53 protein-coding genes, 1 tRNA gene and 2 pseudogenes (2 of these 56 cut by a window edge) are annotated in these 57671 nt (G+C 43.5%); 30 read left to right on the top strand and 26 right to left on the bottom strand.

Going from position 1 to position 57671, the window contains the following annotated elements; translation table 11 throughout:
• From flgE to ACGF63_RS00520, 16 genes are all read left to right on the top strand, one after another.
• Positions 1-499 carry the 3' portion of a flagellar hook protein FlgE gene (gene flgE / locus ACGF63_RS00595; protein ID WP_152962988.1) on the top strand. It extends 716 nt beyond the left edge of the window, so only the last 499 of its 1215 coding nucleotides appear in the window; the start codon falls outside the window, past its left edge; the stop codon is at positions 497-499.
• An 18-nt stretch (positions 500-517) separates the two neighbouring features.
• The gene (locus ACGF63_RS00590) at positions 518-1273 is read left to right on the top strand and encodes a flagellar basal body rod protein FlgF (RefSeq protein ID WP_152962989.1); all 756 of its coding nucleotides are present in this window, start codon (positions 518-520) and stop codon (positions 1271-1273) included.
• 23 nt (positions 1274-1296) lie between these two features.
• Positions 1297-2079, top strand: a complete 783-nt coding sequence (gene flgG, locus ACGF63_RS00585) for a flagellar basal-body rod protein FlgG (protein ID WP_132355954.1) — start codon at positions 1297-1299, stop codon at positions 2077-2079.
• Positions 2080-2151: 72 nt separating this feature from the next.
• Positions 2152-2904, top strand: coding sequence for a flagellar basal body L-ring protein FlgH (locus ACGF63_RS00580; RefSeq protein WP_036849019.1), 753 nt, complete (start codon positions 2152-2154; stop codon positions 2902-2904).
• 12 nt (positions 2905-2916) lie between these two features.
• Positions 2917-4026, top strand: a complete 1110-nt coding sequence (locus tag ACGF63_RS00575) for a flagellar basal body P-ring protein FlgI (protein ID WP_387628150.1) — start codon at positions 2917-2919, stop codon at positions 4024-4026.
• Positions 4026-4967, top strand: a complete 942-nt coding sequence (gene flgJ / locus ACGF63_RS00570; RefSeq protein ID WP_152962991.1) for a flagellar assembly peptidoglycan hydrolase FlgJ — start codon at positions 4026-4028, stop codon at positions 4965-4967. The genes ACGF63_RS00575 and flgJ overlap by 1 nt, the downstream gene beginning before the upstream one ends.
• Positions 4968-5097: 130 nt before the next feature.
• Positions 5098-6741, top strand: coding sequence for a flagellar hook-associated protein FlgK (gene flgK / locus ACGF63_RS00565; protein WP_036849026.1), 1644 nt, complete (start codon positions 5098-5100; stop codon positions 6739-6741).
• Positions 6742-6823: 82 nt separating this feature from the next.
• A complete protein-coding gene (gene flgL, locus ACGF63_RS00560; RefSeq protein ID WP_036849028.1) occupies positions 6824-7789 on the top strand; it encodes a flagellar hook-associated protein FlgL in 966 nt (321 codons plus the stop codon).
• A 508-nt stretch (positions 7790-8297) separates the two neighbouring features.
• Complete coding sequence (locus tag ACGF63_RS00555; protein WP_387628146.1) at positions 8298-9908, top strand: hypothetical protein; 1611 nt, start codon at positions 8298-8300, stop codon at positions 9906-9908.
• Between the two features lie 21 nt (positions 9909-9929).
• On the top strand, positions 9930-10949 hold the full coding sequence (locus ACGF63_RS00550; protein WP_387628144.1) for a hypothetical protein: 1020 nt from the start codon (positions 9930-9932) through the stop codon (positions 10947-10949).
• A 205-nt stretch (positions 10950-11154) separates the two neighbouring features.
• A complete protein-coding gene (locus ACGF63_RS00545; RefSeq protein WP_387628141.1) occupies positions 11155-11424 on the top strand; it encodes a type VI secretion system PAAR protein in 270 nt (89 codons plus the stop codon).
• Between the two features lie 9 nt (positions 11425-11433).
• On the top strand, positions 11434-13029 hold the full coding sequence (locus ACGF63_RS00540) for a hypothetical protein (RefSeq protein WP_387628138.1): 1596 nt from the start codon (positions 11434-11436) through the stop codon (positions 13027-13029).
• The gene (locus ACGF63_RS00535; RefSeq protein WP_387628135.1) at positions 13026-13949 is read left to right on the top strand and encodes a hypothetical protein; all 924 of its coding nucleotides are present in this window, start codon (positions 13026-13028) and stop codon (positions 13947-13949) included. The genes ACGF63_RS00540 and ACGF63_RS00535 overlap by 4 nt, the downstream gene beginning before the upstream one ends.
• A gap of 70 nt (positions 13950-14019) precedes the next feature.
• Positions 14020-15615 (top strand): hypothetical protein, encoded by a 1596-nt coding sequence (locus ACGF63_RS00530; protein WP_387628133.1) that lies wholly within the window; start codon positions 14020-14022, stop codon positions 15613-15615.
• Complete coding sequence (locus ACGF63_RS00525) at positions 15552-16532, top strand: hypothetical protein (protein ID WP_239002596.1); 981 nt, start codon at positions 15552-15554, stop codon at positions 16530-16532. The genes ACGF63_RS00530 and ACGF63_RS00525 overlap by 64 nt, the downstream gene beginning before the upstream one ends.
• 173 nt (positions 16533-16705) lie before the next feature.
• Complete coding sequence (locus tag ACGF63_RS00520; RefSeq protein WP_387628131.1) at positions 16706-17146, top strand: hypothetical protein; 441 nt, start codon at positions 16706-16708, stop codon at positions 17144-17146.
• Positions 17147-17997: 851 nt separating this feature from the next.
• Here the strand turns inward: ACGF63_RS00520 and ACGF63_RS00515 are convergent.
• The 15 genes and pseudogenes from ACGF63_RS00515 to fliF all read right to left on the bottom strand — a co-directional run.
• A pseudogene (locus tag ACGF63_RS00515) lies at positions 17998-18202 on the bottom strand (IS30 family transposase); the annotation flags it as partial.
• Between the two features lie 145 nt (positions 18203-18347).
• Complete coding sequence (locus ACGF63_RS00510) at positions 18348-18755, bottom strand: cytidine deaminase (protein WP_152964186.1); 408 nt, start codon at positions 18753-18755, stop codon at positions 18348-18350.
• A gap of 217 nt (positions 18756-18972) precedes the next feature.
• Complete coding sequence (fliR, locus tag ACGF63_RS00505) at positions 18973-19755, bottom strand: flagellar biosynthetic protein FliR (protein WP_387628128.1); 783 nt, start codon at positions 19753-19755, stop codon at positions 18973-18975.
• A gap of 2 nt (positions 19756-19757) precedes the next feature.
• Positions 19758-20027: a flagellar biosynthesis protein FliQ gene (gene fliQ / locus ACGF63_RS00500; protein WP_132356211.1), complete on the bottom strand. Its 270-nt coding sequence runs from the start codon at positions 20025-20027 to the stop codon at positions 19758-19760.
• Between the two features lie 21 nt (positions 20028-20048).
• Positions 20049-20765, bottom strand: coding sequence for a flagellar type III secretion system pore protein FliP (gene fliP, locus ACGF63_RS00495; protein ID WP_158020045.1), 717 nt, complete (start codon positions 20763-20765; stop codon positions 20049-20051).
• Positions 20766-20814: 49 nt separating this feature from the next.
• Positions 20815-21267 (bottom strand): flagellar biosynthetic protein FliO, encoded by a 453-nt coding sequence (gene fliO, locus ACGF63_RS00490; protein WP_152964190.1) that lies wholly within the window; start codon positions 21265-21267, stop codon positions 20815-20817.
• A 1-nt stretch (position 21268) separates the two neighbouring features.
• Entirely contained in the window at positions 21269-21688 is a 420-nt protein-coding gene (gene fliN, locus ACGF63_RS00485; RefSeq protein ID WP_046976466.1) for a flagellar motor switch protein FliN, read from the bottom strand.
• Complete coding sequence (gene fliM / locus ACGF63_RS00480) at positions 21681-22685, bottom strand: flagellar motor switch protein FliM (RefSeq protein WP_021324074.1); 1005 nt, start codon at positions 22683-22685, stop codon at positions 21681-21683. The genes fliN and fliM overlap by 8 nt, the downstream gene beginning before the upstream one ends.
• 5 nt (positions 22686-22690) lie before the next feature.
• Positions 22691-23167 (bottom strand): flagellar basal body-associated protein FliL, encoded by a 477-nt coding sequence (gene fliL, locus ACGF63_RS00475; RefSeq protein WP_152964196.1) that lies wholly within the window; start codon positions 23165-23167, stop codon positions 22691-22693.
• Positions 23168-23358: 191 nt separating this feature from the next.
• Entirely contained in the window at positions 23359-24663 is a 1305-nt protein-coding gene (locus tag ACGF63_RS00470; RefSeq protein WP_387628122.1) for a flagellar hook-length control protein FliK, read from the bottom strand.
• Complete coding sequence (fliJ, locus tag ACGF63_RS00465; protein WP_036849058.1) at positions 24663-25106, bottom strand: flagellar export protein FliJ; 444 nt, start codon at positions 25104-25106, stop codon at positions 24663-24665. The genes ACGF63_RS00470 and fliJ overlap by 1 nt, the downstream gene beginning before the upstream one ends.
• 44 nt (positions 25107-25150) lie before the next feature.
• Positions 25151-26515, bottom strand: coding sequence for a flagellar protein export ATPase FliI (gene fliI / locus ACGF63_RS00460; protein ID WP_036849063.1), 1365 nt, complete (start codon positions 26513-26515; stop codon positions 25151-25153).
• Positions 26515-27219, bottom strand: coding sequence for a flagellar assembly protein FliH (gene fliH / locus ACGF63_RS00455; protein WP_036849065.1), 705 nt, complete (start codon positions 27217-27219; stop codon positions 26515-26517). Before fliH ends, fliI begins: the two co-directional genes overlap by 1 nt.
• On the bottom strand, positions 27212-28204 hold the full coding sequence (gene fliG, locus ACGF63_RS00450) for a flagellar motor switch protein FliG (protein ID WP_036849067.1): 993 nt from the start codon (positions 28202-28204) through the stop codon (positions 27212-27214). The genes fliH and fliG overlap by 8 nt, the downstream gene beginning before the upstream one ends.
• Entirely contained in the window at positions 28201-29904 is a 1704-nt protein-coding gene (fliF, locus tag ACGF63_RS00445) for a flagellar basal-body MS-ring/collar protein FliF (RefSeq protein ID WP_036849069.1), read from the bottom strand. The genes fliG and fliF overlap by 4 nt, the downstream gene beginning before the upstream one ends.
• A gap of 284 nt (positions 29905-30188) precedes the next feature.
• Here fliF and fliE point away from each other — a divergent pair, with 284 nt between their 5' ends.
• Positions 30189-30500, top strand: coding sequence for a flagellar hook-basal body complex protein FliE (gene fliE / locus ACGF63_RS00440; protein ID WP_036849071.1), 312 nt, complete (start codon positions 30189-30191; stop codon positions 30498-30500).
• 95 nt (positions 30501-30595) lie between these two features.
• On the opposite strand, the gene ACGF63_RS00435 is transcribed toward fliE, so the two are convergent.
• From ACGF63_RS00435 to fliD, 4 genes are all read right to left on the bottom strand, one after another.
• The gene (locus ACGF63_RS00435) at positions 30596-30871 is read right to left on the bottom strand and encodes a HigA family addiction module antitoxin (protein WP_387628115.1); all 276 of its coding nucleotides are present in this window, start codon (positions 30869-30871) and stop codon (positions 30596-30598) included.
• A gap of 702 nt (positions 30872-31573) precedes the next feature.
• A complete protein-coding gene (gene fliT / locus ACGF63_RS00430; RefSeq protein WP_132355550.1) occupies positions 31574-31948 on the bottom strand; it encodes a flagella biosynthesis regulatory protein FliT in 375 nt (124 codons plus the stop codon).
• Positions 31948-32358, bottom strand: coding sequence for a flagellar export chaperone FliS (gene fliS / locus ACGF63_RS00425; protein WP_021324066.1), 411 nt, complete (start codon positions 32356-32358; stop codon positions 31948-31950). Before fliS ends, fliT begins: the two co-directional genes overlap by 1 nt.
• 12 nt (positions 32359-32370) lie before the next feature.
• The gene (gene fliD / locus ACGF63_RS00420) at positions 32371-33804 is read right to left on the bottom strand and encodes a flagellar filament capping protein FliD (protein ID WP_387628111.1); all 1434 of its coding nucleotides are present in this window, start codon (positions 33802-33804) and stop codon (positions 32371-32373) included.
• A gap of 272 nt (positions 33805-34076) precedes the next feature.
• Here fliD and ACGF63_RS00415 point away from each other — a divergent pair, with 272 nt between their 5' ends.
• The 3 genes from ACGF63_RS00415 to fliZ all read left to right on the top strand — a co-directional run bounded on the left by ACGF63_RS00415 (position 34077) and on the right by fliZ (position 36681).
• A complete protein-coding gene (locus ACGF63_RS00415; protein ID WP_387628109.1) occupies positions 34077-35147 on the top strand; it encodes a FliC/FljB family flagellin in 1071 nt (356 codons plus the stop codon).
• A 246-nt stretch (positions 35148-35393) separates the two neighbouring features.
• Entirely contained in the window at positions 35394-36116 is a 723-nt protein-coding gene (locus ACGF63_RS00410; RefSeq protein ID WP_036849082.1) for an RNA polymerase sigma factor FliA, read from the top strand.
• A gap of 52 nt (positions 36117-36168) precedes the next feature.
• A complete protein-coding gene (fliZ, locus tag ACGF63_RS00405; protein WP_036849087.1) occupies positions 36169-36681 on the top strand; it encodes a flagella biosynthesis regulatory protein FliZ in 513 nt (170 codons plus the stop codon).
• A 79-nt stretch (positions 36682-36760) separates the two neighbouring features.
• Here fliZ and putA read toward each other — a convergent pair whose 3' ends face one another.
• Positions 36761-40741: a trifunctional transcriptional regulator/proline dehydrogenase/L-glutamate gamma-semialdehyde dehydrogenase gene (gene putA / locus ACGF63_RS00400; RefSeq protein WP_387628105.1), complete on the bottom strand. Its 3981-nt coding sequence runs from the start codon at positions 40739-40741 to the stop codon at positions 36761-36763.
• 486 nt (positions 40742-41227) lie between these two features.
• Between putA and putP the strand changes: the two genes are divergently transcribed.
• Complete coding sequence (gene putP, locus ACGF63_RS00395; RefSeq protein WP_036849089.1) at positions 41228-42712, top strand: sodium/proline symporter PutP; 1485 nt, start codon at positions 41228-41230, stop codon at positions 42710-42712.
• Positions 42713-42801: 89 nt separating this feature from the next.
• On the opposite strand, the gene cycA is transcribed toward putP, so the two are convergent.
• Positions 42802-44208, bottom strand: coding sequence for a D-serine/D-alanine/glycine transporter (gene cycA, locus ACGF63_RS00390; protein WP_036849096.1), 1407 nt, complete (start codon positions 44206-44208; stop codon positions 42802-42804).
• A 249-nt stretch (positions 44209-44457) separates the two neighbouring features.
• On the opposite strand from cycA, the gene ACGF63_RS00385 reads away from it, so the two are divergent.
• Positions 44458-44533: transfer RNA gene (locus ACGF63_RS00385), tRNA-Lys, on the top strand.
• 158 nt (positions 44534-44691) lie between these two features.
• Here ACGF63_RS00385 and ACGF63_RS00380 read toward each other — a convergent pair.
• The 3 genes and pseudogenes from ACGF63_RS00380 to dsdC all read right to left on the bottom strand — a co-directional run.
• Positions 44692-44766: pseudogene (locus ACGF63_RS00380) on the bottom strand (tail fiber assembly protein); the annotation flags it as partial.
• Positions 44767-44972: 206 nt separating this feature from the next.
• Complete coding sequence (locus tag ACGF63_RS00375) at positions 44973-45512, bottom strand: Ail/Lom family outer membrane beta-barrel protein (protein WP_152962228.1); 540 nt, start codon at positions 45510-45512, stop codon at positions 44973-44975.
• Positions 45513-46322: 810 nt separating this feature from the next.
• Positions 46323-47261, bottom strand: a complete 939-nt coding sequence (dsdC, locus tag ACGF63_RS00370; RefSeq protein WP_036849099.1) for a DNA-binding transcriptional regulator DsdC — start codon at positions 47259-47261, stop codon at positions 46323-46325.
• Between the two features lie 242 nt (positions 47262-47503).
• Between dsdC and dsdX the strand changes: the two genes are divergently transcribed.
• Positions 47504-48841, top strand: coding sequence for a D-serine transporter DsdX (gene dsdX / locus ACGF63_RS00365; protein WP_036839698.1), 1338 nt, complete (start codon positions 47504-47506; stop codon positions 48839-48841).
• Between the two features lie 292 nt (positions 48842-49133).
• A complete protein-coding gene (locus ACGF63_RS00360) occupies positions 49134-50465 on the top strand; it encodes a D-serine ammonia-lyase (RefSeq protein ID WP_152962227.1) in 1332 nt (443 codons plus the stop codon).
• 336 nt (positions 50466-50801) lie between these two features.
• On the opposite strand, the gene ACGF63_RS00355 is transcribed toward ACGF63_RS00360, so the two are convergent.
• Complete coding sequence (locus ACGF63_RS00355; RefSeq protein ID WP_152962226.1) at positions 50802-52523, bottom strand: phospholipase; 1722 nt, start codon at positions 52521-52523, stop codon at positions 50802-50804.
• Positions 52524-52940: 417 nt separating this feature from the next.
• Between ACGF63_RS00355 and ACGF63_RS00350 the strand changes: the two genes are divergently transcribed.
• The 3 genes from ACGF63_RS00350 to ACGF63_RS00340 all read left to right on the top strand — a co-directional run bounded on the left by ACGF63_RS00350 (position 52941) and on the right by ACGF63_RS00340 (position 55243).
• Complete coding sequence (locus ACGF63_RS00350) at positions 52941-53996, top strand: alkene reductase (RefSeq protein ID WP_387628097.1); 1056 nt, start codon at positions 52941-52943, stop codon at positions 53994-53996.
• 180 nt (positions 53997-54176) lie between these two features.
• Complete coding sequence (locus ACGF63_RS00345; protein WP_023046522.1) at positions 54177-54572, top strand: nuclear transport factor 2 family protein; 396 nt, start codon at positions 54177-54179, stop codon at positions 54570-54572.
• A gap of 203 nt (positions 54573-54775) precedes the next feature.
• A complete protein-coding gene (locus ACGF63_RS00340; RefSeq protein ID WP_162524093.1) occupies positions 54776-55243 on the top strand; it encodes an Rrf2 family transcriptional regulator in 468 nt (155 codons plus the stop codon).
• 60 nt (positions 55244-55303) lie between these two features.
• Here ACGF63_RS00340 and ACGF63_RS00335 read toward each other — a convergent pair whose 3' ends face one another.
• Complete coding sequence (locus tag ACGF63_RS00335) at positions 55304-56344, bottom strand: LacI family DNA-binding transcriptional regulator (protein WP_152962224.1); 1041 nt, start codon at positions 56342-56344, stop codon at positions 55304-55306.
• 249 nt (positions 56345-56593) lie between these two features.
• On the opposite strand from ACGF63_RS00335, the gene ACGF63_RS00330 reads away from it, so the two are divergent.
• The 3 genes in view from ACGF63_RS00330 to ACGF63_RS00320 are tightly spaced (at most 30 nt apart) and all read left to right on the top strand, a layout consistent with a single transcriptional unit that may run on beyond the window.
• Positions 56594-57037, top strand: coding sequence for a PTS sugar transporter subunit IIA (locus ACGF63_RS00330; protein WP_036849113.1), 444 nt, complete (start codon positions 56594-56596; stop codon positions 57035-57037).
• A 30-nt stretch (positions 57038-57067) separates the two neighbouring features.
• Complete coding sequence (locus tag ACGF63_RS00325) at positions 57068-57355, top strand: PTS sugar transporter subunit IIB (RefSeq protein WP_036849115.1); 288 nt, start codon at positions 57068-57070, stop codon at positions 57353-57355.
• Positions 57356-57367: 12 nt separating this feature from the next.
• A protein-coding gene (locus ACGF63_RS00320; protein ID WP_152962223.1) for a PTS ascorbate transporter subunit IIC crosses the window boundary here: on the top strand, positions 57368-57671 show its start. Its footprint extends 953 nt past the window's final position; 304 of the gene's 1257 nt are visible here — the first part of the coding sequence; it begins with the start codon at positions 57368-57370; its stop codon lies off the right edge, out of view.

The raw sequence follows: 57671 nt of genomic DNA, 5'->3' as shown, positions 1-57671 counted from the left end.
TGGTAATGATAACCAGTTCACGTTTAACGTTCCTTCACTGAATGGTTCTTTGGCTTCGGATATTACGATTAATTTTAATAACAGCCGGCAACAAAAAATTGATGCTGACAGCGTAACCAAACCTACCCAGAACGGTTATGCTGCTGGTCAGTTTAGTGGCTACCGTATTGAGAACGATGGTAGCGTCGTCGGTACCTATTCCAATCAGCAATCCCAATTGCTTGGGCAGATTGTAATGACTAACTTTGCTAACCCGGAAGGACTGGCAGCACAGGGTGACAACGTGTGGTCAGAAACCGGCGCTTCTGGCAGCCCGGTGGTGGGTACTGCGGGTTCAGGCAATTTTGGTAAATTGCTCAGTAATACATTGGAATCATCCAACGTTGATATGAGTCAGGAACTGGTCAATATGATCGTGACACAGCGCAACTATCAATCCAATGCCCAGACCATTAAAACTCAGGATCAGATCCTGCAAACTCTGGTCAGTTTGCGCTGATAGTTTCAGGATAGCATTATGGATCATGTCATCTATACCGCAATGGGCGGTGCTCGTCAGACACTGGAACATCAGGCGGTGACGGCAAATAACCTGGCAAATGCATCAACGCCGGGTTTTAAGGCACAACTGGCTGCATTGCGGGCGGTTCCTGTTGAAGGGGCTGCTTATAACACCCGTACTTTGGTTGTGGCTTCAACACCGGGCGTTGACCATCGTCAGGGGCCGATGAACTATACCGCGCGTCCGCTGGATGTGGCGATTGGGCAGGGAGGATATCTGGCGGTTCAGCTTGAAGATGGTTCTGAGGCTTATACGCGTAACGGCAGCATTCAGATTTCAGCGGAAGGTCAGTTAACTGTTCAAGGTAACTTGTTGATGAGTGATAATGGCCCGATAGAGGTTCCTCCGCACGCTGAATTAACCTTGGCAGCTGATGGTTCGCTATCTGCATTGGTTGCCGGTGATCCGCCGACACTATTAGGGCAACTTGGTCGATTGAAAATGGTAAAACCAGAGAGCAATCAACTTGTCCGTGGTGATGATGGTCTCTTCCATATGACTGAACAGGCACAAGCGTTACAGGGTGATGTCTTACCTGCCAGCGATGAGGTGAAATTAATGCCCGGTACTCTTGAAGGAAGTAACGTCAACCCGATGGAAAGTATGGTGAGTATGATTGCCAACGCCCGTCGTTTTGAAATGCAGATGAAAGTCATTCATAGCTCAGATGAAAATGCACAACGTGCTAATCAACTGTTATCAATGAGTTGATTTAGATACAGAGGATAAAATCGATGATCCGATCATTATGGATTGCTAAAACAGGGTTGGATGCCCAGCAAACCAATATGGATGTGATTGCCAATAATCTGGCAAACGTCAGCACCAATGGTTTTAAACGCCAGCGTGCCGTTTTTGAAGATCTGCTTTACCAGACCATTCGTCAACCAGGAGCGATGACATCGGAACAAACCCGCTTACCTTCTGGTTTACAGATAGGTACCGGGGTGCGTCCGGTAGCAACAGAACGTATACATAGTCAGGGAAACCTATCTGGAACTAATAACAGTCATAATGTTGCCATTAGAGGGAAGGGTTTCTTTCAGGTTCAGCTACCTGATGGTACCAGTGCTTACACTCGCGACGGTTCATTTCAGGAAGATCCAAATGGGCAGTTGACTACCGCTAGCGGTTTTTTGATATTCCCTACCATTACCATTCCTGATAACGCGACGGATATCGCCATTAGCCGTGATGGTGTTGTCAGTGTGAAAATACAGGGGCAATCGGCACTTCAGCAAGTTGGGCAACTTACCCTGACAACCTTTATCAATGACAGCGGGTTGGAAAGTATGGGTGAAAACCTTTATCTGGAGACCAACAGCTCTGGGGTACCGGCTGAAAATACACCAGGAATAAATGGCGCTGGATTGCTCATACATAAATATGTAGAAACATCTAACGTCAATGTGGCTGAAGAATTGGTCAACATGATTCAGACGCAGCGGGCTTATGAAATAAACAGTAAGGCTGTGTCGACTTCTGATCAGATGCTGCAAAAACTGACTCAGTTGTAACCTAATCATCAATCAGAACCACGGGGGAACGCGATTTCCCCGTTATTCAGAGATAAATTAAGAGTATCGAAGATGGATACAATGGCTGTGGCCGGGATTAGCGTTGTTTGTCATACCCGCAATTTACGGAAAAATGTGACCAATAAATGGCGTTGCAGTATAGCACTGGCGATATTGTCACTTACGGGCTGTGCTTATATCCCGCAAAAACCGCTGGTTGGGGGGGCCACAACCGCAGCACCTTCTGCTGCAACCGCGCCAGTACCTAATGGCGCTATTTTTCAGGTAGTGCAGCCTGTTTATTATGGTTATCAGCCGTTATTTGAAGATCGCCGCCCCCGAAATATTGGCGATACCCTGACGATTACCTTGCAGGAAAATGTCAGCGCCAGTAAAAGTTCTTCCGCCAATGCCAGCCGTAACGGGAAAACGACGTTTTCCGCCGCACTGACACCCCGTTTCCTGAAAGGGTTAATGGGTGGAGATAAAACCGATCTGGAAATGGAGGGTGAGAATACTTTCGGCGGGAAAGGGGGGGCTAATGCCAATAACACGTTCAGAGGTACGATTACCGTGACGGTTGATCAGTTACTGGCAAACGGCAACTTACATGTTATCGGTGAAAAGCAGATTGCCATCAATCAAGGGACAGAATTTATCCGTTTCTCCGGTGTGGTTAACCCACGGACTATCAATGCCAATAATACCGTCAGCTCCAATCAGGTCGCTGATGCCCGCATCGAATATGTGGGTAATGGTTATATCAATGAAGCGCAGAACATGGGTTGGTTACAGCGTTTCTTCTTGAATGTTTCACCGTTTTAAAAGGGGATGGTTATGATAAAACAATTCGCTGTCAGCCTTCTTCTTGTATTGCTGACTCTGATAACAACGACCGCATCGGCGGAACGTATCCGTGATCTCACTACGGTTCAGGGAGTGCGGGAAAATGCGTTGATTGGTTATGGATTGGTTGTTGGATTGGATGGTACCGGTGACCAGACCACACAGACGCCATTTACCACTCAAAGTTTAAGCAATATGTTATCCCAGTTGGGGATTACGGTTCCTCCGGGAACCAATATGCAGTTGAAAAACGTGGCGGCTGTGATGGTAACGGCAAAATTGCCGCCATTTGGCCGTGCCGGACAGAATATTGATGTGGTGGTTTCTTCTCTGGGCAATGCCAAGAGCTTGCGTGGCGGTACTTTGCTGATGACACCACTAAAAGGCATTGATAATCAGATATACGCTCTGGCTCAGGGTAATATTCTGGTTGGCGGTGCGGGCGCCAGTGCCGGTGGTAGCAGTGTGAAAGTGAATCAGCTGGCGGGGGGACGGATTAGCAACGGCGCGGTGATTGAACGTGAATTACCGACACAGTTTGGCGAGAATGGCATACTTAATCTTCAGTTAAATAACGAAGATTTTTCCCTGGCACAGCAAATCAGCGAGGTGATCAATCGTATGCGCGGAGCGGGGACAGCAACGCCGTTGGATGCCCGCACGGTGCAATTACGTATGCCGAGGGAGAAGAGCGAGCAGGTTAAATTCCTTTCACATGTGCAGAACCTGACTGTCCGTGTTGATGTGGGTGATGCCAAAGTGATTATTAACTCCCGCACCGGCTCAGTGGTGATGAATCGCAACGTTATGCTGGATAGTTGTGCCATTGCTCAGGGAAATCTTTCTGTCACTGTTGATAATCCGGTTGTTGTTAATCAGCCAAATACCCCATTCGCAGGTGGTGCGACCGTTGTCACCCGTAATCCCAGTGTGGCTGTCCGTGAACAAGGTGGTGCGTTGCAGAAGGTTAACGCCAGCGCGAGTTTGAATAGTGTTATTCAGGCATTGAATGCATTGGGTGCTACACCGAATGATTTAATGTCAATCTTACAGGCAATGGAAAGTGCGGGTTGTCTGCGGGCGAAACTGGAGATCATCTGATGAGTGATTTTTCAACCCTGTCCGGCGCTGCTTATGACGTACAATCGGTTAACGCGCTGAAATCCAGTTTGGCGAAAGATTCACAACAAGGGCTACGGCAGGTAGCCCAACAAATGGAAGGCATCTTTGTTGAGATGATGCTGAAAAGTATGCGTTCGGCGCTGCCTAAAGATGGCATGCTGAGCAGTGAACAGACACGTCTTTATACTTCGATGTACGATCAGCAAATTGCCCAGAATCTGTCTCAGAAGGGGCTGGGTTTTGCCGATATGATGCTAAAACAGCTTTCTAACGCCAATACCGCGCCTAGGGAAATGGCGGGGAAAATGCCCATGACAGTGGATAGCGACGTTTTGCAAACATTGCCAAGACAGGCGCTTGAGCAATTTATCCGCCGGACGGTGTCGAAACCGGAGACGGTGCCTAAGCCGTTACCGTTGAACAGTACCAACTTTGTTTCTGCGCTCTCCGTTCCCGCTCAAATAGCCAGCCAACGCAGTGGTATTCCTCATTTGCTGATTATCGCTCAGGCAGCGCTGGAATCGGGCTGGGGGCAAAGGGAAATCCTGACTGCCGACGGTAAGCCAAGCCATAATCTGTTTGGTATTAAAGCGGGTAAAGGTTGGAAAGGGCCGGTAACCAATATCTTGACGACGGAATATATTAACGGCGAACCACAGAAAATGAAGGATAACTTCCGTGTTTATGGTTCTTACGTGGAAGCGATTACCGATTACGTCAAGTTACTGACAGAAAGCCCCCGTTACGCCAACGTTGCCAGTTCGGTTACGCCGGAGCAGGGGGCTTATTCTCTGCAACAGGCGGGCTATGCAACCGATCCTGGCTATGCGAAAAAACTGGTCTCGGTTATTCAACAGCTGAAAGGTGTCGGAGAGCAGGCGGTGAAAGCGTATACCCACGATTTAAGTAAACTGTTCTGATCCACATTTTGCTCAAGTTTTATTGAGTTCAGCCGATAAATTATAACAGTTCAGACACTGTTTTTACCTATCTGAAGGGTTGTTTGCCGCCGCCAGCGGAGACATAACTAAAACTCAAAAGGATCTACTGATGTCCAACAGTCTTATTAATACCGCGATGAGCGGCCTTCAGGCTGCTCAGATTGCTCTGGGAACAGTGAGTAATAACGTCACAAACGCCCGTGTTCCCGGTTATAACCGGCAATCAACAGTGATAAATCAAAATGGTGGTACGATGACATCCATTGGCTTTATGGGAAATGGTGTTACTGTCACCAGTATTAACCGCCAATATAATGAATTCATTAATAACCAGCTTTCTGCTTCTCAGGCAAAACAAGGTGCATTAACCACTTATTCCCAGCAAATTTCCCAGATTGATAATTTGCTGGCAGATAAAGCGAATAGCCTTTCAAACACCATTGATGACTTCTTTACCAGTTTAGGCAATGTCATCAGTAATGCTGAAGATGATGCCGCCAGAACGACAACTATTGGTAATGCAAAGGGGCTGGTAAACCAGTTGAAGAGTGCAGATACCTTCCTGCGTAATATGGAAAACAACATCAACAAAGGAATAACTGACAGCGTTGATTCCATCAATAACTTGACCCAGCAAATTGCCAAACTGAATGGTGAAATTACCCGAATGAAAGGCGGTAGTAATGCTGAACCAAACGCATTACTGGATCAGCGGGATCAATTGGTCAATGAGCTGAATAAGCTGGTCGGCGTGAGTGTGACTCAGCAGGATGGCGGTTCTTATAATGTAACTTTTGCGGGTGGATTGACGCTGGTTCAGGGGACAACCGCATACAAAGTAGACGCTGTTTCATCCAATGCGAATAGTAGCCGCATCACGCTGGGTTATGATCGTGGTTTTGGTGACGTGGTTGAGATTAATGAAAAATTCATTAATCAAGGTGAATTAAGTGGCACATTACGGGCGCGTAGTGAAGTGCTGGATAATTCCCGTAATCAATTAAACCAATTAGCCTTGGTATTGGGCGATCAATTTAATCAGGTTCACCGTTCTGGTTTTGATTTGAAAGGTGAACCGGGTAAGGATTTCTTCACATTTAATAACCCGGATGTGATTTCCAACAGCAAAAATAAAGGTTCTGCCGATTTCAAAGTGGAATATGCAGATACCTCGGTAGTAAAAGCCAGTGATTACCATATCAGCTACGATGGCGCTAATTGGAAAATACAACGTGCCTCTGATAAAGCAGATATTTCTGCCAAAGTGACGGGCAATACACTGGAATTTGATGGACTGAAAGTTGAAATTAATTCAACCAATGCACAAGCAAATGACCAATACACACTAAAAGCGGTCAGTGGTGTTATTGGCGGCATGGAAGTTAATGTTAAAGACGCATCACAATTTGCTGCTGCCGGTACGAAAGACTCCGGGCCAAGTGATAACGTCAATGTAAAAAAACTCGCTGAATTGCAGAGCAAAAAACTGGTCGATGGTAAAGCCTCATTTTCCGGCGCTTATGCTTCGATGGTCAGTACGATTGGTAACCAGACCAACACTGCCAATGTTGATTTAAAAACTCAGAACAATATTACTAAGCAGCTTTATGCTGAACAGCAAGCTGTTTCTGGTGTCAATATGGATGAAGAGTACGGCGCGTTGCAGAGTTTGCAGCAATATTATCTGGCGAACGCGCAAGTGGTCCAGACCGCCTCAACGCTGTTTAATGCCATTTTAGATATCCGTCGCTGATAAACGTGGCACTTATTAAAAATAGCCTGAGGATACTCAGATATCCTGGGTATTTAGCTAACTATTTGAAAGGAATGATATCGTGCGTGTAAGTACCAATATATTATACGACCAGAAAATGATTGGTATCACTTTGGCCCAGTCAAAATGGATGCAGCAGGGAGCACAGTTATCCAGTGGTCAGAGAGTGATAAACCCATCAGATGATCCCATAGCCGCGTCTCAGGGCGTGATGGTTGCTCAGGCTGAATCTCAGAATCAGCAATATATGACGGCCCGTTCATTTGCCAAAAATGCGATTTCTATGCAATTAAGCGTCGTATCCAAATCCGTTGGTGTCGTACAAAATGTTAGTGAAAGCCTTGTCGCCACAGTAAACGGTATATTGAGTGATGAAGACCGTAACTCGCTGGCTATCCAACTGGAAGGTTTTAAAGAACAACTGGTTAATCTGGGTAATTCGACCGATGGTAATGGCCGCTATATTTTTGCCGGCTATAAAACGGATGTAAAACCTTTTGATGAGAATAAAAGCGGTGTAGTCAGTTACAACGGGGGCTATGAGGAAATGACTCAGAAAGTGGATAGCAACCGTTCTATGATTATCGGGCATACCGGGGAGCAGGTATTTCTCTCTTCTACCAGTAACCCGGAAAAAGAGCCGGATGGCAGCCCTAGCGAATCGGATATATTCAAAACCATTGACATGGCGATTCGGTCATTAAGAACACCACTTAAAGGGGCAGATCAAGAAACCCGTGATGATGCGCTGGAATTGCTGAATAAGGCAAACCGTGGTGCCCGTAATGCGTTGAATAATATTTCTTCTGTGGAATCAGTATTGGGTTTACAACTGAAAGAAATTGAAGAACTAAACAGCTTGGGCGCAGAACGTAGCCTGGCAAATAAAAGCCGTTTGAGTGAATTAGTCGATGTGGAATGGAACTCGACGATTTCTAATTATTATCAGCAACAAGCTGCGCTTCAGGCATCATATAAGACATTTACCGATATGAAAGGCATGTCGTTGTTTGAGATGTATCGTTAATTCTATTTCCTTGCTTATCTCTTGCTAATTAATCGCTGGTTTAGGCCAGCGATTGTTTTCAGTTACGTATCCCAGATAATTACTTATTTGGCAGGGCGATATATGTAGAAGTGCTAAAGGTTTTCTACTGTGTTTTATCGCAGGTTCAGGTCAGCGATTCTGTTTAATCGCATTCGCATTGAGGCGGTTAATTCTAACGCATTAAATTCCTTATCGTTATTTGTGATATTCCGCAAAAAATCTTTAATTTGACCAGAATAAAATTTCGTTATTAAAAGAAAATAAGTGCATTATTCCTTCCCTTTTCTATGCTCCCGTTCATATGTTAAACAATCAAACCGACAGGGTGCTGATAATTTCAGGCAGAAATATGAAGTCAATGCCCTGTCCAACAAGGGTAGAGAAAAGTTTAGCCCGTGGCTTTGCCGGTCAAATACATTCGGTCATCATTTAAATTGATGAAATTAGGTTTTATCCCCCCAACTAAACGGCCAATAAGATAATTAATATGACTGAACAAACTATTTCACCCCGTGCCGGCGTTGCCTGTATGACCTGTAACAACCCGGATCCCTGCATCTACAAAATAAGCGTCACTTTTGGTCAACATACTCAAGTCTGGCCTGAAAAGCCGGCGATTAAAATGGACCTGATTGATCATGGCAAAGGACAAAAAGGCACAATACACATTGAAGATAAATGTCATAACGCCCCGAAACATCATGCTGTGCTGACCGGGGGACAAAAAGAGGTAACCATAGCGTTTAATACGCCTCAAGCGGTCACGTTATTCTATCAAGATAAGTCAGAAGACACGGAAATTGAAAATGGTTTGCAAAGTGTCTGGTCGTATCTGTCTAATCTTGCCAACCCGACGGATATGTACAGTGATCCCCACTATTATCAGTTAATAACGCAGGGATGTATCAGTGCGCAAAAATACGTGACGATGGCGGTTTACCCCTCAGTCAGTTTTATGGCCTCCGTCGGATTCAGCTTTGATTTTTCTCATGGTCAACGGTCAATGAAGGAACGGCGTGATGAACAGGCAAAAGCGCGTAATACCATGGAAAATGTTAAACCTAAAAATGGGAATAAACTGCGTGCAGGGTGGACCGTCAATACGGATGAATTTTATATTTCCAGAGAGACGGCACTTCATGTTGAGTATGCGTTAACTGTTCAGGATATAGATTATTCGGCCAAATTTGCCGAAGTTAACAAGGTCAGGAAAACCCGGCAGAGTTTAGACGCCATCAAGCGGGTGGAAAAACTGTTAGGTTATACAAAAAAATACCTGGTGCCTGATCCTGACTCAAACGGTAAAGGGACCCGTCACTACCAGCTGTTTGACCTGAATATAAATCCCATCAATATCGGTCTGGCTTATGCTTATGACCGCACCACCTCAGTCGATGACAGTAGCCATTTTTTAGGCTTCAGTGCCACCCCTTTTATGGGCATGAGCGCAAAGCTGGATCTCATTCAACTCGGTGCCGCGTATTGCAAAATAGACAGTATTGTCGCCAAATTCAGGGAAGCGCTGGCACGCAGAAATGCGAAGGATGAAAATTACTTAGAGCTTGAATGTTGCATTATTTTGACCTGTAACCTGTCCTTTCAGCTCGGTGCGGCCTATAAACAAAAGCAATGGACTTTCGATGCCGGTGATAAGAATGATCTGAAATTGAGTCTGGCAGGGAAAATAAACGCGGCCTTTAAAACCCATATTATGATCATGGAAATTGCGATGAGTGCTGACGGGGTTATAAAAACGGCGGCCGGTTTTAAACTCGATCAACATGATGGGGGGATTGATCTCGCCGGGTATCATGATGGGATTGTTGCGGAGATTGAGGTGGCTGCGGATATGAAGGCAGATAGACAGAAAAAATCCATGGTTAAAATCAAAAAGAAGTGGAAATGGATTATTGCAGATCCGTTAAAAGTCAGTGAATCCCCATTAAGAATTAATTTGATAGGAGAAGAACGGCCTGTTGTTCAGCCGGAAATAGTCCCGGGAGCTGAAACTGCATCGTGGGAAATGAGTTATGACCCTAACTCTAAACCTAAGCTGGATAAAATCCCATTTATCAATGCGGGATTCCCAGGAAGGTAAGCAAGAGTAAAAGGATAAAAAATGAAATTAAAACTGTTATTACTGTTATCAGGAGTGATTTTTATGTTAAGTGCTCAAGCAAATGAACCGAGGCTATATATTCGCAGTTTATTTGATATCCAATATGCCTTTTGTGCCATTAAAACTAATGATGTACTGGGAATGGATAATCGAGATTCGGCCCGGGAAGGACGGGGATTTGGTAGCGCCAGCACAGCTTCCATGTTGTTAATGGCTAATGGCGAAAACGAAATCAGTTTGGAATTCGGGGCATTGGACTGGTTTGCATCAGATGAAGTGTCAGATAAAGCCCGCGCTCACTTTAATCCTGAAGCGAAATGCAAGCTGGAACTGACCGCTATGCGAGGTAAAAAGAGTGAAGTGCTGACGGCAATTGAAGTGGCAATGGATAAAAACGGCCAACCGGTGGCAACCACACCAATGAATGAAACTAAATATGCCGCTATCAGTACGCCGGTTGTGCGCCATGTGATACAGGCAGACAATGTAGAAGCTGGGCATATAGAGAAAAAATACTTTGATCCCAAAGAATTTCCACCCAATATGACTTTATACCGGTTTAGCCGTAGCGTAAAAATCAGCGGCTTGCCTGATTGGGAATGGGTGAAGGCAACGCCCTACACGGATACGTCTGAACAACGTCAGCAACTGCAACGGGCTTATATGGCGGTCTGGAAAACCTATAATACCAAAGATATAAATACCATCCGGGAACAACAAAAAACGGCGCTCAAAGCTTGGGCTTGGGCCACTGGTGAAAGTGAAGAGAGTATTTTCACTAGTAAACCAATTTACAGTAATATCAAAGCAAAAAACTTCAAAATGATACCGATTAATTGGGATGACTACCGAGTTAAAATAATGAATCAGGGCAGGATGGTTAAATTGGTGAATAAATCAGATCCTGAGAGTTCCCCAATATCTTATTATTACGTTGATGATGAAGATGGGGAAACAGTTCTGGCTACTACCACACCAATCTTCTCATTAATTAACGGCTGTTTTGTCCAAGTGATTTAATTAATAGTATCGGGTTCTTAGCCCGATATTCTTTCTTGATGGGTAATGTGGTAAAAATTGGTGATACTGGTAAAGAATCTCATCATTGTGGCACCACACTAATTAGATAATTAAAGGGTGAAAAAATGAAATTTAAGTGATTCATTATCACCTTGGTTCCAATTTAAAGATTAATTATTTTAACTTCGTGAGATGAGGAGGGAATATGGGTAATGCGGTAAAAATCGGTGATATCGGTACGGCGCATGATGATTGTCAAGCAACGCCGGTTATTTCGGGATCTGCCAGTGTAAAAGCCGATGGTATTCCTCTGGCTCGTCAGGGGGATATTTTGGCACCTCATTCATCCCATTCACGGATAATTGCCGGTGGCTCCAGCACCGTTTTTATTGACGGTAAACCCGCTGCGAGAACCGGTGATGCGGTGAGTTGTGGCGGAATAGTGATTGGTGGTGGCAGTGTCAATATTGGCTAAGGAAAAAACATGCTCTCAGTTAACATGAAAAGTGCCGTTTGCGATTGCAAAATCCCGGCCCCCTGTATTCACAAATTAACCTTAAAAGTGGGTAAACGGGTTTTTATTTATAACCAGATTGAACCGATAGGGGACATTTGGGTGGTTGATGAAGCCGCCGGTATTCCCGTGACGATTTCCCTGGTGGGAAAACGGTGTATGTCTGACAATCCACACTGCCCGAAAGCGATTTTTTATAGCCCGGATAATCCGGTGTTTCAGTTTCATGAATTGGCTAAAAACCCGATAAAGGGGCCGGGCACCGAGGATGAAATCTGTTTTTCCCGCCACACCATACCGGTCGATCCGATAGAACATGATCCGCTGGGCTTTATTGCATCGTCCCTGTTTCAGCCAGGGGAGCTGAGTCATTTGCCCCATACCGATTATATTCTTGAGTTGACGCAATGCTACGGTCAGCCTTTTGTCACGCGTTCATTTCCATTGGCGGATGCTAAGGTGAAGGCGTTGTTATTGGGCCCGGTTGATGCGTTTTACACGACAATCCATGTTTTGCCGCAATATGAATGGACGCTGGATATGACGATAGGGGCAGAGCAGGCAGTCCGGGAAAGAAGTGTGGCGGAAAGAAAAGCGGAGACGCTTGCGGCGAGGAAGCAAGTCAATCCGCAGGCGAAAAGGCCGGGTGAAAACTGGCATAAACGCACCGCCGGTTATGCATTAACGGATACGTTAACTATCGAAGGGCGTTTTGCTTACACCCTGGGCCCCTATTCCCGCACCTTTACGCATGAGTTGGAAGAGGAATTTAAAACAAAACGCAAGAAACTGGGGTTAGTGAATAAAGGGCTTCAGGCGGTTGATACGCTGCAAAAACTGTTTTCCAGTGAAGGCAGCCAGGAAATAAAACTGCTGGAAATGGAAATCCAGACACCGGAAATCACGTTAAGCGGCGGCAGTAAACTGGTAAATGCGACGCAGGGTAATGAGGCCTATTTTGAGCAGGCGATTTCGGTGGAATTAGCGCCGTTGATAGGTATCAAAATGCGGCTGGATTTAATTCAGGCGTTTGCCACGGAATTCGGTGTTGAGAAATTAATAGCCGTAATTCGTGAGCAGGGGTTAAAAGGAAAGGCGGCGGTAGACGAAGGGCGGGACGGCGCTTATCTGGGGGCGCAATTAGATATGGTACTGGAAGGGGCGTTAAATCTGTCGTTTAAATATGCCAGCAATGAAGAGCGGGAGATGGAATTCCAGTTGGGGGATATGGTCAAAGGTACGTTGGCGATTAGTGCGGAAACGAATATTCAGGCGGGCTTTAAATATTATCTGGTGGAAGGGTATTTTAAAGCCGGTGCAGATATTGAAGCAGAAGGGTGTTTTGAATTGGATAAGCAGGATAATGGATTATATCTGGTGTTTTTCCATGAGGGGATTGTTGCCAGTTATTATGTGGAGTATGGAATGGGGAGCAAGCCACCTAAAAATAATGGCAGGTCTATTAGACAAGGAAGTAAAGTGGATAACAAGAAGCAAAAAAAATGGGAGATATATCCGAAGTTACCGAAAGAAAAATCGATATACAAACTGAGGCTATCACAATGAAGAAAGTGTTTTTGTTTTTTATGGCCTTATTTTCATTATCAGCTTATGGGGAAAATACAATGGATAAAGTTAAATATATTGCTTATTTAGAAACAAATCAGGCATTTTGTGTACTTACAATCAATGGGATCTACACTTTAAGTAATTTGGGTTCGATTAGCGGTACTATATCAACGGGTTACAATGTTGCAGTGATATTACAAAACGGTAAAAACATTATCAGCCTTGATATGGGACCATTAAGTGCCCGGGATGATAAATATGTTTATCAAGAAAAAGATGCAGAATGCAAGGTCCGATTGGTGAGAGTGACCCCCTACGATTCCGATGAAATCACGAATATTATTACCAGAGTGGCAGATAAGAACGGTACATTGGAACCTAGTAGCACGAAGTCGGTTAATTTTAATATTGATACTGCACAATTCAGTAAAATTACGACGAAAGAATACCCGAATGAATTCTATTATCACACAGAACGGACAGTGACATTAAATGATCTGCCAGCCTGGGCCTGGACGATGGCTACCCCATTGCCGGAGACAGCGACAAGTATTGAACTGGTTAAAAAAGCCTATGAAGATATTTGGCAAATCATGAAAAATAAAGATTTGGGGGCTTTACAATCGGCAGCTAAATTAATGTTATATGAACATGCCCAGGCCAATGACAGTACAGAGCAGAGTTATTTTGATTCTTACGACTTTAAGCGAGATTTTGATAATGGTTATCAGGCAGTACCAATAGATTGGAGTAAATATAAGCTGGTGCGTTATCTGGGGGGGCGGTTATTTCGGTTTGAAATTGATAAAAGCAATAATTCCCCTTTATTGTTTGAAAATAAAAATGATAGCGAAGATGGATTTACATACAGCCCATATTTTTCTTTAATCAATGGAAAAGTGGTTATTTCAAGATAACTATGGCCTTTTTAAAATAACTCAGTATTAACTGTTTCCGGCAGTTAATACTGAGAGGTAAGGAAAAACTATGCTCTCAGTTAACATGAAAAGTGCCGTTTGCGATTGTAAAATCCCGGACCCCTGTATTCATAAATTAACCTTAAAAGTCGGTAAACGGGTTTTTATTTATAACCAGATTGAACCGATAGGGGATATTTGGGTGGTTGATGAAGCCGACGGTATTCCCGTGACGATTTCCCTGGTGGGAAAACGGTGTGTATCTGATAATCCATACTGCCCGAAAGCGATTTTTTATAGCCCGGATAATCCGGTGTTTCAGTTTCATGAATTGGCTAAAAATCCGATAAAGGGGCCGGGTACCGAGGATGAAATCTGTTTTTCCCGCCACACCATACCGGTCGATCCGATAGAACATGATCCGCTGGGCTTTATTGCATCGTCACTGTTTCAGCAGGGGGAGCTGAGCCATTTGCCCCATACCGATTATATTCTTGAACTGACGCAATGCTACGGTCAGCCTTTTGTCACGCGCTCATTCCCATTGGCGGACAATAAGGTGAAGGCGTTGTTACTGGGCCCGGTTGATGCGCTTTACACGACAATTTATGTTTTGCCGCAATATGAATGGACGCTGGATATGACGATAGGGGCGGAGCAGGCAGTCCGGGAAAGAAGTGTGGCGGAAAGAAAAGCGGAGGCGCTTACAGCGAGGAAACAAGTCAATCCGCAGGCGAAAAGGCCGGGTGAAAACTGGCATAAACGCACCGCCGGTTATGAATTAACGGATACGTTAACTATCGAAGGGCGTTTTGCTTACACCCTGGGCCCCTATTCCCGCACCTTTACGCATGAGTTGGAAGAGGAGTTTAAAACAAAACGCAAGAAACTGGGGTTAGTGAATAAAGGGCTTCAGGCGGTTGATACGCTGCAAAAACTGTTTTCCAGTGAAGGCAGCCAGGAAATAAAACTGCTGGAAATGGAAATCCAGACACCGGAAATCACGTTAAGCGGCGGCAGTAAACTGGTAAATGCGACGCAGGGTAATGAGGCCTATTTTGAGCAGGCGATTTCGGTGGAATTAGCACCGTTGATAGGTATCAAAATGCGCCTGGATTTAATTCAGGCGTTTGCCACGGAATTCGGTGTTGAGAAATTAATTGCGCTTATTCGTGAGCAGGGGTTAAAAGGAAAGGCGGCGGTAGACGAAGGGCGGGACGGCGCTTATCTGGGGGCGCAATTAGATATGGTACTGGAAGGGGCGTTAAATCTGTCGTTTAAATATGTCAGCAATAAAGAGCGGGAGATGGAATTCCAGTTGGGGGATATGGTCAAGGGTACGTTGGCGATTAGTGCGGAAACGAATATTCAGGCGGGTTTTAAATATTATCTGGTGGAAGGGTATTTTAAAGCCGGTGCAGATATTGAAGCAGAAGGGTGTTTTGAATTGGATAAGCAGGATAATGGATTATATCTGGTGTTTTTCCATGAGGGGATTGTTGCCAGTTATTATGTGGAGTATGGGATGGGGAAAGGTATAAATGAAAATAAAAATAGTGGCTTTAATCCACAGAGCAAAGTAGATACCGAGAAGCAGAAGAAATGGGAAATATATCCAAAACTGCCGAAGGAAAAATCAACATACAAACTGAGGCTATCGCAATGAAAAGAGTTTTCTTGTTTTTTATGGCCTTGTTTACACTATCAGCTTATGGAGAAAATACTATGGATAAAATTAAATATATTAGCTACTTAGAAACTAAAAGGGTACTTTGTAGACTTAAAGTTAATGGAGTTATTACGTTAGATAATTTTAATTCTATATCAGGTACTGTATCGACTGGGTATAATATTGTACCATTGTTACAAAATGGCAAAAACGTTCTCAGTCTTGATATGGGGCCATTAAGTGTACGGGATAATAAATATATTTATAAAGAAAAAGATGCGGAATGTAAAATTCGATTGGTGAGGATGACTCCCTATGATTCCAATGAAATTACTAATATTATCACTAAGGTAGCAGATAAAGATGGAATATTAAAACCTAATAGTATGAAGTCTATTAATTTTAATATTGATACTGCACAATTTAGTAGAATTAGGACGAAAGAATACCCGGATGAATTTTACTATCATACAGAGCGAACAGTGACATTAAATGATCTGCCTGTCTGGGCTTGGACTATGGCTACGCCTTTGCCAGAGACTGTGGCAAGTACTGAACTGGTTAAAAAAGCCTATGCAGATATTTGGCAAATGTTGAAAAACCAGGACCTAACGGCACTGAAAACAGCTTATCAGTTAACGTTGCATGAGGAATCCCAGGCCAATGACAGTACAGAACAAATCCATTTTGACTCATTGGATTTTAAACATTACTTTGATAAGGGTTATCAGGCAGTGCCGATAAACTGGAGTAAATATAAACTGGTGCGCTATATGGGAGGACGATTATTCCGATTTGAAGTTAAAGATGGGATACAGTCTCCACTATTAATTAGGGATAAAAATGGTGAAAATGGATTTACATTTAACCCGTTGTTCTCTTTAATCAATGGAAAAGTGGTTATTTCAAGATAGTTATGGTTTGTTTTAAATAACGTTTCATAATTCTGCTACACATAGCCATCTTCAACCCGTTGTTATACATAGGATTATGAGTGGTATAAGATGTAGCACTATTTTGGAATCTTATTTAACTAACTCAGTATTAACTGTTTCCGGCAGTTAATACTGAGAGGTAAGGAAAAACTATGCTCTCAGTTAACATGAAAAGTGCCGTTTGCGATTGTAAAATCCCGGACCCCTGTATTCACAAATTAACCTTAAAAGTCGGTAAACGGGTTTTTATTTATAACCAGATTGAACCGATTGGTGATATTTGGGTGGTTGATGAAGCCGACGGTATTCCCGTGACGATTTCCCTGGTGGGAAAACGGTGTGTATCTGATAATCCACACTGCCCGAAAGCGATTTTTTATAGCCCGGATAACCCGGTGTTTCAGTTTCATGAGTTGGCTAAAAACCCGATAAAGGGGCCGGGCACCGAGGATGAAATCTGTTTTTCCCGCCACACCATACCGGTCGATCCGATAGAAAATGATCCGCTGGGTTTTATTGTATCGTCACTGTTTCAGCCAAGGGATCTGAGCCATTTGCCCCATACCGATTATATTCTTGAGCTGACGCAATAATTGTCATCGGCTTTATTCTCTGATTTTGGTATTTTATTTTGCGATAATTATCAGGACATAAATAAAGCCTTTTTTCTATCTAAAATAACAGGTTGGCGCTAAATATCCTGTTTATGAACGAATGCTAATCATATCTACTTTTTATCTTTACTGTCGCTGTTTTACCAGCAGTTTTAATAAATCACCATCCTTTATTTTGTCTTCATAAATCAACAAGTAAATAGCTTGATGATGTAAAAATATCCCTTTCTATTTTTTTCAATAATCAATCCTTTTTTCAGAGCTTAAATCCTGCCAGATTAACCATTTTATCTCTTTTTTATTGCGTTATTTTTACGATTTTCTTCATAAAATAACCAGTGGGAAAGCACTTTAATCCCCATCTATTTGGGTAATATTGTTTTACATGCAGATTTATTTTCAACTCACTATTAATGGTTAATGATTTCCGATTAAATGCTATTAACTCTCCTTATGAAATATTTTACCAAGTTAAATTTGCCCTTGATATAAAAATTTAATACTTCTGTATTTGCACTTTTAAATGATTATGGCAGGTTAGGTAAATGTAAAATAAATGAAGTATAAAACCGCTGATAAATAAATTAATATGGCAGGAAAAAAGTTAAATCCTACCCTGGGTTTTATGACAGGTAGGTTTTAATCTGTTATTAAAAGTCATTCTTTTAATTTATGGTTTTAATCGGTATAACGTTTTTACCATTTTTAATACCTGATTTTTGTGAAGTTTAATCATCATCGGTTATTGTATTTTACCTTTTAATCAACGCTAATCATATCCGATTTTTATCTTTATTGACGTTGTTTTACCAGAAATTTTAATAAATCACCCCCTTTATTTTGTCTTCATAAATCAGCCAGTAAATAGCCTGATGAGATAAAAATATCCCTTTCTGTTTTTTCCAATAATCAATATTTTTTTCAGGGCTTAAATCCTGCCAAATTAACCGTTTTATCCCTTTTTTTATTTCTTTTCAGATCCCTGCTAATGGTTAATGGATTTCGATTAAGTGATTCAACAATGAAGCGTGATGAACATGTTTAACCTGCCATAATCATTTAAAAATGAGAATACAAAGGTATTAAGGGTTTTATATCAAGGACAGATTTAATTCAATAAATGCAACTTTTTAAAAGGAGAGTTAATTGCATTTACTCTACGAATCCAAGATCCTCTAATTTAGAGAATTGCTCCATTAACGGCTGACCAATGATAAGGTTGCAATTCACGTATTGTTTTAAATAATAACGCGTTTTTATCATTAGTCACAGCCACTTTAACTGAACCACCCCAATGAACCAAACGTTCTTGACATATTCCGCAGGGTGTCAAAATGATATATTCACAACCGGCATCCTCACGACAGAGACATAAGGAGTGTGTGACCGCTTCATTAAGTTTATGTGCCTCCAAATAGGCACCTACTTCCATACAAAGGGATAATGCGTCATTTTTGGTATCAGGCGCAATACTGGTTAAAATCTTACCCGACTCTGTCCGTACTGCGGCTGCGCCACCCCATCCCTTTGGATATCGTTTTTCAATTAAGCTAATCGCGGCGTTATATAACTCTTGTTCTATATTCATTAATTTACTGTTCCTGCACCATTAACCTATTTTATTTTTCTGTGTTAATAATATCTTTGAAAAATAAGGTTTTAGTCGTTGTTAAAAATCTATTATATAGATAAAATGCGCTTTTCTCTTATGTATTGATAAAATTTTACAGCATTAAATAATACGATTTATACAGTATATAATACTTATGGTTTTTTTAGACCGATTTTGGTTCGAAAAAACATTTTTAAATAACCATGCCACTGATAATTATCGCCAGCCGATTAAACAATTCACTGAACATATGCTCAGAAAATGGTGCCAGCATGGGGATTAAAAGTGTCAGTACCAGGATACCGGTAGTGAGTGTTAGCGGAAAACCGACCACAAAGATGGAGAGTTGTGGTGTCATACGGTTTAAGATCCCCAATGAGAAATTCAGCGTTAATAGCAGAGTGATTAATGGTAGAGCCAGCATCATGCCGTTGATAAATATCATGCTGGCGCTTTGTGCCAAGAGCCAAAATCCTTGAGCACTGAGTTGCAATGGCTGTACTGGTATAACCTGGAATGTATCCGCCAGAACGGATAATAGCCACAGATGACCGTCAAAAGCCAGAAATAGCAGTAAAGTCAAAAGGTTAAAGATACGCGCCAGAATGGGCATATTAGGGCCGCCGGAAGGGTCAAAAAAGGTGGCGAATGAGAGGCCCATTTGTAAGCCAATGATTTCACCTGCATGACGCACCGCAGCAAAAGCTATTTGCATGGTCAGGCCGAGTGATGCGCCAATCAGGATTTGCTGGATCATCACCCAAAATCCGGCGACAGAGAAAATAGGCACTTGCGCAGGTTGCAGGTTTGGCATTAAGAGCAGCGTTACCATCACTGCTAACCCGATCCGAACTTTTTTAGGGGCCTGTTTTTCACTGAATAATGGCGCGGTACTGAACAGCGCAAGGACCCGGACCAGCGGCCAGAAAAATTCACTGATAAACTGGATCAGCATTTCACTGTCAAAAGAGATCATAATCAGCCGATTATCACGGGTATGCTGCTGTAGAGTCCACGCATGTAGTCCAAAAATAGATTCAGCATCCAGGGACCTGCGATAACTGTAGTGACAAATACCGCCAGAATTTTGGGGATAAATGACAGCGTCATTTCGTTAACCTGTGTCGCGGCTTGTAATAAGCTGACAATTAAACCGCATAATAAAGCAGATAAAAGCAGCGGTGCAGCCAGCGCCAGTGCGACTTTCATTGCTTCTGTGCCCAATGCCATTACTGATTCAGGAGTCATAATGTTTGTCTCTTTTTCAGGTCAACCATAAAAACTTTGTGCCAAAGAACCCAGCAATAATTGCCAACCATCAACCAATACAAACAACATAAGTTTAAAGGGCAACGAAATTGTCGCGGGTGGTACCATCATCATCCCCAGCGCCATTAAAACACTGGCAACCACCAGGTCGATAATCAGAAAGGGGATGAACAGGGTAAAACCAATCTGGAACGCGGTTTTTAGCTCACTGGTAATAAATGCCGGCATCAGTACCCGCATAGGAACTGAGTCTGCGGTTTCAAAAGGGGGCTGGTCAGCAAGACGGGCAAACAACGCTAAATCGTTTTCCCTTGTTTGACGTAACATAAATTGCCGTAATGGCTTGGCGCCATTTTCTAAAGCGGTTTCCAGACTGATTTTATCTTCACTGAAAGGCAGATAAGCATCCTGATAAACTTTATCGAAAACCGGCGACATAATAAAAAAGGTCATAAATAGTGTCAGCCCCAGTAAAACCTGATTGGGCGGAGCCGATGGGGTGCCTAATGCATTACGCAGTAAACCCAACACAATAATAATGCGGGTAAAACTGGTCATCATGAGTAAAGCCGCAGGAATGAAACCCAGCGCGGTAATAAACACTAATGTTTGAACCGGCAGGGACCAGCTTTGTCCGCCATTAGCCAGCGGTTGGCTGATAATCCCCGGCAGCTGTGCCGCGACATCCATGGGTAAAATCAGCGCAGTGAGTGCCATTGCCAGGCGGCATGATAATGGGAATTTATTGCCCGTCATAAAGAAAGAACTACTTTTTTTCATCGGCCTTGCCTTGTCGCATCAGGGTATTTTTGAGAATCTGACCAAACAGTGCCGGTTTTATGGGGTGTCCTTCGGGGTTATCACTGTTGGATTCAGGTATTGGCATCTGATGTAACAAATTAATTTGCTGGGCAGTAACACCTAATACTAACCAGTCATTTTCAACCTCCACAATGACGACACGTTCACGTTGCCCAAGTGAACAACTGGCTTTGATACTGAGTTGTTGCTGTGTTTTTCCTTTGCCGGAAACCAGCCCCATACGGCGTATCAACCAAGTGAGGGTGAAAATTAACAGTAAAACACCGGCTAACGCGCTACTGACTTGTATCAGTGTCTGACCTGCGGAAAGTGGTGCGGCAGTGGCGACCTGCGTAACCGCCTGGGTTTGCGCGACAGGTTCTGTCGCGCCATGATGAAGAGAAGGCTGGAAAGCCATATTAGCGACTCAGTCGACGCATACGTTCAGAAGGGGTGATGATATCGGTGATACGGATGCCGTATTTATCCGATACAACCACAACTTCACCCTGCGCAATCAGGTAGCCGTTGATTAAAATATCCAACGGTTCCCCGGCAAGGCCATCAAGAGAGACAACGGAGCCTTGAGATAATCTCAGCAGTTGTTTGATTGTCATTTTTGTCCGGCCCAGTTCGACGGATAATTTGACCGGAATATCCAGAATCAGGTCGATATCCGATAAATGAGCCAGTGCATCCTGAGGCTCCAGAGATTCAAATATTGCCGCGCTATTGTCAGAGGTTTGTTGTTGCGCGGCCTGTTGTTCCAGCGCTTCTGCCCACATATCTTCGGCAGACCCGGTTGAAGCGGTATCTGTGGGTTGTTTAGCGTCACTCATTGGGCTGTTCCTCATCCAGAGCATTTAAAACAGGGTTAATAAGGTGTTCGACACGCAGGGCGTATTGCCCGTTTAATGTTCCGTATTGACTGGTGAGCACCGGCACACCATCGACGTGAACGATCAAGCGTTCGGGTTTATCAATAGGTAATATATCGCCCGGTTGAAGTTGCAAAATTTTTGACAGCCTCAGCGGGATATCAACAAAGTTAGCGACCAATTCCAGCTCTGAATGCTGAACCTGTTTTACCAGGCTTTCCCGCCACAGGCTGTCTTCCTGCCGGACATTTTCCAATGGTGGATTGGTCAGGCGTTCCCGCAGGGGTTCGATCATGGCAAACGGAATACAGATGTTAAACTCACCACTCAACGCGCCAATTTCCACCTGAAACGGTGTCGTAACTACAATATCGTTCGGTGATGTCGTGATGTTGGTGAATTTCACCTGCATTTCAGAGCGGATATATTCCACTTCAATTTTGAAAATGGAATCCCAGGCATCACGGTAGGAATCCAGCGCCATACGTAACATCCGGTTAATCACCCGTTGTTCCGTATTGGTGAATTCACGGCCTTCTACTTTGGTCGGGAAACGTCCATCACCACCAAACAGGTTATCTACCGCGATGTAAACCAGGCTGGGGGCAAATGCAAACAGTGCGGTTCCTCTCAACGGTTTCAGGTGAACGAGGTTAAGGTTGGTCGGCACCGCCAGGTTACGGGCGAATTCGTGATAAGGCTGAATTTTTATTGCTCCGACGGTAATGTCAGGACTACGGCGGAGCATGTTGAACAACCCCATCCTAAAATGACGGGCAAAACGTTCGTTAATAATTTCCAGTGCTTGCAGACGTTCCCGAACAACACGGCGTTGGGTATTGGGATCGTAAGGGCGAACCTCGTTTTCCCCAGACGCGGTGTTTTCTGCGTCGTCAATGGCACTGTCGCCATTGAGCAGAGCATCAATCTCGGCTTGTGAAAGAATATTGTCACTCATGGTGATTATCGCAGAATAAACGTGGTAAACAGCACATCGGTGATGACCTGATCCGGCTCACCGGGTACCAATGTTGGGCGCAGCGTTTGCTTGATATCGTTCATCAGACGCAATTTGCCGCTGTCGTGAGCCAGATCCGCTGATTTCTGGCGTGATAGTAATAACAACATACGGCTACGAACTTCCGGCAGATACTCATGGAAGCGCTTGCGGGTTTTTTCATCGGTTAAACGTAAGGTCACGCCGATATAGAGCACACGGTCAAAGTGATCTTCATTGTCAATCAGATTGACGGTGAAAGGTTCCAGAGTCATAAATACAGGGACTTCTATGATTCGGGGTGCTTTAGAGTTACTCTCTTTTGCCTGCTTAAATGTCCACCAACTGTATCCTCCGATGGCGGCACCGATAACGGCAATCAGTACTAACAGTATCATCCAAAATGGATTTTTGCGTTTACGCTCGTAGCTATAGTCAGACATGGACAGACAAGTTCCTGTTTTCGTTGCGGACAAGTGTCCACTCATTCCGTGGCGGACCTGCTTATCCATCAATATCGATAATAATTATCCCGCGTATTTCCGCTGGCAATAGCCGGAACAAACGGAGAAAAAACCACTAACTCATTCGTTTGTTGTGAGTCTTGTTTACTACGGATAAATACTTTCCATTATCAGGCGAAAATATCCACACCTCCCCGGACTGACGCCAGTTGGTGAGGTGTTAAACGTATTGTGGATTCAGTAGCCGAATGGTTTTCTGGCGTGGTGTCAGTGTCATGACCGCCAGTTCCGCCTGAATTTTGTGAACTGGAACGTTGTTCTTGTTGCCACGGGCTGGCGTTGTCGCTGCTGACATTGCTTTGGGTAAGTTGAATTCCACTTTCTGCCAATGCATGACGAAGCCCAGGTAACGCAGCTTCCAGGGCTGCCCGAACATGGCTGTGAGCAGATGCCAAATGCAATTGCGCCTGATTATCTTCAACAGACATACGAATTTGTAATGCACCCAGCTCTTGTGGATGCAGGCGCAGCTCTGCTTGTTGTAAGCCATTGCGGTTGAACAAGATAATCTGTTGGTTTAATTGTTGCTGCCACTCTTCACTACCCAACTGCGCATTCAGCAAAGGTGTGGAGGCGCTGGATAACTGAAACTGGGCCGTCTGGTTGTGCCCGGCGGAAAGCAGAGGAGATGCGGTTACTGAGGGAGCTTGTCCGGTTTGCTGATGCTCAGCTGCTACGGCAGCGGGCTGAATTTCAGTCTGAACGGTGGTCTGGATCAACGCAGATTCACGTGAATGACTTTGAGGTGCATTTTCATGTTGAATAGCGACGGTAGGGATCTTTGGTTTTATCTGAGGATTCTGTACTAATCCGTTTTCAGGTTTTGCTTTAAAAAGACTTTCAAAACTTTCCGTTTTTTCTTCATGTCTGGGTTGTTCCAGCATATCCGTCAAAAGATTTTTCTCTGTCGGTAATCCTGTCATCATCCATTCTTTAGTGAGAACCGGACGGTTTTTATCACTATTTTTATCACTATGTTTAATCAGTTCGGTTGGTTGTGGATTATCTTTCTGGTTTTCTGATCTGATGGTTAATTTGGATAATTGTACGGGTAAACTTGCCGCCAATTCTTCTGCTAACATGAGCTTTTCATCAACAGGAGCTGGTTGTTTGTCTGCCTCTGCTTTTACATTCAGAGGAATCAGTGAGGAGGCGATAGACTCCGCTGGAATTTCATTTGAGACAGATGATACAGATAATAATGGCGATAAACCGTTGTCTGTTTCATCCGTGATCTCTTTTCCGTCTTTGGATGACACTTTTCCCGGTTTGGTCATACCTTTCTGTGCCGGCTCGGTTTCCAGATTAAGAAACTGAGCAAAGTCAGAAGGTTGATCGGCGTCGGTGAGAGAATCACCGCGCGTTTGCTGATTTTCTGCCGGTTTCAGGTCAGCAGGCAAAAGAGTGACATTCATTATCCATTTCTCCGTTGTGCACTACGTTGGGCATACTCATCCATCTGTTTTTGCTCCGTTCTGTTCTGTTGTAATCTTCGGTTGTTATCTGCCCGCTGTTGTAACGTATCAAAGGCATTGAGACGTTGTTGCTTTTCTTGCCACTGTGATAAAGCGGTCTCAAGCCGCTGTTGCCATTGATTGAGCTGTAATTTGTGTTGTTCAATCGCTTTTTCCAGCGTTTTCATGAATTGCTGGTAGTTTTGCCAGGTCGTACACGGCATACCGTTACTGAGCGTGTCGTTCAGGCGCATCCGGTACTCATCCTGATAGCCCATCAGTGTTACAAGTTGTTGCTCCATTTGTTGATGGTTCTGACGAACTTGTGCAAGGTGAGTGGCGGCTTTCTCCACCGCATGTTGTGCAAGTTCACGCAAGGTCATGAGCGGTGATTGTTGCTGCATCTTATTCCTCGCTTTTTAATGGCAACATGCAGAAAATCGTTACGTTATATAGGTAACAACTGTTGCAGTTGAGTACAGGCCGCTTCATATTCACTACGTTCTTCAATATCTTGCAGTAAAAATTGTGCCATGTAGGGATAAAGTTCAATCGCTTTGTCCAATAGCGGATCATTGCCCGCAGCATAGGCACCGACGTTAATCAGATCACGGTTGCGCTGATAGCTTGCGAGCAGTTGTTTAAACTGCTGTACCCGCCGATAGTGCTGTTTATCAATTAATGATGTCATGGCGCGGCTGATAGAGGCTTCAATATCAATTGCCGGGTAGTGCCCTGATTCCGCCAGAGATCGGGAGAGCACGATGTGACCATCCAGAATCGCCCTGGCAGCATCGGCTATTGGGTCTTGCTGATCATCACCTTCGGTCAGTACGGTGTAAAACGCGGTAATCGAACCGCCGCCGTTCACGCCATTTCCTGCTCGTTCCACCAGTGTCGGCAGTTTGGCGAAAACCGAAGGTGGATAACCTTTGGTCGCCGGTGGCTCGCCAATGGCCAAGGCAATTTCACGTTGAGCCATACTGTAGCGGGTCAATGAATCCATAATCAGTAATACATGTTTACCCCGGTCACGAAAATCTTCGGCGATCCGGGTCGCGTAGGATGCGCCTTGCATACGCAATAAAGGTGAGATATCGGCAGGCGCTGCGACAACCACTGAGCGGGCTAAACCGGTTGTACCAAGGATGTTTTCAATAAAGTCTTTAACTTCGCGGCCACGTTCACCGATCAAGCCAACGACGATCACATCGGCCTGTGTATAGCGCGCCATCATACCAAGAAGAACGCTTTTACCTACCCCGGAACCGGCAAACAACCCCATTCGCTGACCGCGTCCTACTGTGAGTAAGGCGTTAATCGCCCGTACTCCCACGTCCAGTACGTCACTGATCGGCGTACGTTGCAGAGGATTGATTGGCGGTGTGGTGAGTGAGGCGCGATAGCCGGTATCTGGTGACGGCAAGCCATCCAGTGGGCGGCCGGCACCATCTAAAACCCGTCCTAATAGTTCTGGGCCAAGAGGCAGCTGGCGTCCGCTACCGCAATCTTCACTGTACGGGCGGGCATAAACCCGCGCGCCGGGTACAATACCTTCCAGATCTTCAAGCGGCATCAGTAAAAGTTTTTCGCCATTAAAACCAACGACTTCACTTTCAACCTCTTCAATATTGCCGCCATTTTGCCGTTCAATCAGGCAGGTTGCTCCCAGAGGCAGATGTAAGCCCGTTGCCTCCATGACCAGACCTGTCGCTCTGGTCAGACGGCCATAACGACGAACCGGCGAAGTCTTCTCCAATTTTTGCTCAAAAGCATCCAGTGTTGCCAGCCAGCGCCCGAGTCTTGCCGTCATTACAATTCCCCCGGTGCTGCCAGCCGGCATAATTCATGCCAGCGCGTCGCCAGGCTAGCATCCAGATCACCTTCATCTGCACTGATTTTACAACCACCCGGATGCAGCTTGTTATCTGCCAGTAAACGCCAGCCGTGTAATGAGAGCGTATTGCCTAATTGTTGTTCAATCATTGGCATGTCGCGAGAATGAACCCGCAATTGAGGTTTACCACTTAACATCGGTTCCTGTTGAATAAATTCACGGATCTGATTGAGCAGGGCAGTACCATCACAAATCGCAGGCTGACCTAAGATCTGTTTTGCAGCGGTCAGTGATAATTGCATCAAGCGGGATGCAATGATCGTGTCAAGCCCTTCCAATGAATGTTGGAAATCGGCCAGCAGATTTTGCCACTGCTCTGTGATAGGTTGCTGCTGCTGACTTGCGTCCTTTAATCCCTGTTCCATACCGGCTTCTAAGCCGGATTGGTATCCTTTTTCATAACCTTGTGTCTGGCCTTCGGCAAATCCTTGTTCATGGCCTGCCTGCCGGGCCTGTTCTTTCAGGTTATCCAGCATTGCCGCCTGTTCAAGAATTTCATCACGCCCGGAAGTTTCCAGTGAGTCATCAGTAGGCTCTGGTTTAACACGCAGTTTTTCCCACTGCGTGAGTTCATTGGGTTTCCAGGGTTGCCAGCCAGCATTGTTCAACTTATCAGACATAGCTATCGTCGCCACCGTTCAGGATAATCTCGCCGCTTTCTGACAGACGACGAACAATAAGCAGAATGGCTTTCTGTTCGCTTTCCACTTGAGACATACGCACCGGACCACGGTTTGCCAGGTCATCGCGCAAAATCTCTGCGGCACGCTGAGACATATTGTTGAGGAAGTGATCGCGTAGTTGCTGGTTGCAGCCTTTCAGTGCAATAAGCAGGGAATCGGTAGTGATTTCCTGCAACAGGCGCTGAATACTGCGGTCATCCACATCGATAAGGTTTTCGAACAGGAACATTTCATCGATGATTTTTTGTGCCAGTTCGTTATCGTAGGCGCGCATTGCTTCGATAACATTCTCTTCCTGTTGGCTTTTCATCAGGTTGATAATTTCAGCGGCAGTACGAACACCGCCCATCTTGCTGCGCTTGAGGTTTTGACCATCTAACAGGTTATTGAGCACTTCTGTCAGTTCAGCCAGCGCGGCGGGTTGTACGCCACCGAAAGTGGCGATACGCAGCATGATGTCGTTACGCAGTTTGTCATCAAACAGCGCAAGAATATCGGCTGCCTGCCCACGATTTAAGTGAACCAAAATGGTGGCGATAATCTGTGGATGCTCTTCACGGATCATATCGGCTGCCATTTGTGGTTCCATAAAGTTGAGGGTCTCCATACCGGTAGTGGTTTCACGGGATTCGAGAATATCCTCAAGCAGACTGGAAGCGCGTTCTTCACCCAGCGCTTTAATCAACACCGAACGCAGATAATCACTGGCATTGATACTCAGTGCCGCATATTGGCCGGAATCTTCTTCAAACTCAGCCAAGACATCAACCAGTTGCTGGTTGGAAACCTGGCGCATACCCGCCATGGTGATACTGAGTTGTTGGACTTCCCTAGAGTTCAGGTGCTTAAACACCTCGGCCGCCTGATCTTCTCCCAGGGTCATTAACATGACGGCGCTTTTTTCTGTTCCGTTCAGGCTCATTGTTCGTTACTCATCCATTGACGGATCACCAGCGCCACTACGCGAGGATCTTTTTCTGCTAATTCGCGGATACGTTGGCTTTGAATTTCGGCACTGACCCGTTGACGTGTTAGTCTCTGGCGGGTTCTGTCATCCATTTCTGCACTGGATTCAGTCACTTGTCTTTTATGAACTTTCTGTGCGTCAAGCGCGGCTTTATCTGCGGCCCGTTTTTTGGCGAGTTGAGGAACCACCATTTTGCGCCACAGGAGCCAAGCCACCAGTATCAACAGAAGATAACGACCAAAATCAAAGGCTTTTTCCAGCAGAGCAGGGTTCTGCCATACCGGAATCACTTCGATATTTTCTTTGCTTTCAGTAAATGGTGTATTAACCACATTTAAACTGTCGCCACGCTCTTTGGAAAAGCCCATGGCTTCTCTGGTCAGCGCTTCTATTTTCGCCAGTTGTTCCGGTGTCAGCGCCTGAGTTTCCGGGCCATTTTTGCCGTCGACCGTGACATAATTGACCACAACGGCCACAGATAAGCGTTCAACACCGCCGGCTTGCTGCTGTACATGGCGAATAGTCCGGTCCACTTCGTAGTTTGTGGTTTCGTCACGGCGGTTATTGCGATTATTGTTCACCACGCGCTCGTTATTGTTACCGGCGGATGATGTTTTCTTATCGCTCTTGTCGTTTTTATTACTCTCTTTGGTATTCGGCTTATCAATCGGCGCACTTGGAGGAGGGCTGGGTTGATTGGAAAGCGCGCCAGGAATGCCACCAACCAGAGAACCACCACTTTGCTCGCTTTCACTTAACTGTTTCGAGCGAACCGCCGCCTGATTAGGTGGCTGATTAGGTTTATATTCCTCTGCGGTCTCTTCACGGCGGGAAAAATCTACCTGGGCAGTCACTTGCGCGTGAACGTTACCACGACCGACAACCGGGGTCAGAATGGCTTCAATACGGTGCTGGAAGCGATTTTCCACTTCCTGAATGTATTTCAGCTGACTGGTGTTCAGATCACGTCCGGTAGCATCAGCTTGTGTCAGAAGACGTCCGGTCTGATCAACAATGGTGACATTACCCGGAGGTAAGCCAGCGACACTGCTGGAAACCATATGGACAATGGCGTTAATCTGGCCTTCATCCAGAGAACGGCCTTGCAGTAATCCAACCGTAACGGATGCAGAAGGGGACTTCTGTTCGCGGACAAACAGGGAAGGTTTGGGTAACGCCAGGTGAACACGGGCATTTTGCACCGGTCCCAGTGATTCAATGGTGCGTGATAACTCACCTTCCAATGCTCTTTGGTAGTTAACCTGTTCACTGAACTGGCTGATACCAAATTTCTCTTTATCAAGCAGCTCAAATCCAGCGGCACCACCTTTAGGTAACCCTTGTTGTGCCAGTCTTAGCCGTGTCTCATGGACCTGCTCGGCAGGGATCATGATAGCAGCGCCATTTTCGGCAAAACGGAACGGAATATTTAATTGGGTTAGTTGCGTGACAATATCGCCACCATCTTTATCGCTCAGATTACTGTAGAGCACCCGATAATCGGGGCTGCGTAACCACAAGAAAAGGGCAATGACAATCGCGACGGCTGCGCTGCCTGCAACTAATAATGGTACTTTAGGATCAGCTTTTATCCGGTTAATGATAGCACTGAAACCGTTAGTTTGATTTTCAACGTCGGTTGTTGCGGCACTCATAGACGATCCTTGCCTTGCTGTTCAACATGAATACTAAAAGCGTGGCGTAACAAAACAGACTCCCCATACGCAAGCGAAAAAATTTTTCCTGTTTTCAGTCTTGTCATTATTCGCTGTTCACTCATCTTTTAATGGCGCAATAAGCCCTGACTTTTTACGTTAATTACCCGCTTTAGATTGAAGGGGCTATGTTAGGGTGGCAGCGTGAAAATATGCCGTATAAAACTTTGGTTAATATGGCATTGAATTGCGTAGGGTATAAGGTGGTTTAACACGAGGTTTTTATGTCAATTCAGGCAATTGAAGGAGTACTGCAACAGATGCAGGCTCAGGTATTACAGGCGGCAAGTATCGCAAAACCCATGCCATTGCAGGGGGGATTTGCCAGTCAACTGACGGCGGCGGTTGGTAAAATTAATCAGACACGTTTACATGCCACGAAACAGGCACAGGATTTTACCCTGGGTGTACCGGGTATTGAACTGAATGATGTGATGGTGGATATGCAGAAATCCAGTATCTCCTTGCAAATGGGCGTTCAGGTGAGAAATAAGCTAGTGGCTTCTTATCAGGAAATTATGAGTATGCAGGTGTAGGAATATTAACTTATCGATAGATATTGTGATAAACCTTTTGTATTTCTTGTTTTGGGATAGCCACTTGGATTTGCAGGTGGCTTTTAATTTTATGGCTATGCAACTATCGGTTTTATTTCTGGTCTTTTGTGCTGAGAGGCAATCCACAGCTCATATTGGGACTGCATTCCGGTCCACATTTCAGAGCTGGTTCCCAATGCTGCCTCCAGACGTAATGCCATATCGGCGGATATACCGGCATTGCCGTTTAATATGCGGGATAATGCGGTGCGAGTGATACTTAATGATTTTGCCGCGTTGGTTACAGATATATCTCCGAGATATTCGTGTAAAACAAATCCGGGATGTGTCGGGTTATACATTCTGCTCATTTTGTTATTCCTCAGTGATAATCTTGATAGTTGACGAGAATGGCATTTTCATTTTCATTTTCATTTTCAAATTTAAATGTTAATTGTCAATTGCTATTGACCGATGCCCAGTGACCTTTTAAATCAGCTCTTTTTAGACAAAGAATACAGCATACCCAATGCTAACTTAGGTCTCCAAAATACTCTGTCCTATATGGTAGGAAACAATTACGACCTCTCTAACCTTGCAGATCTATTTAAGGAACATGTTGGTGAAACGTTAGAAATTGAATTTATTTTCGAGTATAAAGACCCTCATGGAATCTATTCTTAATAGTTAGCTGATAATTCAAGGCTACGCTCTGGTGTGGCCTTTCTTATTATCTGCTACGCAATCACCCGCATACCTGCATTGCGGTCGGCGTCCTATTAACGACAACTCACAGGGGCGACCATAGCTCATCCCACGGACGGCCATTGTTCTAATGGGGAATATGAAGAACAATCCTGATTTGTAGACCAAGATACTACATATTTTCGTCAGAGATGTAAAATACCTTTCATTGATGTATAAAATATTGAGAATGAACAGCAGAACACTATTTAATTACCAAGATTTTATTATCTATTTTCTCTAATTTGAATTGAGATCAATGCGTGCTGAACCAAACTCACAAGATGAGTAAATAATGGTGATGAAGATACATCACCTTTATTTCTCAATTACTTCTGTTCCGTAGAGCTCATAAGGGTATGATAGGGTTCAACAGGAAATTGGCCGTAGCTATCATTTAATAATTGCTGTCGGCCTGCTTGTTTGATGAGTTTGCTGAGTTCATCAAGTCTTCTCTGTAGCAGTTCTTTTATCTCATTTTCATTATCTAAAATTGTCTGCAAAATGTGGGTCATTTTCTGCTGTAACGAAAGAGAGGTGGCAGATGATATTGAAGACTGGCTGATCACTTCTACTGCTTTCAGGTAGGTGATTTCCATATCAACAAGCTCATCCCATTTTTCGTTTTTAGCTAAATTAAGCATCTGCTCACTTAAACTTAGGATCCGTTGGTAAGCTGACAAAAGATCCATTTCATTATCCATTAAACAATATCCTGACTGGCGTTGTAATGAGGGCCAATTTGCCGCCAAGCTTCTGAAATCTCGGTGAGTAACTTTATAACTTCGGTAATGGCTGGCTCATCATTGCGTAAATTAGCGTGGAGTAAACGTTGGGTCATATAGTCGTAAAGGGAGGCGAGATTGTGTGCCAGCTCTCCGCCTTTCTCGTTATCTAACCCCTGTTTGAGGCCATTATCAATGATATTGATCGCTTTGGAAATAGCTGCGCCTTTTTCCGCGATATTACCTTGCTCCATCAGAATAATTGCCCGACGCAGGGCGCTTAGCGCCCCGTTGAACAAAATCTGAATCAACTGATAGGGGGAAGCATTCATAATTTCGCTCTCCACATCTATCTGGGCATATAATTGACTTGCCGAACGTTGATACATAATTTCCTTTAATTATTTCATCTGTTGTAATAGGAAGTTGCCGGTCTGTTTCAAGGAAGTGACAATCTTATCCAGTTGTGAAAATTGGCGTTTATAACGTTCAATCGTTTCGTTAATGTTGATTTGTGTTCTGTCTACTTGCTTCTCAAGTGTTTTCAGACGCTTATTAATGCCGTTAGTCGCGGTGACTAATGTACCTTCGTGACTATCTAAGGCATCTTTTAAGAGTTTATGTGTCTGAGTAGCGAAACCCGTTGTTTTACCGTCACCCATAAAGAAGGCTTTCACATTAGCCGGTTTTTCTTTTAGATTTTTTTCCAGTTTTTCTTTGTCAATTTCCAGTTTGCCATCAATTTTTTGTTTAATGCCCAGTTTATTCAGGGTCGAAATATCATTAACGGCCTGAAAACTGAAAACTTGGCTTCTCAGTTGGTTTTGTATTCCACGTAATGTGCTATCACCTAATAAAGCGCCATTATCTTTCGACGGTTCTTCACCCTGTTTTACCGGTTTAAATTTGGTCAGAGAATCAAACGTCGTTTGCAGCTCATTATAAGCATCAACCCAGTTTTTAATCGCCTCTTTCGTCGGCTCAATATCACGGGATACCACCAGCAGTTCAGGCTTATGTTCCCCCGGTTTATCTTTATCGTGAGTCGTTTTTTTCAGATCCAGCTTAACGCCTTCTGGTGCGTCAGTAATATGGTTTGTTTGACGCTCAATTTCGATTTTGTTGACGGTTAAAAGTGCATTTTTAGCTTCAACGGTTTGAGTTAACCCACCTGTGCTTTTACCGCCATCTGTACCCGGAGTGTAGTTCAGAAACTGACCCAGTTTGTCGTCACCTTCAACCTTGATTGTCATGATTGATTTAGTGCCGGCTTTTTTAGCCGTCAGAACTAAATAGTTTTCGCCATCTTTTGCCTTAATAATACTGGCGTTGACATTACCTTCCTGTTTATTAATTGCGTCACGCAGTTCAAGGATGGAGGTTTGTGCGTCTGTCAACTTGATTTGCATTGGCTTTTTTTCGCCAGGCTGAGTGATGGTGATTGTCCGGGTTTTGCCTTCGCCCAGAGATTCTCCTTGATACGTTTTCAGATCATCGACTTTTCCTGTCTGTAATGCCTGCGCCTGCGCCAATTGTTCAACTTCAATACTGTAGTTACCTGGGCTGGCTTTAGAGTCAGTAGTGGCAGTGAATGCCTCATGTTTTTCACTGGCGGTGGTTGTATTGAGTTTATCGAATTTTTTCAGTGACTCAGACGCCGTTTCCAGCTTTTCCAGGCTGCCTTTTAACGTACCAAAAGCTGTTAGCTTACCTTTATAACTGGTTTGTTGTTGTGTCAGTGGTTCTAAACGTTTTTGTTCTGCTGCCTGAAGTTTATCTATTATAGAGCCCAAATCCATCCCCGATCCGGCTCCTAATGAAGAAATGCTAGCCATTATTGACTCCTTTATTAGTAAAGCTTTGTTGAACCGGTTATCGGTAAGTTTCGAAAAAAGTTTACTAATAAAAATAATTTTTTGATGGTAGGAATAATCGCCAGGAACGGGCGCTGTTTGGCTTATAAGGGAAGTGTGATAAAAAAGAAAAAGTTTTTTCAAGAAAAATTAAAGGTTCTTTGAGGAACGCCGATAAAACTGTTGGCGGTGATGAACACCGTGGGCAAAGGCCCAAACTTATATCTGCTTGATTTGAAAAAGGAACTCTTACTATGGCACAAGTCATCAACACCAATAGCCTGTCCCTGCTGACTCAGAATAACCTGAATAAATCCCAGGGTACTTTGGGTAACGCTATCGAGCGTTTGTCTTCTGGTCTGCGTATCAACAGCGCGAAGGATGACGCTGCTGGTCAAGCGATCGCTAACCGTTTCACTGCAAACATTAAAGGTTTGTCTCAGGCAGCACGTAACGCTAACGACGGTATCTCTATTGCACAGACTACCGAAGGTGCGCTGAACGAAATCAATACCAACTTACAGCGTATTCGTGAACTGACTGTTCAGGCGCAAAATGGCAGCAACTCTGAAAGTGATATTAACTCTATTAATGACGAAGTGACTCAACGTTTTGACGAGATTGATCGTATCTCTAAACAAACTCAATTTAATGGCGTTAATGTCTTAAGTAAAGATAGTGAATTGACCATCCAGGTTGGTGCTAACGATAATGAAACTATCACCATCAAGCTGGAAAAAATTGACAAAGGAACTCTGAAGCTGGATAAATTCACTGTTTCTGCTGAAGTTCCAAAAGGTAAAGAGCTTCCAAATATTCAAGAAAAACCAGGTACAAGTCATGAATTTGATTTTACAGATGATTCTGTTAAGGATCTGACGAATCAGAAAGTTTATGAAGCTGTTGATGACAAAGGTGCGGTTGTCGCTGACAAATATGTTGTTATTGGTAATGATAAAGATGGTAAACCAAAAGCTTACAATGCAACCATTGATAAGACTACTGGTGTAGTTAAAGCAGATATTTCTAAAGAGCTGACAGCTGAAGCATCAAAAGATCCTCTGCAAGCTTTAGACAATGCTCTGTCAAAAGTTGACGGCCTGCGCAGCTCTCTGGGTGCTATCCAAAACCGTTTTGAATCTACCGTTAACAACCTGAACAACACCGTTAACAACCTGAGCGCTGCTCGTAGCCGTATCCAAGATGCTGATTACGCGACCGAAGTGTCTAACATGAGCCGTGGTCAAATCCTGCAACAGGCGGGTACTGCGGTTCTGGTTCAGGCTAACCAGGTTCCTCAAACGGTCCTGTCTCTGCTGCGTTAATTTCTCGGCTAAGACAATATGTGAACCTGATTCACATAAAAATTCAAATAAATCAAGGATCGGCTCGCCGGTCCTTCTTTTTTAGCCGTTTATCGTGAACAGCCTAAAATTTGTGTTACTATTAGGCGGGCAATAAATTTCGCATAGGTGAAAAAGAAGTGCTTTTACTACATTGTTCAAACGATTGCCCTTGTTAGGGGATTGGATAATGGTAGTTAGTCTCTTATTCCAAAGGTGTCTGTTGTTGTGAGCGATTTGTATACCGCCGAAGGCGTGATGGACAAAAACAGCCTCTGGAAGCGCTATGTACCATTAGTTCGCCATGAAGCGTTAAGGCTACAAGTTAGGTTACCCGCGTGTGTGGAGCTGGATGATCTGCTTCAGGCCGGGGGAATCGGCTTACTAAATGCGGTGGAACGTTTTGATTCCTTACAGGGAACCGCGTTTACCACTTATGCGGTACAGCGCATCAGAGGTGCAATGTTGGATGAGTTAAGGAGCCGCGATTGGGCTCCGCGTAGTGTGCGACGTAATGCGCGCGAAGTGACGCAAACCATCCGTAAACTTGAGCAAGACTTAGGCCGTCCAGCCAGTGAGCAGGAAGTTGCTAAAGAATTAAAGATTGATCTGGTAGAATATCGGCAGATACTGTTAGATACGAATAACAGTCAATTGTTTTCGTATGATGAATGGCATGAAATGCATGGTGAAAGCTGTGAGCCTGCTATTGAAGAAGGGCATGAAACCAATCCCTTACAACAATTGCTGGAAAGTGACGTTCGTCAGCGGGTAATTGATGCTATTGATTCGTTACCTGAGCGAGAAAAAATGGTTCTGACGCTGTATTATCAGGAAGAACTTAATCTGAAAGAGATTGGCGCAGTACTTGAAGTCGGGGAGTCCCGTATAAGTCAGTTACACAGCCAGGCGATTAAACGCTTGCGGGCACGCTTAAATCCGGAAAAGTAACTTTTTGCTTATTTGTTTTTTGTTTAAGACTACACACAGGGCTTTATCTCTTATGTCTGTTACAACACAAAAGAAACGGCCGCTCAGCCGTTACATTAAAGACTACAAACATAGTCAAACTCATTGCTTGCATTGTCACAAAGCTCTTGACCGCATCTCTTTGGTTTTTAATGGCCAGGTGATCAACAAAGAGTCTATCTCCGAAATGACGGAGTTGATTGATGACAAGACCTGGGATGAACTGCAAGATAAATTTGTCGCGTTATGCCGTTTTTGCAGTGAGATTTACTGCAATAGCGAGACAGATTATTTTGACATCATGTCTTTCAAACAGTACCTGTTTGAACAAACTGAAATGAGTCATAGCACTATTCGTGAGTATGTGGTTCGTTTACGACGTTTGGATGAATTGCTCACTTCAAGCAATTACCCTGTAAAAGAGTTCACAACAGAGAAAATTCAGGAACAACTGAGTGATAAACTGTCACAGTCAGCATTCAGTAACTACAACATTGCTTTGCGGAAGTATGAGCAGTATTTGAGCTGGCAACAGGGCGGCCACTAAGCTGTAAATATAAACAGCAAAGAGATGTTCAATTTCAGGGGAACACATTTTCAGTGTGTTCCCCTTCGCTTTTCTGGAATTAACCGATAGTCATCAGACTGGCATTGCCCCCTGCCGCGGCAGTGTTAATGCTCAGTGAACGTTCATGCAGCAGACGTTCTAACAGCAGGTTAGTTTCTCCACGGGCAAAACCTTGTACGGAGATGATGGTGCCTTTACGTTGGGCGATGTGTTCACAAACCTGACGGAGTTGATCAGAATCGCCGTGGTAAATGACGGCTTCAAATTTCGTATCTTCATTCTGCCAGTCCCGCACCAGAGTGATTGTTTTACGGACACTATCCGGCAATTGGCGGAACAGTTGTTGATGTATTTCATCATTTTGCCACCGTAACTGACAGCCAACAGACAATGTTGCTACCAGTTGGATCAATATATCTTGCTGATTATCCGCCAAACACAGTACCTGACCACGAGGTAGCAGGGTATAGGTATTGCGTTCACCTGTCGGCCCAGGCAACAGGCGGGTTGTTCCCCCTTGTGCCAGCAATTTGTACTGTTGAACTAACTGATTTAGTTCTTCATTGTGCTGAGTGGTAATCCATTCTGCCAGTGCATCAAATGGTGCCATCAGCACTGAACGGGCATTGGCATCCAGCGGATACTCAACATCCTGACGTTCCAGCGTCTGATTAATGGCATTCTGAGGGCGGCAAGAGAGCAGGCGATACAGATAGAGCGGACCACCCGCTTTTGGACCTGTACCGGATAAGCCTTCACCACCGAACGGTTGCACACCAACAACAGCACCTACCATATTGCGGTTAACATACAGGTTACCCACTTTCGCTTTAGAGGTGACTTGTACAATAGTTTCATCAATACGGGTATGTACGCCCAGTGTCAGGCCGTAGTTGGAATTGTTTATCTGATCAAGTAACTTATCCAGCTCATTACGTTTAAAACGGACAACATGCAGAACCGGGCCGAAGATCTCTTGTTTCAATTCATCAAAACTTTCCAGTTCAATCAGTGTCGGTTTAACGAACGTACCTTGCTCCCACTCTTTACTGTCAGCCACATTGTCTTGCGTTGCTTGATAAATCACACGTCCTTTGGTGCGCATTGCCTGAATATGACGATCAATACCGGCTTTGGCTTCAGCGTCAATGACCGGGCCGATATCGGTAGAAAGACGTTCAGGATTGCCCATCCGGCATTCAGACATTGCGCCTTTCAACATGGTGATGGTGCGTTCTGCCACATCATCCTGAATACAGAGGATGCGCAAGGCTGAACAGCGTTGACCTGCACTGTCAAAAGCAGAGGCGACTACATCAGTAACAACTTGTTCTGTGAGAGCGGAAGAGTCGACAATCATGGCGTTCAGGCCACCGGTTTCTGCAATGAGCGGGGTTGGGCGCCCTTGTGTGTCAAGCCGTCCGGCAATATTACGTTGTAACAGGCCAGCCACTTCAGTGGAGCCAGTAAACATCACACCACGTACTCTTTCATCACCAACCAGAAGTGAACCAATGGTTTCACCCCGGCCAGGTAATAATTGCAGTACATCATGGGGAATTCCTGCCTGATGCAATATTTTGACCGCAGTCGCGGCGATTAATGGGGTTTGCTCCGCCGGTTTTGCCAATACACTGTTACCGGCAGCCAACGCAGCCGCTATCTGTCCGGTAAAAATGGCTAATGGGAAGTTCCACGGGCTGATACATACAACTGGCCCCAGCGGGCGGTGGGTATCATTAGCGAAATCGTGGCGGACCTGCCCTGCATAATAATGGAGGAAATCTACTGCTTCACGTACCTCAGCAATCGCATTGTTAAAGGTTTTGCCGGCTTCCCGGACCAGAATACCCAACAGCGGCTGCATTTGGCTTTCCATCAATTCAGCAGCGCGAACCAGAATTGCTGCGCGCTCTGATGGCGGAGTCGCAAACCAGATTGCTCCGGCTTCTGTTGCGGCATTCAGAGCATAAGCGACTTCTTGTTCAGTTGTTTCACGAACATGGCCGACGATATCCAGTGGTGCAGCAGGGTTAATGACAGGCTTGGCAGCAGGTAGTTCACCTTGATGGCAATAATTGCCACCCAATAGTGGTTCACTGTACCGTTCTTCAGTAGAAGAACTTAATAGCGCACTGGAAAGAGAAGCCAGCCGATGTTCGTTGGAAAGATCCAGACCGGCTGAGTTTGCGCGATCTTTGCCATACAGGTCATGAGGAAGCGGGATTTTCGGATGTGGAAGACCGATTTGCCCTTCGGTTTCGGCCATCTTTTGAACTTTTTTCACTGGGTCAGCAACAAGTTCATCCAGTGGCAACGTGGTATCGGCGATACGGTTGACGAAGGATGTATTAGCACCATTCTCCAGCAGACGACGGACCAGATAAGCTAATAGTGTTTCGTGAGTGCCTACCGGTGCGTAAATACGGCATGGGCGGTTTAATTTCCCATCAGCAATTTTCCCGACCACTTGTTCATACAGTGGTTCTCCCATGCCATGCAGGCATTGGAACTCATATTGACCAGGGTAGTAATTTTGACCGGCCATATGATAAACCGCAGATAAAGTATGAGCGTTATGGGTAGCGAATTGGGGATAGATCAGGTTTGGTACTGACAATAATTTGCGGGCGCAAGCCAGATACGAAACATCGGTATAAACTTTACGGGTGTAAACCGGGTAGCCTTCCAGCCCATCTATTTGCGCACGTTTAATTTCACTATCCCAATAAGCGCCTTTTACCAGTCGCACCATTAGACGACGACGGCTACGCTGCGCCAAATCAACTATTGCGTCGATAACAAATGGGCAGCGTTTTTGATAAGCCTGAATAACGAAACCAATGCCATTCCAGCCAGCCAATTGTGGCTCGAAACAGAGTTTTTCCAGCAAGTCGAGAGAGATTTCCAGACGATCGGCTTCTTCTGCATCAATATTGATGCCAATATCATATTGGCGGGCTTGTAATGTCAGGGAAAGCAGGCGCGGATACAGCTCGCTTATGACTCGTTCATATTGAGCACGGCTATAACGCGGGTGCAGGGCAGAAAGCTTGATGGAAATCCCAGGTCCTTCATAAATACCGCGGCCGTTGGATGCCTTACCGATAGCATGAATTGCTTGTTGGTAGGAAACCATATAATCCTGAGCATCTTCCTCAGTTAAAGCGGCTTCACCCAGCATGTCATAGGAGTAGCGGAAGCCTTTTTCTTCCAGTTTACGTGCGCTTGCCAATGCCTGAGCGATAGTTTCACCTGTCACAAACTGTTCACCCATCAGGCGCATCGCCATATCTACGCCTTTACGAACTAATGGTTCGCCGCTTTTACTGATAATGCGATTCAGTGAATGGGAAAGTTTGGCTTCGTTGTGGGTAGAAACCAGTTTACCGGTAAACAGCAGGCCCCATGTTGCTGCGTTGACAAACATGGATGAACTTTGGCCCAGATGGGAGTGCCAGTTGCCATTGCTGATTTTATCGCGGATCAGCGCGTCACGGGTGGCTTTATCTGGAATACGGAGCAGGGCTTCTGCGAGACACATCAGGGCAACGCCTTCCTGAGATGACAGTGAAAACTCCTGCAACAACCCTTGAACCAAGCCAGAACGTCCAACGCTGTTTTTCTGGTTACGCAATTTTTCTGCAATGCTGTAAGCCAGTTTATGCGTCGCTTGTGCCTGATCTTCTGGTAATTGCGCCTGTTGCAGCAGCATTGGCACTGCTTGTGTTTCCGGCAGGCGATAACCTGCGGTGATTGCAGAACGTTTTACTGATTGAGGCAGGATATGTTCTGCGAAGTCGAGGAAAGGTTGATGAGAAGAGTCTATGACAGTTTCTTCTGCGGTTATTTTCTCTTCTTTAAGATCCTGACTGGTAGATAGCTCAGTGATCTGCTCATCATTTTCAAGACGTTCAAGGTAATTGAAAATAGCTTGTTTAATCAGCCAATGCGGAGTGCGGTCAATCCGCAGTGCAGCGGCTTTAATGCGATCACGAGTTGCCTCATCAAGCTTCACGCCCATTGTTGTACTACCCATCCTCGCTCCTCAATAGGTAAGGTTTATCTAAGTTACATGATAATATCTGACATGTTGCAACTTTGTGCAACCTTCTGAGCATTGCTTGTTTGATTTTTGTGAAATTAATCCAGTTATTATAATTAAGAGGGGATATTTATTTTTGTGACTTTATCTAATTGATATATATTGGTTTGGCATTTTATGGTTAATGCTAGGGGGGTAACCATGAAATGGTTAAAAAGTATAACCTTTAAATCAAATAAATGTGACTCAGCAAACGTTTTTTATAAAAAATGGCGTTAATTAGTTGTTAAATTACCTGCTGCTAATCTAGGATTCATTGTGACTTGCTAATTTGTTACAAAAATAATTATTTCAATTTTAAATTATAAACCATCTTTAGGTGCAATCAGGTGCAACGTTCCTGAACCTGACAGGGAAAACTCTGTGTCCCCAGGAGAACTGCGGCTTTGCAAAACACAGATAACACTATGGAGAACCTGCATGACAGTAAATACACCAATGCTAATCACCTTTATTGTCTACATTACTGGAATGTTGTTGATAGGTTTTTTGGCTTATCGCTCAACCAAAAATTTTGATGACTATATTTTGGGAGGAAGGCGATTAGGTAGCGTGGTAACGGCTTTGTCTGCCGGTGCTTCGGATATGAGCGGCTGGCTATTAATGGGTTTGCCTGGCGTAGTTTATTTCGCTGGGGTTTCAGAAAGCTGGATAGCGATTGGCCTTTCTTTAGGCGCTTACCTGAACTGGAAATTAGTTGCGGGCAGGTTAAGGATCCAGACGGAAGTCAATAATAATGCGCTGACACTACCCGACTATTTCACCAGTCGTTTTGAAGATAGCAGTAAGATCCTGCGTATTATTTCCGCACTGGTTATCCTGATCTTCTTTACTATTTATTGTGCTTCTGGCGCTGTTGCCGGAGGATTGTTATTTGAAAGCACTTTCGGTATCAGTTATCAGAAAGCCATGTGGCTTGGTGCTGCGGCAACGATTGCCTATACATTCCTCGGTGGCTTCCTGGCTGTCAGCTGGACGGATACTGTCCAGGCTTCGTTAATGATCTTCGCTCTTATCCTGACCCCGATTATCGTTATTTTCTCTATCGGCGGCATTGATACTTCTATTGCTTTGATAGCAGCGAAAAACCCCGCTTATATGGATATGTTTAAGGGGTTGAATTTTGTCGCTATTATCTCGCTATTGGGTTGGGGATTAGGTTATTTTGGTCAGCCACATATTTTGGCGCGTTTTATGGCGGCAGATTCCCATCACACTGTCCGTAAAGCTCGTCGCATCAGTATGACCTGGATGGTGTTATGCCTGGCAGGAACGATTTCTGTCGGTTTCTTTGGTATTGCTTATTTTGAAATGCATCCTGACCTAGCTGGTCCGGTCACTGCCAATCGTGAGCGTATCTTTATGGAACTGGCAGTTGTTCTGTTTAATCCGTGGATAGCAGGCATTTTATTGTCGGCGATTCTGGCTGCGGTGATGAGTACGCTTAGCTGCCAGTTGTTAGTCTGTGCAAGTGCATTGACTGAGGATCTTTATAAGCCCTTTATTCGCAAATCTGCCAGCCAGAAAGAGCTGGTATGGGTGGGGCGTTTCATGGTGCTATTAGTGGCAGCCGTCGCTATGGTAATAGCAACTAATCCTGACAATAAAGTGCTGGCACTGGTAAGTAATGCCTGGGCCGGGTTCGGCGCGGCGTTCGGTCCGGTGGTACTGATCTCTGTTGTCTGGAAACGTATGACACGCAATGGTGCACTGGCGGGTATGTTGGTGGGTGCAATAACCGTATTAGTGTGGATGAAGTACCAGTGGTTTGCGTTGTATGAAATTATCCCTGGTTTTATCTTTGCCTCTATTGCGATAGTTGTTGTCAGCTTGTTGGGTAAAGCGCCAAGCAGAGAAGCGCAACAGCGTTTTATTGATGCTGAAGCGCAATACAACACTAAGTGATTTAAAGTAAAACCGGAAATTGTGAAGGCAAAATGCCTTCACATTAATTTCACCTTTCAGGTCATATAGATAGTAGAAATTCAAATAAGTTAGCTGTATAAGCGAGTTCTACGTTTTTTTACAATTTGAAAACCAATAATTAATACCAGAAACCAAACCGGTGTGATGGTTAATGCCTGGCGGGTATCATCTCGTAATGTGAGCAATATCAGAACAAATGCAAAGAATGCCAGACAGACCCACGACATAATAATCCCCAGCGGCATTTTATATATTGAAGCCTTATGTAATGCAGGGCGACGTTTCCGGTAAACCAGATATGAACACAGGATCATACTCCAGACAAACATAAACAGAATGGCTGAAATGGTTGTCACCAATGTAAATACATGCATCACATCAGGAATTAAATAAATCAGCACCACACCGCAGGATAAACATAAACAGGTGAAAATTAATCCTGACGCGGGCACGGAACGGCGTGAAAGGCGGCTAAATTGCTGTGGTGCATCACCTTCTTTTGCCAATCCAAATAGCATACGGCTGGTGGAGAAGACACCACTGTTTGCTGAAGATGCGGCAGACGTTAATACTACGAAGTTCACGATACTGGCGGCAGCGGGTAAACCAATCAGAACGAACAGCTCAACAAAAGGGCTTTTGTCTGCAATGATTGAACGCCACGGTGTGACTGACATGATAATTATCAGTGCCAGTACGTAGAAGGTGATAATACGAACCGGGATAGCATTAATTGCTCTGGGAAGTGATTTCATTGGATCTTTAGTTTCTGCGGCAGCGGTACCCACTAATTCAATTCCTACAAAGGCGAATATGGCTATCTGGAACCCGGCAAAAAATCCACTTAACCCTGTTGGAAATAATCCACCATCATTCCATATATTTGTCAGTGAGGCGGTATGACCCGCAGGGGATTGAAAATGCATACCAATCAAAACAGCGCCAATCACAATTAACGCGACAATGGCAACTATTTTTATCATGGCGAACCAGAATTCCATTTCACCGAATAATTTCACTGTTGCCAGGTTAAGGGCCAGCAATAGTGAAACGCAGAGCAGGGAAGTGATCCATTGGGGAAAATCGGGTTGCCAGTAGCTGATATATGAGGTGATGGCGACTACATCGGCGATACCGGTAATGACCCAACAGAACCAGTAAGTCCAGCCGACAAAAAAACCAGCCCAGGGTCCTAATAAATCTGCGGAAAAATCACTGAATGATTTATATTGCAGGTTCGAGAGCAGTAGTTCACCCATTGCGCGCATAACGAAAAACAACATGAAGCCGATAATCATATAAACGAATATAATCGATGGTCCGGCAAGAGAGATGGTTTTCCCTGATCCCATAAACAGACCTGTGCCAATGGCACCACCGATAGCAATAAGCTGTATATGCCGATTGCTTAGATTGCGTTGTAGTTGCGTTTCCCCGGTTTTAGCGGAAAGTGTTGTTTGTATATTTTCTGCCATAGAATAGTGTCCAATATTTTCCTAGGTAAATTGTTACGGCTCTTTAAGTGGCCTTATATGTGGTGATGTTTGCGGAAAATATTGTGACACAGATTACTATAATAATAACAGCTTGATCTCACGTTAAAAACAAATTGGTTACAATTTGGCTTATTAGTACTCTTGGGATTGAATATGAATTATTCGTTTAGAAAAAAAGAGTAATAGATATTGACGACAGCTTTGTATAGGAGAATAATCGTTCACATTGGGTTGTTAGCTCAGTCGGCAGAGCAGTTGACTCTTAATCAATTGGCCCGGGGTTCGAGCCCCCGACAACCCACCAGTTAAATCAGTCAGTTATCATTAACTTCCTTTATTTTACTTCTAATGTGGGGCATATTTGGGGCAAGCTTACCGAATATTGTATCTATTTTTTTGTATGCTCAGGTAAATGAAACTGTTAAGACCGGGTACTATTCTACCTCGGTCTTTTTCCAGTGACTATAATTGCAAAGTTGGCCAATTAATTTCCGGTATTTTAGATGTATCAACCCGATTAAGCATGACTCGATATTTTTTCCAAGCCTATTGTAGGGCTATAGTGATACATGTGCATTCCTTACCAGCCAATAGCAAACCAAAAAACTCTGGCTGGATTAAACTAAAGAAGTTAATGTCACTGACATGCAGAATTAAGATGAAATTTTTGAATAGATCACCAAGATTATAAATCATATAACATGACTAACCTTGGTGATGATATGATCTTTTTATTGCTTAAATTAGAAACGATAGCCGACGCTTATATTAAAGCCATTGGTGGAAATTTTATATTTATCCACACCGTCTTTGATATCAAATCGGCTGCCTTCGTAACCGGCTGTAATTGATGTATTTGTTGTTGGGTTTACAATAAAGCCAGCTCCCCAACCTAAGGCATTTTCTTCTGATTTTCCATTTGTATTATTATCGCTATCGGACCATTTCAGTTTCATTCTAGATAATCCTACCTGACTGTATAAACTAATATAATCGTTAATTCTATAAGTTGGGCCAGTCATCAAAGAATAATACTTAGTATCAATCTTTTGACGTTCTGTTGTTTCCTTTTCATCTCCTTTAGCAAAGGTGAACGATGATAACACTCCCCATTGATCATCCAATTCATATCGGTAACTCAGTGTCGCGCCATTTAGCGCTTTAACGTCTTGTGGTTTCACATGGGCATACCCGATAGAAGCTGTATGTTGTTCAGCTTGAGCAGGTAAAGTTATTGCAAATACAGAAAAAATAGCGCCACAGCTTAATAAAATTTTTTGCATTTAATTACACTCTATATAATTTCTAAGTAAACTAATTTATAATTATTTGAATGACTTTCTAACCAACAGCTATAATAAATATCATAAATTAGACTATTAGTATATATTTTTTGATGAAATTTTTATTTTATACGCGATTAACTAACTATTATTATTACTTTTTCCTGGTGGATAGCAGTAGATAAGGATGGCTTTAATTATCATAAATAATTTCTTTATTGTTTTAATATTCATCAGTTATTAGCTGGAAATTCTTTACTCTTTTCTTGCCAATAATTTATCTATACTAAAGATTCCTTGTTTCTATATTAAGAAAAACGCCAATTTATATGCTTTATTCTAATAAAATTAAATATAAATCATTTATTACTATTAGCAAAAAAATAATTTTATCTATTTCTATCTCATTCGATAAGAATGGTTGTCAGACGTAAGCTAGATAAAAATGAATAAGCTTTACTGAGTTAGCTAACTCAGTAGTCTAATAATATAGGAATGTCTATTCTTATAGCCGAAAATTGTGATAAAGATTTATAATTATCTTATATGGAATCATTATATAAAACTAATCTCACTGAGGTATTTATGTATAAATATATCTGTTTCATTTGATCTGTGACCTTAAGCTTACCTTGGTAAGGATGGACTTTGCAGAAGAGGGAGTTCAGCCTTGTTGGTCATATTTTACTGGAATCAATAAATGATGGGTTCAAAGGCACGGTAGAATGCCTTGTTAAATTCTATGGCGATGAGTAATCGCCACTGAAAACAGAACAGATTTGATGTATCTATTAACGGCTGACTGTATTTTTATCCATTTATGGTTGATTTCAACCATTGAATAAATGCATTGACTTTCTCATTCTGTTGTTGGGGTAGGGTACAGGTATAGTAATACTGTTTACATAGCACTTCGGTGTTGGGGAAGGGCGCGACTAATTCGTTGTTTTCAATTTTTTCCCAAATCATATTTTTTCTTCCCATTGCAACACCTGCGTGGTGCATTGCAGCGACGGAAGCTAAGTCAGAGCGATCGAAAACTATACACTTTTGTGATGGGTCCAGTGTAATATCAAAGTGTTCTGTCCAGGTGTCCCACTCTTTGGTGTCAGAATCGTAGCTCCATGCTTGTTTATCATGCAATAGTGTACAATATTGCAGATTATCGATATTTCCCATCAGGTTATGTTTTTCTGCATATTGTGGACTACAGACCGGGGTAATGTATTCACTCATCAGATATTGATGTGATAGCTCATTGGACATAATATCATCAAAGTAAATCGCAAGATCGATACCATAACCGCGGAAATTCACATTTTCGTTACCGACCAGAATATTCAGATTAATGGACGGATATAGTTGATTAAAAGCAGCCAATTTGGGAACTAACCAGCATTGAGTAAAAGTAGGGCGGGAGTAAATAGTCAGATTACCTGATAACTCCTGATTTTTTATTTCCAGAATTTCCTGATTCAAATGCTCCAGAGTCGATTTAATTGTCCAAAATAAACGCTTTCCTTCACAAGTTAATTCAATCTTTCTGTGAAAACGTTGGAAAAGTTTGAACCCCAGTTCTTGTTCCAGTGAACTGATTCGATGGCTGACTGCACTGGCACTGATAGCTAGCTCATCAGCAGCCAGAGCAAAAGAACAGTGACGGGCCGCTATCTCAAATGTATGCAGTTTTGATAACTGGTTTCCATTGAGTAGCTTATTTACAACCATGAAATTATCATCTGTGTACATATGTATAATGTTTCTGTTTCATCGACGACGAGATAATGCAACCGTATCATTAAGGCGGCATGTTTCAGATAGTTTTAGTGATTCAAATCTCAAATAAAGTAAAAAATTTGATCTGCATCACTTAATTGGCTCAATCTGGCTCATGCATGACTATGTATTAATCATTTGTCAAAAATTGAATATTCATATTCAATAGTGAAAATGCATGTAACAAGCAGAGGCTAACTGTGGGGAATGATTAAGTGGATTCACAACCTTGGGTGATAGGTACGTTACTCACAAGTATTGTGTTAATTGTATTTACGATAATTAAATTAAAAATTCACCCTTTTTTGGCGCTGTTGTTGGCAAGTTTTTATGTCGGTGCATTGATGGGAATGAACCCTGTTGAGATGGTGAGTGCCATTGAAGGGGGAATTGGTGGTACGCTGGGTTTTTTGGCTGCGGTGATTGGTCTGGGGACCATTCTTGGTAAGATGATGGAGATATCCGGCGCAGCAGAGCGCATTGGTATCACATTGCAAAAATGCCGATGGCTTTCACCAGATATCATTATGGTACTGATTGGCCTGGTTTGTGGTATTACGCTGTTTGTTGAAGTGGGGGTAGTATTGTTAATCCCACTGGCGTTTTCTATTGCCAGGAAAACCAACACATCACTGTTGAAATTAGCGATCCCATTATGCACAACATTGATGGCGGTTCACTGTATTGTTCCTCCACACCCGGCCGCATTATTCGTGACGAATAAACTGGGTGCGGATATTGGTTCAGTCATTGTTTATGGGCTGGTAGTTGCTCTGTTTGCTGCTTTAATTAGCGGCCCATTATTCCAGAAATTTCTCGGTAGCCGCCTGCCTTTTAAATCGGTTCCGGCTGAATTTTCTGAAATTAAAGTTCACAAGGAAGAAGATTTACCCTCTTTAGGCATGACATTATTTACTGTGTTATTGCCAATTGGGTTAATGCTGATTAAAACCGCTGCCGAATTAAATATGGAAAAAGGCACCACGTTTTATACGATGTTGGAATTTATCGGCAACCCTATTACAGCCATGTTTATTGCCGCGTTTGTTGCCTATTATACTTTGGGCATCAGGCAAAATATGGGCATGAGTACACTGTTGACGAAGACGGAAGATTGTTTCGCCTCTATCGCTAATATCTTATTGATTATCGGCGCAGGCGGAGCATTCAATAGCATTCTGAAAGCAAGTGGGCTTAGTGATACGCTGGCCGTTGTTTTATCGGGCCTGGATATGCATCCAATTCTTTTATCTTGGTTGGTTGCTATTATTTTGCATGCAGCGGTTGGTTCAGCAACTGTAGCAATGATGGGTGCAACAGCGATTGTTTCACCAATATTGCCGTTATATCCGGATATCAGCCCTGAAATTATTGCGTTAGCTATTGGTTCCGGAGCTATCGGCTGTACTATTGTAACTGATTCGCTGTTTTGGTTGGTTAAGCAGTATTGTGGCGCAACGCTCAGTGAAACTTTTAAATACTATACAACCGCAACATTTATTGCATCTATTGTTGCGTTGGCTGGGACATTTCTTCTTTCTACCATTGTGTAATCAGAGGGAATAATAGCTCAGTCTTGAAAAATAAGAATAAGAAGTGCGGATGTGTCAGTACCAGGGAAGCCTATAAAATAGGCAGATTTATAGCTAAAATAATAAAAAATAAACAGTAACCGTAGTAATCAAAATAAGGGGAAGATAAAAAATAGATAAACTGTGATGTGCTGATGTTTTGTAGAAAATCGTAGTAAACATAACATATTGAATATAATAATTTTAATAATTAAAAAAGTAAGAGTTGTTTTTTTATATACCAGGGAAACACCAATCTTGGGTTAACACATAAATGAAAAGTACTGAGATTCAACAATTACTAAATGAGTATCCGTTAGTAAAAAATTTAATGGAATTGGAGGAAATCTTCTGGTTTAACCCTTGTAACACCACTTTTAAAGAGGGATTGCCTTTCGTGGGTTTGGATGCTGATGACGTCGGGAATGCTGAAGCACGCCTGAATCGTTTTGCACCTTATTTATGTAAAGCTTTCCCAGAAACAGAAGCCACACATGGCTTTATTGAATCAGAGATAGTCGCTATTCCTGCGATGCAGAAAACACTGGAGCAACATTATGGTGTGGATATCGCAGGAAAAGTTTTACTCAAAAAAGATAGCCACTTGCCTATTTCTGGCTCGATTAAAGCCCGTGGTGGAATTTATGAAGTATTGACTCACGCGGAAAAATTAGCATTACAAGCTGGTTTGCTTTCTGAAGACGATGATTACAGCAAACTGTTTTCAGAAGAGTTCAGGCAGTTCTTTAATCAATACAGTATTGCTGTAGGCTCCACCGGTAATTTGGGGTTATCCATAGGTATTATCAGTGCGAAGCTGGGTTTTAATGTCAGTGTGCACATGTCTGCCGATGCCCGTGAATGGAAGAAGCAAAAGCTACGTTCACATGGGGTTAATGTCGTGGAATATAAACAAGATTATGGGGTGGCCGTGGCCCAGGGCCGTAAAGAAGCGGAATCTAACCCCAACTGTTTCTTTATCGACGATGAAAACTCCCAAACGTTGTTTTTGGGGTATTCTGTCGCGGGTGCACGGGTAAAAGCACAGCTTGAGCAAATGAATATGGTAGTTGATGAAGATCATCCGTTATTCGTTTATCTGCCATGCGGTGTTGGTGGTGGTCCTGGCGGTGTCGCGTTCGGATTGAAGCTGGCTTTTGGTGATCATGTGCACTGCATTTTCGCTGAGCCCACCCATTCCCCCTGTATGTTGTTGGGTGTATATACCGGTCTGCACGACAGTATTTGTGTACAGGATATTGGCATTGACAATATTACTGCTGCTGATGGTCTTGCGGTAGGAAGGGCTTCCGGCTTTGTTGGGCGCGCTATGGAACGCTTGCTGGATGGTTTTTATACCGTTCATGATCAGGAAATGTATAACTTGTTGGGTTTACTTAATCGTGATGAGGGTATCCGGTTGGAGCCTTCGGCGTTAGTGGGGATGGCTGGTCCTGCGCGTGTTAGCGAAAACCTTGATTACCTGAATAGTAAAAACCTTTCGGTGGACAAGATGAAACAGGCTACACATCTGGTCTGGGCAACCGGCGGCGGTATGGTGCCTGATGATGAAATGACAAAATACCTAGATGTAGCTAAAATCTAATCGTAAGTAATTAAAAGTACCCGATTTGTATTATGAGTGTGATTCGTTGGTGAATCTGTTCAAAATCGGGTCTTTTTATCTGTATTAGTCATGACCTGCAATCAACGGCGGTTTTCAATCCACATTAAGTGATTTTCATCGGGCTTCAAACCCAAATTATTTGAAAATGGCATCTTTCACAGGGGCAATCCGGTCGATGTCTTGCCGTATTCTAGGCTATTGCTGAAAAACGCTTTGATTTGGTTTCCCACTCTGAAAAGTCATCTCCTTAATGTTTTTTCAGTTATATTCCCGCCCGCATTTGGCGGGAATATATCAATACACTTGTTACTTACATCAAGTATTTTTGTGATTAAATGCATGTGTTCTTGAATATTTCCACAGTGGTTCCCAGTAGGATTCTATGAAAGCTTTCACCGCATCTTCTCCCTCAATAAGATAGTTGAATTCCGAAAGATAACCCGGATAGAGATTATCAGAACCAACCACGTAAAGTTCATCATCAATTATTGTCACTTTTGCATGATTCCCAGGAGCGGGGGGAACTTTGGGATATACCGGACCACTTGCTTTAATTAAGGATCGGAATGGGCGTCCTATAGCACCTATCTGTGGAGGTCTTTCAGAAAGAGAGGGTTCTTTTAGCGTAGCAGTATAAGAATTTTCATCTGGGGTTGGCCATTTGTATGTAGTACCTTCAATCAAAAGATCTTCAGGGACTTTGTCTGTAAAGAAAAAAGGGGCAACCTCTATTCTTTTCAGTGCGGCTTGCCTGATTCCATCTGGATCTTCGAGCTTCCTATCTGTATGTTCATCATGTGTCAAATAGTATTTAAATATTTCAAACGTTCTTTTGGCTCCAGAACCAAAAGAATATTGATCACCAGCAGCACCTGCTGCTGCATCAAGTGGCGATACAACAATTTGAACTTCCAGCTCGGGGTTGGAAAGTAATGCTTCGATCAACCATCGGCACACATGATGGTCTCGCCATTGTTTTTTCCATGCACTGACAAGATCTTGTTGGGACATGCGAATTTTTTTCTTTGCATTCTTTATTATAAACTCTTTCATTATTTCAGAGCCTTTTTTATAATCCGTTCGCATATCAGGCCCAGACCAATATTTACCTACGGATAATATCCTGCTGGCTTTCTTATATTCTGGGTCCTTAGGTGGGTTTTTTAGGCATTCTTCTTTTTTTCTGTCTATATATTCAGTAATGTACTCTTTTTTTAATGGATCTTCCGGCTTTCCCACAATACCATTTGCATTAATCCACCTATTCTTATCTATATCAAAGAATTCTTTGGTTAAGAGGTCTGTATTAGCCTCCCACATGTTATTTAAAAATAATTGTGAGCTTAATGATGCCGTTCCTATAACTTTAACTGAGACATCATGAACTGGAGGGTAATTTCTAAAAAGATCCATATTTAAATTATGGCCCCCGACAAATGACTCAATTCCATCAACGGCGATAATTTTTGTATGATTCCATGTCATTCTGGTATCAGCTTCTGGGATCATTTCCTCTGGCAGCAGCTTCTTATCTAATGATATTTTAAGCCCGTCTACTATCCTGTAAAACCTACCAATCCATATTTCAGGTATACACTCCCAATTATCTCTCCTTTCCTGAATTAATTTGATAATATCATTCTTCAATGCCAGATATTCAGGGGTACCTTCAAAATATGAATTCACACCGTTTAACAAAGATGTTGGTGTTTGAGCGAATAAGAACCTTATCTGAGTTCTGTCCTTCCTGTTGATTTTTTTTGTAAATGCGCTATCAATAGCTGATAGGATAACTTTCCTCCACTCTGCATCTGGGGCATTCAAGGAGGAAATATCACAGCGATAACGCATGTTTTCCAGAATGCTGACAATAGCATCTTCAAATTCCTCTGCTCTTTTAACAGCCTGTGGCATTATCTCCTTTCCAAAAGGAAGCCCCCATATTTTGGGAGTATCAAATATTTTTACATAGTTAATTCCACTTGTTTTATTAAAGTAACCGTCCAGTTTTTTTTGTAAATCATCTAATAAATTCATATAGGTATCCTCCTCGCAACAGTTTTCTTACATATCAATCAACAGCCGGTCAGCATCAGGCGAGCCATTTGTAATCATAACCAATTTTTGAGGGGAGAGGGCTAAAAAAGATAAAACTAAGCTTCACTGTGCCCTTTCTAATGGCGTTAACGAAGAGCTTGCATGGATCGTTTAGAAAGAATGATGCTGGTGAACAGCATATGTCCTGACATCGAATGTCAGATCCCTCTTGTTTAATGTAACTGTGTAAGTTACATTAATTCATATCAGGCGGATCCCCCCGTTGCTAAGGGTTTGAGAATGAATACATTCCCTGACCGATGTTGTTTGTTGGTGGTATTACCTGGTTATGTACCTATTGATGATTTGCAACGAAGTGCATTTATTTAGTCCATAGTCCATATGAGAGAAAAAAATATGCCTACACTTTTTGACCCAATTCGCATTGGTGATCTCGACTTGCCGAACCGTATCATTATGGCTCCTCTGACGCGTAGCCGTGCAGTGGGAGAAGGACGTATCCCCAATGCTCTGATGGCGGAATACTATGTTCAGCGCGTATCTGCTGGTTTGATTATTAGTGAAGCGACTTCAGTAACGCCACAGGGCGTGGGTTACGCTGATACTCCTGGCATTTGGTCAGACGAACAAGTTGCCGGGTGGCGGTTGGTTACGGATGCGGTACATGCTGCCGGTGGGCGTATTTTCATGCAGCTTTGGCATGTGGGGAGGGTATCGGATCCCGCTTTCCTTAATGGGGAGCGACCCGTGGCTCCAAGCGCGATTGCAGTTGATGGTCATGTCAGCTTATTACGCCCAAAACGTCCTTTTGTGGTTCCACGGGCTCTGGAATCGGATGAAATTCCCGGCATTGTCGAGATGTTCAGACGTGGAGCGAAAAATGCGAAAGTGGCAGGATTTGATGGCGTGGAAGTACATGGTGCCAATGGCTATTTGTTCGATCAATTCTTGCAAGATAATGCTAATTTTCGTACGGATCAGTACGGTGGTTCAGTAGAAAACCGGGCACGGTTGTTGCTGGAAGTGACAGATGCTTGCATTTCAGTCTGGGGAGCATCTCGTGTTGGTGTACATTTGTCACCACGTGGTGGTCATTACTCCATGGCGGATTCTAATCCTATGATGACTTTCGAATACGTCGCGCGTGAACTGGGTAAACGTGGAATTGCTTTCATTTTCTCGCGTGATCCTGTTGTTGACGGTAATTTGGGTAAGATGATAAAAGAAACTTTTGGGTCAACTTATATTGCCAATGAGGAACTGACAAAAGAGAGTGCCGCGCAAGCGCTTGCTGACGGCAGGGCTGATGCAGTGGCTTTCGGTCACTTGTTCATCTCTAACCCAGACTTACCTCACCGGCTTTTAATTGAAGCGCCATTTAACGACCAACAACCGGAAACCTTTATGGCTCCTGGGCCTGTAGGCTATATCGATTATCCTGTGCTTACCTAGGTAAGGGGATATCTTACCCACAATGGATAGCCTAAGATGAAAGATGTTCGGGTTATTTTCCAGGGATGTAAATTAAAAGTTCTATAGAATTTTTACTGAACATCCCAGAATATCAGGTCGGCTCGTTTTACCAGAGTCGATCCTATTATCAACGCGAGGTAATTTGAAGGAGAAGTATCAATGTCAGATTCATTAAATATATCTATTGTTCGTCGTTTTTACGATTCTATGGGTGATGTCGATATTCTTCGCCAGATCATGGGGAATGACGTTGTTTGGGATATTACCGAAGGTTCCCGATATAGTGGGGTTTATGAAGGAATTGAAGATATATTGAACAATTTTTTTGTGCCACTTTTTAACGATACTGATGAATTCGTTGCAGATAGCTCTGAATATTTCGAGTCAGGTGATCATGTCATTGTGTTGGGTAATTACTTGGGACGAATAAAGAAAGGCAAACGATTTATTTCTCGTTTCGTTCACATATGGACAGTACGGGATGGCCTGTTAATTAAATTACAGCAGGTTGCCGATACTCTTCAGATTGAACGCGCCCATGCAGATCGTATCTAACCTGATATATCAAGCTCGTCACACTAGCTAAACCAGATAATGATATGTGGTAACAGATCAGGAGGAGCAGGAATGTTAATCAGACAGATTGACATCCTGAATTTCACTATTTACTATGCGGCGAAATGAGTGACATATCATATAACTTTTTTCTTATTTTCTGCTATTCTCAATGACATCCTTAAGATATACAGGGTTTTCCAGTGCCGACATCTACCCGTTTTGCCGTGGCTATTCATATTCTCACTGATATTGCGCTTCATCACGGTCAAGCTGTACGTTCCGAAGATATCGCAAAAAGTGTGAATACTAACCCGACTGTCGTTCGCCGGCTTTTGGGTGCCCTTGCCGAGGCCGGGTTGACCTATTCGCAAATGGGTCAGGGTGGGGGAGCGTTACTGGCCCGGCCACCGGAGCAGGTCTCATTGCTGGATGTTTATCGTACAGTTGAAGATCCATTATATTTCACGTTGCACCGTTCCAAACCCAATCCCAAATGTTATATCGGACACAATATCACTCCGGTTTTGGAAGATGAGTTCTCGCGTATTACCTGTGTATTGGAAGCTGCCCTGGCTGAAACGACAATTGCTGACATAGTCAATCGGGTTGAAGACTGCGCGGGTTTTCCTTTTAAGCCACATGATCTAAATTGTCAGCAGACTAAATAATTAGCGCTTTTATAGGCTTTTGTGGCAGTTTGTGACATTTTACTGGGATTTTCAACTCCGTTAAGTACTTTGTCTTGGCTCAAACTTATACGAAAACAGGTGATATTGATTATTTTGATATTCTGGCTCATCTTCACCCTGTTTATTAAGCAGTTTTACCAGCCATTTTCCTGTGTCCTTTCCTATTTTGGGGTAGTCAATGCGGATTGATGTCAGTGTTGGTTGTGTGTGATCGCAGTTATCAGAGCCTTCCAGGCAGGCAACAGCCAGATCAGCCGGTATTTTAAGCAGACGACGTTGACATTCAAACATGACGCCTAAGGCAATCACTTCATGGCTGCAAATCACGCCTTCCAATTCCGGTTGACGTAATAACATTTCAGCGATTGCCTGACAACCAAATTGCATACTGGCAGCATCCGGTGTAGTGATATTTTGGTCTGCGTTCTGATAGTGATGTAACATGGCTTTATTCCAGCCATTAATTTGCTGATTTTGCAAACGATTATCCATTTGGGCGCCAATATAACCAATATGCTTCCGGCCTTTACTCAGCATATGTTCAGTCAGGGTATAAGCTGCTGCGGAAAAATCCGTTTCTATATTGATTGTTGTTTGTTGTTGATGAGATCCCGCGACATTGATAATCGGGATATTGATATGAGAAATGTTGTTATAGATTTTATCTGCCAGTTGAGAACCGAAGATAACCAATGCGGCTGCGTTGCTTTGCAGCAATGTCATGATAATTTCGGCTTCCTTATTGCGGTTATATTCATGACATCCGAGTAAAACCTGAAAGGAATGTTTATTCAGCACTTGTTGCAGGGACTGTATAAATGTGGCGCTGGCTCTATCTGTCAAAGACGGAACAAGAACCGCGATAATATTGCTTTGGCCGGAGGCAAGTACGCCGGCAGCGCCATTGGGGATATATCCCAACTCCTGTATGGCGTGTTCAATTTTTTCCCGTAATTTATCCGATACCATGTCTGGTGTTCTCAATGTGCGAGAGACCGTCATTGAACCGACACCGGCATACTTAGCAACATCTTGTAATGTTACTCGCCCTGTATTACGGCGTTTTCGTGTCTTTTCCATCAATATTTTTCTATTTTTTTCATTAACGGCTATGAATTTGACGGTAGGATTCTACCTTATCTCAGGCAAGTCGTGGGAAAAAAACCATGATGTGTTTTTCGTATTCAGGTAAATCGATTAGATAACAATGATAGCGCTATCACAATAATGAATTACGATGATAGATAGCGCTACCATTTGTGATTAATATCTCTGGAGAGAGGACAGGGATTATAGAAGACGGAACACAATTTCAACCAGGAGAAACTGATGCTAAAAACTTTACTTACCCGTAATGTGATCCAAGTGATCCCTGACGCTAAAGATTGGCGCGAAGCTATTGCTATTGCTTGCCAGCCTCTGGTGGCAAACCATTCAATCTCACTCCGTTATATTGATGCTATTTACTGCTCTCATGAGGCCATTGGGCCCTATTACGTTGTCGGGCCGGGAATTGCTATGCCACATGCCAGACCTGAGGAGGGGGTCAACAAATTGTCTTTAGCATTAACCGTTATTAGCAACGGTGTTGAATTTGGTTCTGAAGAAAATGATCCGGTCAAGCTATTGATTGTCTTAGCAGCGACTGACAGCAATAGCCATATCGAAGTGATTTCTCAACTTGCTGCACTGTTTGATAATCAACAAGATACGGCGCTGCTGATAGGCGCTAAAAGTAAAGAAGAGATTCTTTTCGTTATTAACAAATACTAATTTGTTATTTTTTTGTTATGGGAAAACAGTATGAAAATCACAGTCGTTTGCGGAAATGGGTTAGGTACCAGCCTGATAATGGAAATGAGCATTAAAAATATCCTGAAAGAGATGGGGATAGATGCTGGCGTTGATCATGTTGATCTGGGTTCAGCAAAAGCAACTCAAAGTGATATTTTTGTTGGTACTAAAGATATTGCAGAACAACTGGTTGCTCAGGCAGTCGATGGCAAAATTGTTGCACTGGACAATATGGTGGATAAAGCCGCAATGAAAGCGCGTCTGTCCGTGGCGTTAGCCGAACTTGGTGCGTTGTAACCGGAGGCTGTCATGGAATTCTTCCATTTTCTGATGAGTGATGTCCTGTCAGAGCCTGCGATTTTAGTGGGATTTATCGCGCTTATTGGTCTGGTCGTGCAAAAAAAGCCGGTGACTGAATGTATCAAGGGCACCATAAAAACCATTATGGGTTTTGTAATCTTGGGGGCCGGGGCTGGATTAATCGTCTCTTCATTGGGGGACTTTGCGGCAATTTTCCAACATGCTTTTGGTATTCAGGGAGTAGTACCAAACAACGAAGCGATTGTTTCCATTGCGCAGAAAAGTTTTGGTAAAGAAATGGCAATGATTATGT

Origin of the sequence: Photorhabdus sp. RM322S, from assembly GCF_042879395.1 — a bacterium.
Lineage (GTDB): Bacteria > Pseudomonadota > Gammaproteobacteria > Enterobacterales > Enterobacteriaceae > Photorhabdus > Photorhabdus khanii.
This window is presented reverse-complemented; position numbering and strand designations above follow the sequence as displayed.

Bases quoted from the DNA above. Each gene is read 5' to 3' on its own strand.
- ACGF63_RS00590 (WP_152962989.1), top strand. From the start codon at position 518: ATGGATCATGTCATCTATACCGCAATGGGCGGTGCTCGTCAGACACTG.
- flgG (WP_132355954.1), top strand. From the start codon at position 1,297: ATGATCCGATCATTATGGATTGCTAAAACAGGGTTGGATGCCCAGCAA.
- ACGF63_RS00580 (WP_036849019.1), top strand. From the start codon at position 2,152: ATGGATACAATGGCTGTGGCCGGGATTAGCGTTGTTTGTCATACCCGC.
- ACGF63_RS00575 (WP_387628150.1), top strand. From the start codon at position 2,917: ATGATAAAACAATTCGCTGTCAGCCTTCTTCTTGTATTGCTGACTCTG.
- flgJ (WP_152962991.1), top strand. From the start codon at position 4,026: ATGAGTGATTTTTCAACCCTGTCCGGCGCTGCTTATGACGTACAATCG.
- flgK (WP_036849026.1), top strand. From the start codon at position 5,098: ATGTCCAACAGTCTTATTAATACCGCGATGAGCGGCCTTCAGGCTGCT.
- ACGF63_RS00555 (WP_387628146.1), top strand. From the start codon at position 8,298: ATGACTGAACAAACTATTTCACCCCGTGCCGGCGTTGCCTGTATGACC.
- ACGF63_RS00550 (WP_387628144.1), top strand. From the start codon at position 9,930: ATGAAATTAAAACTGTTATTACTGTTATCAGGAGTGATTTTTATGTTA.
- ACGF63_RS00545 (WP_387628141.1), top strand. From the start codon at position 11,155: ATGGGTAATGCGGTAAAAATCGGTGATATCGGTACGGCGCATGATGAT.
- ACGF63_RS00540 (WP_387628138.1), top strand. From the start codon at position 11,434: ATGCTCTCAGTTAACATGAAAAGTGCCGTTTGCGATTGCAAAATCCCG.
- ACGF63_RS00535 (WP_387628135.1), top strand. From the start codon at position 13,026: ATGAAGAAAGTGTTTTTGTTTTTTATGGCCTTATTTTCATTATCAGCT.
- ACGF63_RS00530 (WP_387628133.1), top strand. From the start codon at position 14,020: ATGCTCTCAGTTAACATGAAAAGTGCCGTTTGCGATTGTAAAATCCCG.
- ACGF63_RS00525 (WP_239002596.1), top strand. From the start codon at position 15,552: ATGGGAAATATATCCAAAACTGCCGAAGGAAAAATCAACATACAAACT.
- ACGF63_RS00520 (WP_387628131.1), top strand. From the start codon at position 16,706: ATGCTCTCAGTTAACATGAAAAGTGCCGTTTGCGATTGTAAAATCCCG.
- ACGF63_RS00510 (WP_152964186.1), bottom strand. From the start codon at position 18,755: ATGAATATAGAACAAGAGTTATATAACGCCGCGATTAGCTTAATTGAA.
- fliR (WP_387628128.1), bottom strand. From the start codon at position 19,755: ATGATCTCTTTTGACAGTGAAATGCTGATCCAGTTTATCAGTGAATTT.
- fliQ (WP_132356211.1), bottom strand. From the start codon at position 20,027: ATGACTCCTGAATCAGTAATGGCATTGGGCACAGAAGCAATGAAAGTC.
- fliP (WP_158020045.1), bottom strand. From the start codon at position 20,765: ATGGCACTCACTGCGCTGATTTTACCCATGGATGTCGCGGCACAGCTG.
- fliO (WP_152964190.1), bottom strand. From the start codon at position 21,267: ATGGCTTTCCAGCCTTCTCTTCATCATGGCGCGACAGAACCTGTCGCG.
- fliN (WP_046976466.1), bottom strand. From the start codon at position 21,688: ATGAGTGACGCTAAACAACCCACAGATACCGCTTCAACCGGGTCTGCC.
- fliM (WP_021324074.1), bottom strand. From the start codon at position 22,685: ATGAGTGACAATATTCTTTCACAAGCCGAGATTGATGCTCTGCTCAAT.
- fliL (WP_152964196.1), bottom strand. From the start codon at position 23,167: ATGTCTGACTATAGCTACGAGCGTAAACGCAAAAATCCATTTTGGATG.
- ACGF63_RS00470 (WP_387628122.1), bottom strand. From the start codon at position 24,663: ATGAATGTCACTCTTTTGCCTGCTGACCTGAAACCGGCAGAAAATCAG.
- fliJ (WP_036849058.1), bottom strand. From the start codon at position 25,106: ATGCAGCAACAATCACCGCTCATGACCTTGCGTGAACTTGCACAACAT.
- fliI (WP_036849063.1), bottom strand. From the start codon at position 26,515: ATGACGGCAAGACTCGGGCGCTGGCTGGCAACACTGGATGCTTTTGAG.
- fliH (WP_036849065.1), bottom strand. From the start codon at position 27,219: ATGTCTGATAAGTTGAACAATGCTGGCTGGCAACCCTGGAAACCCAAT.
- fliG (WP_036849067.1), bottom strand. From the start codon at position 28,204: ATGAGCCTGAACGGAACAGAAAAAAGCGCCGTCATGTTAATGACCCTG.
- fliF (WP_036849069.1), bottom strand. From the start codon at position 29,904: ATGAGTGCCGCAACAACCGACGTTGAAAATCAAACTAACGGTTTCAGT.
- fliE (WP_036849071.1), top strand. From the start codon at position 30,189: ATGTCAATTCAGGCAATTGAAGGAGTACTGCAACAGATGCAGGCTCAG.
- ACGF63_RS00435 (WP_387628115.1), bottom strand. From the start codon at position 30,871: ATGAGCAGAATGTATAACCCGACACATCCCGGATTTGTTTTACACGAA.
- fliT (WP_132355550.1), bottom strand. From the start codon at position 31,948: ATGGATAATGAAATGGATCTTTTGTCAGCTTACCAACGGATCCTAAGT.
- fliS (WP_021324066.1), bottom strand. From the start codon at position 32,358: ATGTATCAACGTTCGGCAAGTCAATTATATGCCCAGATAGATGTGGAG.
- fliD (WP_387628111.1), bottom strand. From the start codon at position 33,804: ATGGCTAGCATTTCTTCATTAGGAGCCGGATCGGGGATGGATTTGGGC.
- ACGF63_RS00415 (WP_387628109.1), top strand. From the start codon at position 34,077: ATGGCACAAGTCATCAACACCAATAGCCTGTCCCTGCTGACTCAGAAT.
- fliZ (WP_036849087.1), top strand. From the start codon at position 36,169: ATGTCTGTTACAACACAAAAGAAACGGCCGCTCAGCCGTTACATTAAA.
- putA (WP_387628105.1), bottom strand. From the start codon at position 40,741: ATGGGTAGTACAACAATGGGCGTGAAGCTTGATGAGGCAACTCGTGAT.
- putP (WP_036849089.1), top strand. From the start codon at position 41,228: ATGACAGTAAATACACCAATGCTAATCACCTTTATTGTCTACATTACT.
- cycA (WP_036849096.1), bottom strand. From the start codon at position 44,208: ATGGCAGAAAATATACAAACAACACTTTCCGCTAAAACCGGGGAAACG.
- ACGF63_RS00375 (WP_152962228.1), bottom strand. From the start codon at position 45,512: ATGCAAAAAATTTTATTAAGCTGTGGCGCTATTTTTTCTGTATTTGCA.
- dsdC (WP_036849099.1), bottom strand. From the start codon at position 47,261: ATGTACACAGATGATAATTTCATGGTTGTAAATAAGCTACTCAATGGA.
- ACGF63_RS00360 (WP_152962227.1), top strand. From the start codon at position 49,134: ATGAAAAGTACTGAGATTCAACAATTACTAAATGAGTATCCGTTAGTA.
- ACGF63_RS00355 (WP_152962226.1), bottom strand. From the start codon at position 52,523: ATGAATTTATTAGATGATTTACAAAAAAAACTGGACGGTTACTTTAAT.
- ACGF63_RS00350 (WP_387628097.1), top strand. From the start codon at position 52,941: ATGCCTACACTTTTTGACCCAATTCGCATTGGTGATCTCGACTTGCCG.
- ACGF63_RS00345 (WP_023046522.1), top strand. From the start codon at position 54,177: ATGTCAGATTCATTAAATATATCTATTGTTCGTCGTTTTTACGATTCT.
- ACGF63_RS00335 (WP_152962224.1), bottom strand. From the start codon at position 56,344: ATGGAAAAGACACGAAAACGCCGTAATACAGGGCGAGTAACATTACAA.
- ACGF63_RS00330 (WP_036849113.1), top strand. From the start codon at position 56,594: ATGCTAAAAACTTTACTTACCCGTAATGTGATCCAAGTGATCCCTGAC.
- ACGF63_RS00325 (WP_036849115.1), top strand. From the start codon at position 57,068: ATGAAAATCACAGTCGTTTGCGGAAATGGGTTAGGTACCAGCCTGATA.